General features: G+C 41.1%; 60 protein-coding genes (1 of these 60 running past the window's edge). 31 read left to right on the forward strand and 29 right to left on the reverse strand.

The window, feature by feature from the left end:
- The 3 genes from AC5EUN_RS00795 to tfpZ form a co-directional block, all read left to right on the forward strand.
- Nucleotides 1–327: the 3' portion of a TPM domain-containing protein gene (locus AC5EUN_RS00795; RefSeq protein ID WP_493352139.1), read on the forward strand. Its footprint begins 234 nt before the window's first position; only the last 327 of its 561 coding nucleotides appear in the window; its start codon lies off the left edge, out of view; its stop codon occupies nt 325–327.
- Nucleotides 328–521: 194 nt separating this feature from the next.
- On the forward strand, nt 522–1,055 hold the full coding sequence (locus AC5EUN_RS00800) for a pilin (protein WP_493352140.1): 534 nt from the start codon (nt 522–524) through the stop codon (nt 1,053–1,055).
- Nucleotides 1,056–1,137: 82 nt separating this feature from the next.
- Complete coding sequence (gene tfpZ / locus AC5EUN_RS00805) at nt 1,138–1,863, forward strand: TfpX/TfpZ family type IV pilin accessory protein (protein WP_493352141.1); 726 nt, start codon at nt 1,138–1,140, stop codon at nt 1,861–1,863.
- 55 nt (nt 1,864–1,918) lie between these two features.
- On the opposite strand, the gene bfr is transcribed toward tfpZ, so the two are convergent.
- From bfr to gmk, 6 genes are all read right to left on the reverse strand, one after another.
- Nucleotides 1,919–2,383, reverse strand: a complete 465-nt coding sequence (gene bfr / locus AC5EUN_RS00810) for a heteropolymeric bacterioferritin subunit Bfr (RefSeq protein WP_493352142.1) — start codon at nt 2,381–2,383, stop codon at nt 1,919–1,921.
- A gap of 252 nt (nt 2,384–2,635) precedes the next feature.
- The gene (locus AC5EUN_RS00815) at nt 2,636–2,830 is read right to left on the reverse strand and encodes a bacterioferritin-associated ferredoxin (protein WP_010327639.1); all 195 of its coding nucleotides are present in this window, start codon (nt 2,828–2,830) and stop codon (nt 2,636–2,638) included.
- A gap of 154 nt (nt 2,831–2,984) precedes the next feature.
- Nucleotides 2,985–3,368 carry a RidA family protein gene (locus AC5EUN_RS00820; protein ID WP_004691470.1) on the reverse strand — a complete coding sequence of 128 codons (384 nt, stop codon included), beginning with the start codon at nt 3,366–3,368 and terminating at the stop codon, nt 2,985–2,987.
- A gap of 69 nt (nt 3,369–3,437) precedes the next feature.
- Nucleotides 3,438–5,537, reverse strand: coding sequence for a RelA/SpoT family protein (locus tag AC5EUN_RS00825; RefSeq protein ID WP_493352143.1), 2,100 nt, complete (start codon nt 5,535–5,537; stop codon nt 3,438–3,440).
- Between the two features lie 224 nt (nt 5,538–5,761).
- The gene (gene rpoZ, locus AC5EUN_RS00830) at nt 5,762–6,043 is read right to left on the reverse strand and encodes a DNA-directed RNA polymerase subunit omega (RefSeq protein WP_004978050.1); all 282 of its coding nucleotides are present in this window, start codon (nt 6,041–6,043) and stop codon (nt 5,762–5,764) included.
- 77 nt (nt 6,044–6,120) lie between these two features.
- Entirely contained in the window at nt 6,121–6,744 is a 624-nt protein-coding gene (gmk, locus tag AC5EUN_RS00835; protein WP_419282629.1) for a guanylate kinase, read from the reverse strand.
- 134 nt (nt 6,745–6,878) lie between these two features.
- Between gmk and ispH the strand changes: the two genes are divergently transcribed.
- The 12 genes from ispH (at nt 6,879) to rplS (ending at nt 17,316) form a co-directional block, all read left to right on the forward strand.
- Nucleotides 6,879–7,829 carry a 4-hydroxy-3-methylbut-2-enyl diphosphate reductase gene (gene ispH / locus AC5EUN_RS00840; protein WP_419282630.1) on the forward strand — a complete coding sequence of 317 codons (951 nt, stop codon included), beginning with the start codon at nt 6,879–6,881 and terminating at the stop codon, nt 7,827–7,829.
- A gap of 165 nt (nt 7,830–7,994) precedes the next feature.
- A complete protein-coding gene (locus AC5EUN_RS00845) occupies nt 7,995–8,456 on the forward strand; it encodes a GspH/FimT family pseudopilin (protein WP_419282631.1) in 462 nt (153 codons plus the stop codon).
- The gene (gene pilV / locus AC5EUN_RS00850) at nt 8,453–8,968 is read left to right on the forward strand and encodes a type IV pilus modification protein PilV (RefSeq protein WP_419282632.1); all 516 of its coding nucleotides are present in this window, start codon (nt 8,453–8,455) and stop codon (nt 8,966–8,968) included. The genes AC5EUN_RS00845 and pilV overlap by 4 nt, the downstream gene beginning before the upstream one ends.
- On the forward strand, nt 8,968–9,894 hold the full coding sequence (locus tag AC5EUN_RS00855) for a prepilin-type N-terminal cleavage/methylation domain-containing protein (protein WP_419282633.1): 927 nt from the start codon (nt 8,968–8,970) through the stop codon (nt 9,892–9,894). Before pilV ends, AC5EUN_RS00855 begins: the two co-directional genes overlap by 1 nt.
- Nucleotides 9,887–10,612: a pilus assembly PilX family protein gene (locus AC5EUN_RS00860; RefSeq protein WP_419282634.1), complete on the forward strand. Its 726-nt coding sequence runs from the start codon at nt 9,887–9,889 to the stop codon at nt 10,610–10,612. The genes AC5EUN_RS00855 and AC5EUN_RS00860 overlap by 8 nt, the downstream gene beginning before the upstream one ends.
- Nucleotides 10,613–10,622: 10 nt before the next feature.
- Complete coding sequence (locus AC5EUN_RS00865) at nt 10,623–14,099, forward strand: pilus assembly protein PilY (RefSeq protein WP_493352144.1); 3,477 nt, start codon at nt 10,623–10,625, stop codon at nt 14,097–14,099.
- Nucleotides 14,100–14,159: 60 nt separating this feature from the next.
- Entirely contained in the window at nt 14,160–14,588 is a 429-nt protein-coding gene (locus AC5EUN_RS00870; RefSeq protein ID WP_419282642.1) for a type IV pilin protein, read from the forward strand.
- A complete protein-coding gene (locus AC5EUN_RS00875; RefSeq protein ID WP_493352145.1) occupies nt 14,589–15,053 on the forward strand; it encodes a type IV pilin protein in 465 nt (154 codons plus the stop codon). It abuts the gene before it with no gap.
- A 145-nt stretch (nt 15,054–15,198) separates the two neighbouring features.
- The gene (rpsP, locus tag AC5EUN_RS00880; RefSeq protein ID WP_004718284.1) at nt 15,199–15,456 is read left to right on the forward strand and encodes a 30S ribosomal protein S16; all 258 of its coding nucleotides are present in this window, start codon (nt 15,199–15,201) and stop codon (nt 15,454–15,456) included.
- 28 nt (nt 15,457–15,484) lie between these two features.
- Nucleotides 15,485–16,033 carry a ribosome maturation factor RimM gene (rimM, locus tag AC5EUN_RS00885; RefSeq protein WP_493352146.1) on the forward strand — a complete coding sequence of 183 codons (549 nt, stop codon included), beginning with the start codon at nt 15,485–15,487 and terminating at the stop codon, nt 16,031–16,033.
- Nucleotides 16,034–16,060: 27 nt separating this feature from the next.
- Nucleotides 16,061–16,801, forward strand: a complete 741-nt coding sequence (trmD, locus tag AC5EUN_RS00890) for a tRNA (guanosine(37)-N1)-methyltransferase TrmD (protein ID WP_493352147.1) — start codon at nt 16,061–16,063, stop codon at nt 16,799–16,801.
- Nucleotides 16,802–16,941: 140 nt separating this feature from the next.
- Nucleotides 16,942–17,316, forward strand: coding sequence for a 50S ribosomal protein L19 (gene rplS / locus AC5EUN_RS00895; RefSeq protein WP_004691454.1), 375 nt, complete (start codon nt 16,942–16,944; stop codon nt 17,314–17,316).
- A gap of 59 nt (nt 17,317–17,375) precedes the next feature.
- On the opposite strand, the gene AC5EUN_RS00900 is transcribed toward rplS, so the two are convergent.
- The 3 genes from AC5EUN_RS00900 to AC5EUN_RS00910 all read right to left on the reverse strand — a co-directional run bounded on the left by AC5EUN_RS00900 (nt 17,376) and on the right by AC5EUN_RS00910 (nt 20,573).
- The gene (locus tag AC5EUN_RS00900) at nt 17,376–18,347 is read right to left on the reverse strand and encodes an esterase/lipase family protein (protein ID WP_493352148.1); all 972 of its coding nucleotides are present in this window, start codon (nt 18,345–18,347) and stop codon (nt 17,376–17,378) included.
- 173 nt (nt 18,348–18,520) lie between these two features.
- The gene (locus AC5EUN_RS00905) at nt 18,521–19,486 is read right to left on the reverse strand and encodes an esterase/lipase family protein (protein WP_493352149.1); all 966 of its coding nucleotides are present in this window, start codon (nt 19,484–19,486) and stop codon (nt 18,521–18,523) included.
- A 55-nt stretch (nt 19,487–19,541) separates the two neighbouring features.
- Nucleotides 19,542–20,573: a lipase secretion chaperone gene (locus tag AC5EUN_RS00910; protein ID WP_317454969.1), complete on the reverse strand. Its 1,032-nt coding sequence runs from the start codon at nt 20,571–20,573 to the stop codon at nt 19,542–19,544.
- Nucleotides 20,574–20,727: 154 nt separating this feature from the next.
- Here AC5EUN_RS00910 and truB point away from each other — a divergent pair, with 154 nt between their 5' ends.
- The 3 genes from truB (at nt 20,728) to AC5EUN_RS00925 (ending at nt 23,052) form a co-directional block, all read left to right on the forward strand.
- Nucleotides 20,728–21,633, forward strand: coding sequence for a tRNA pseudouridine(55) synthase TruB (gene truB, locus AC5EUN_RS00915; protein WP_058870391.1), 906 nt, complete (start codon nt 20,728–20,730; stop codon nt 21,631–21,633).
- A 34-nt stretch (nt 21,634–21,667) separates the two neighbouring features.
- The gene (locus AC5EUN_RS00920; RefSeq protein ID WP_493352150.1) at nt 21,668–22,435 is read left to right on the forward strand and encodes a sulfite exporter TauE/SafE family protein; all 768 of its coding nucleotides are present in this window, start codon (nt 21,668–21,670) and stop codon (nt 22,433–22,435) included.
- Between the two features lie 158 nt (nt 22,436–22,593).
- The gene (locus AC5EUN_RS00925) at nt 22,594–23,052 is read left to right on the forward strand and encodes a hemerythrin domain-containing protein (protein WP_178895948.1); all 459 of its coding nucleotides are present in this window, start codon (nt 22,594–22,596) and stop codon (nt 23,050–23,052) included.
- Nucleotides 23,053–23,094: 42 nt separating this feature from the next.
- On the opposite strand, the gene AC5EUN_RS00930 is transcribed toward AC5EUN_RS00925, so the two are convergent.
- The 3 genes from AC5EUN_RS00930 to serA form a co-directional block, all read right to left on the reverse strand.
- The gene (locus AC5EUN_RS00930; RefSeq protein WP_178895982.1) at nt 23,095–23,967 is read right to left on the reverse strand and encodes an EamA family transporter; all 873 of its coding nucleotides are present in this window, start codon (nt 23,965–23,967) and stop codon (nt 23,095–23,097) included.
- A 169-nt stretch (nt 23,968–24,136) separates the two neighbouring features.
- Nucleotides 24,137–25,021, reverse strand: a complete 885-nt coding sequence (locus AC5EUN_RS00935; protein ID WP_493352151.1) for an EamA family transporter — start codon at nt 25,019–25,021, stop codon at nt 24,137–24,139.
- A gap of 138 nt (nt 25,022–25,159) precedes the next feature.
- Nucleotides 25,160–26,392, reverse strand: coding sequence for a phosphoglycerate dehydrogenase (serA, locus tag AC5EUN_RS00940; protein ID WP_004691438.1), 1,233 nt, complete (start codon nt 26,390–26,392; stop codon nt 25,160–25,162).
- 363 nt (nt 26,393–26,755) lie between these two features.
- On the opposite strand from serA, the gene AC5EUN_RS00945 reads away from it, so the two are divergent.
- From AC5EUN_RS00945 to craA, 6 genes are all read left to right on the forward strand, one after another.
- Entirely contained in the window at nt 26,756–28,165 is a 1,410-nt protein-coding gene (locus AC5EUN_RS00945; RefSeq protein WP_004978025.1) for an FAD-binding oxidoreductase, read from the forward strand.
- A gap of 141 nt (nt 28,166–28,306) precedes the next feature.
- Nucleotides 28,307–28,678, forward strand: a complete 372-nt coding sequence (locus AC5EUN_RS00950; protein ID WP_125281048.1) for a hypothetical protein — start codon at nt 28,307–28,309, stop codon at nt 28,676–28,678.
- A gap of 93 nt (nt 28,679–28,771) precedes the next feature.
- A complete protein-coding gene (locus AC5EUN_RS00955) occupies nt 28,772–29,398 on the forward strand; it encodes an AbiH family protein (RefSeq protein ID WP_493352152.1) in 627 nt (208 codons plus the stop codon).
- A gap of 68 nt (nt 29,399–29,466) precedes the next feature.
- Nucleotides 29,467–30,111, forward strand: a complete 645-nt coding sequence (locus AC5EUN_RS00960; RefSeq protein ID WP_493352153.1) for an AbiH family protein — start codon at nt 29,467–29,469, stop codon at nt 30,109–30,111.
- Nucleotides 30,112–30,198: 87 nt separating this feature from the next.
- Nucleotides 30,199–31,089 carry a pirin family protein gene (locus AC5EUN_RS00965; protein ID WP_493352154.1) on the forward strand — a complete coding sequence of 297 codons (891 nt, stop codon included), beginning with the start codon at nt 30,199–30,201 and terminating at the stop codon, nt 31,087–31,089.
- A 249-nt stretch (nt 31,090–31,338) separates the two neighbouring features.
- Complete coding sequence (craA, locus tag AC5EUN_RS00970; RefSeq protein WP_151836793.1) at nt 31,339–32,568, forward strand: chloramphenicol efflux MFS transporter CraA; 1,230 nt, start codon at nt 31,339–31,341, stop codon at nt 32,566–32,568.
- 103 nt (nt 32,569–32,671) lie between these two features.
- Here the strand turns inward: craA and AC5EUN_RS00975 are convergent, their stop codons facing one another.
- The 5 genes from AC5EUN_RS00975 to AC5EUN_RS00995 all read right to left on the reverse strand — a co-directional run bounded on the left by AC5EUN_RS00975 (nt 32,672) and on the right by AC5EUN_RS00995 (nt 38,046).
- On the reverse strand, nt 32,672–32,971 hold the full coding sequence (locus tag AC5EUN_RS00975; protein ID WP_004977999.1) for a DUF3817 domain-containing protein: 300 nt from the start codon (nt 32,969–32,971) through the stop codon (nt 32,672–32,674).
- 106 nt (nt 32,972–33,077) lie between these two features.
- Nucleotides 33,078–35,228 carry a YccS family putative transporter gene (gene yccS / locus AC5EUN_RS00980; RefSeq protein ID WP_131230701.1) on the reverse strand — a complete coding sequence of 717 codons (2,151 nt, stop codon included), beginning with the start codon at nt 35,226–35,228 and terminating at the stop codon, nt 33,078–33,080.
- 217 nt (nt 35,229–35,445) lie between these two features.
- A complete protein-coding gene (gene sodC, locus AC5EUN_RS00985) occupies nt 35,446–35,997 on the reverse strand; it encodes a superoxide dismutase family protein (RefSeq protein ID WP_159152632.1) in 552 nt (183 codons plus the stop codon).
- Between the two features lie 145 nt (nt 35,998–36,142).
- Nucleotides 36,143–37,264: an AI-2E family transporter gene (locus AC5EUN_RS00990; protein WP_171519344.1), complete on the reverse strand. Its 1,122-nt coding sequence runs from the start codon at nt 37,262–37,264 to the stop codon at nt 36,143–36,145.
- A 137-nt stretch (nt 37,265–37,401) separates the two neighbouring features.
- On the reverse strand, nt 37,402–38,046 hold the full coding sequence (locus tag AC5EUN_RS00995) for a ParA family protein (protein WP_131230696.1): 645 nt from the start codon (nt 38,044–38,046) through the stop codon (nt 37,402–37,404).
- Between the two features lie 123 nt (nt 38,047–38,169).
- On the opposite strand from AC5EUN_RS00995, the gene AC5EUN_RS01000 reads away from it, so the two are divergent.
- Nucleotides 38,170–38,643 carry a Holliday junction resolvase-like protein gene (locus tag AC5EUN_RS01000; RefSeq protein WP_131230694.1) on the forward strand — a complete coding sequence of 158 codons (474 nt, stop codon included), beginning with the start codon at nt 38,170–38,172 and terminating at the stop codon, nt 38,641–38,643.
- A gap of 63 nt (nt 38,644–38,706) precedes the next feature.
- Here the strand turns inward: AC5EUN_RS01000 and AC5EUN_RS01005 are convergent, their stop codons facing one another.
- The gene (locus AC5EUN_RS01005; protein WP_131230691.1) at nt 38,707–39,348 is read right to left on the reverse strand and encodes a class I SAM-dependent methyltransferase; all 642 of its coding nucleotides are present in this window, start codon (nt 39,346–39,348) and stop codon (nt 38,707–38,709) included.
- A 173-nt stretch (nt 39,349–39,521) separates the two neighbouring features.
- Here AC5EUN_RS01005 and AC5EUN_RS01010 point away from each other — a divergent pair, with 173 nt between their 5' ends.
- Complete coding sequence (locus tag AC5EUN_RS01010; RefSeq protein ID WP_004691412.1) at nt 39,522–40,082, forward strand: hypothetical protein; 561 nt, start codon at nt 39,522–39,524, stop codon at nt 40,080–40,082.
- Between the two features lie 218 nt (nt 40,083–40,300).
- Here AC5EUN_RS01010 and AC5EUN_RS01015 read toward each other — a convergent pair whose 3' ends face one another.
- A complete protein-coding gene (locus AC5EUN_RS01015; protein ID WP_131230689.1) occupies nt 40,301–40,633 on the reverse strand; it encodes a HopJ type III effector protein in 333 nt (110 codons plus the stop codon).
- 368 nt (nt 40,634–41,001) lie between these two features.
- On the opposite strand from AC5EUN_RS01015, the gene crcB reads away from it, so the two are divergent.
- Nucleotides 41,002–41,379 (forward strand): fluoride efflux transporter CrcB, encoded by a 378-nt coding sequence (crcB, locus tag AC5EUN_RS01020; protein ID WP_131230687.1) that lies wholly within the window; start codon nt 41,002–41,004, stop codon nt 41,377–41,379.
- Nucleotides 41,380–41,502: 123 nt separating this feature from the next.
- On the opposite strand, the gene AC5EUN_RS01025 is transcribed toward crcB, so the two are convergent.
- Nucleotides 41,503–41,757 (reverse strand): type B 50S ribosomal protein L31, encoded by a 255-nt coding sequence (locus AC5EUN_RS01025; RefSeq protein WP_004691406.1) that lies wholly within the window; start codon nt 41,755–41,757, stop codon nt 41,503–41,505.
- A gap of 129 nt (nt 41,758–41,886) precedes the next feature.
- Entirely contained in the window at nt 41,887–43,185 is a 1,299-nt protein-coding gene (locus AC5EUN_RS01030; protein ID WP_131230685.1) for an ABC1 kinase family protein, read from the reverse strand.
- 193 nt (nt 43,186–43,378) lie between these two features.
- Between AC5EUN_RS01030 and AC5EUN_RS01035 the strand changes: the two genes are divergently transcribed.
- Nucleotides 43,379–43,588 (forward strand): DUF1737 domain-containing protein, encoded by a 210-nt coding sequence (locus tag AC5EUN_RS01035; RefSeq protein WP_004691402.1) that lies wholly within the window; start codon nt 43,379–43,381, stop codon nt 43,586–43,588.
- A gap of 55 nt (nt 43,589–43,643) precedes the next feature.
- Here AC5EUN_RS01035 and AC5EUN_RS01040 read toward each other — a convergent pair whose 3' ends face one another.
- Both AC5EUN_RS01040 and AC5EUN_RS01045 read right to left on the reverse strand, forming a co-directional pair.
- Nucleotides 43,644–44,945 carry an MATE family efflux transporter gene (locus tag AC5EUN_RS01040; RefSeq protein WP_131231016.1) on the reverse strand — a complete coding sequence of 434 codons (1,302 nt, stop codon included), beginning with the start codon at nt 44,943–44,945 and terminating at the stop codon, nt 43,644–43,646.
- A 101-nt stretch (nt 44,946–45,046) separates the two neighbouring features.
- Nucleotides 45,047–45,508, reverse strand: a complete 462-nt coding sequence (locus AC5EUN_RS01045; protein ID WP_131230683.1) for a DMT family transporter — start codon at nt 45,506–45,508, stop codon at nt 45,047–45,049.
- Nucleotides 45,509–45,632: 124 nt separating this feature from the next.
- Between AC5EUN_RS01045 and hemW the strand changes: the two genes are divergently transcribed.
- On the forward strand, nt 45,633–46,787 hold the full coding sequence (gene hemW / locus AC5EUN_RS01050) for a radical SAM family heme chaperone HemW (protein ID WP_131230681.1): 1,155 nt from the start codon (nt 45,633–45,635) through the stop codon (nt 46,785–46,787).
- Between the two features lie 78 nt (nt 46,788–46,865).
- Here the strand turns inward: hemW and AC5EUN_RS01055 are convergent, their stop codons facing one another.
- Nucleotides 46,866–47,495: a hypothetical protein gene (locus AC5EUN_RS01055; protein ID WP_213062757.1), complete on the reverse strand. Its 630-nt coding sequence runs from the start codon at nt 47,493–47,495 to the stop codon at nt 46,866–46,868.
- Between the two features lie 653 nt (nt 47,496–48,148).
- Between AC5EUN_RS01055 and hchA the strand changes: the two genes are divergently transcribed.
- On the forward strand, nt 48,149–49,018 hold the full coding sequence (gene hchA, locus AC5EUN_RS01060) for a glyoxalase III HchA (RefSeq protein WP_062032281.1): 870 nt from the start codon (nt 48,149–48,151) through the stop codon (nt 49,016–49,018).
- A 124-nt stretch (nt 49,019–49,142) separates the two neighbouring features.
- Here hchA and AC5EUN_RS01065 read toward each other — a convergent pair whose 3' ends face one another.
- On the reverse strand, nt 49,143–49,904 hold the full coding sequence (locus tag AC5EUN_RS01065) for a substrate-binding domain-containing protein (protein ID WP_094148665.1): 762 nt from the start codon (nt 49,902–49,904) through the stop codon (nt 49,143–49,145).
- A gap of 340 nt (nt 49,905–50,244) precedes the next feature.
- Complete coding sequence (locus AC5EUN_RS01070) at nt 50,245–52,068, reverse strand: acyl-CoA dehydrogenase C-terminal domain-containing protein (protein WP_078389970.1); 1,824 nt, start codon at nt 52,066–52,068, stop codon at nt 50,245–50,247.
- 231 nt (nt 52,069–52,299) lie between these two features.
- On the opposite strand from AC5EUN_RS01070, the gene AC5EUN_RS01075 reads away from it, so the two are divergent.
- On the forward strand, nt 52,300–54,717 hold the full coding sequence (locus AC5EUN_RS01075; protein WP_094148664.1) for a hypothetical protein: 2,418 nt from the start codon (nt 52,300–52,302) through the stop codon (nt 54,715–54,717).
- A gap of 43 nt (nt 54,718–54,760) precedes the next feature.
- Here AC5EUN_RS01075 and aroE read toward each other — a convergent pair whose 3' ends face one another.
- The 3 genes from aroE to hemF form a co-directional block, all read right to left on the reverse strand.
- Nucleotides 54,761–55,549 (reverse strand): shikimate dehydrogenase, encoded by a 789-nt coding sequence (gene aroE / locus AC5EUN_RS01080; RefSeq protein WP_094148663.1) that lies wholly within the window; start codon nt 55,547–55,549, stop codon nt 54,761–54,763.
- A 100-nt stretch (nt 55,550–55,649) separates the two neighbouring features.
- Nucleotides 55,650–55,856 carry a hypothetical protein gene (locus tag AC5EUN_RS01085; protein WP_010327619.1) on the reverse strand — a complete coding sequence of 69 codons (207 nt, stop codon included), beginning with the start codon at nt 55,854–55,856 and terminating at the stop codon, nt 55,650–55,652.
- Nucleotides 55,857–56,144: 288 nt separating this feature from the next.
- Nucleotides 56,145–57,086 carry an oxygen-dependent coproporphyrinogen oxidase gene (hemF, locus tag AC5EUN_RS01090; protein WP_094148662.1) on the reverse strand — a complete coding sequence of 314 codons (942 nt, stop codon included), beginning with the start codon at nt 57,084–57,086 and terminating at the stop codon, nt 56,145–56,147.
- Nucleotides 57,087–57,105: the final 19 nt, after the last annotated feature.

Consider the following 57,105-nt stretch of genomic DNA (forward strand, 5'->3'; position numbering starts at 1 on the left):
TACTTAGATACTCGTGGACGTGCGAAACAACTTTTTGCTGAGCTGGGTGTGTGGGATACCGAGCTGAATAGCGGTATTTTACTTTACTTAAATTTGTGTGAACGCAAAGTCGAGATTGTGATTGACCGTGGGATACAGCAAGCCACCACACAGGAGGTATGGAATGAGGTCTGTCAGAGTATTATTAAAAAAATGGCACAGCAGCAGTATCGGCAGGCTTTAGTCGATGGCGTAACTCAAATTGGGGCTATTTTGAATCAATTCTATGCCAATAAAATAGAAGACAAAGCTGATGAATTGAGCAATTCGCCAATTATGTTGAACTAGAAAGAAGTAAACTGACAATATTTGTCAGTTTTTTACATAAAAACACAATGCTCAAAAATAAATTTTTAAATAGTGAAATAAAGTGCTGTTTTTTATTTGAAAATAAATATAATAAAAGTTGGCATAATACATGCTAATTACAAAGTAGCTTAGAAAGCTTATAAAAAATTAACAAAACATTTGTGGAGAATGTTATGAAATCAGTTCAAAAGGGTTTTACCCTTATCGAGCTCATGATCGTTGTTGCAATTATTGGTATTTTGGCTGCAATTGCGATTCCTGCGTATCAAAACTACACAGTTCGTTCAAAGGTTACAGAAATGTTAAGTGCTGCTGCCAGTGCTAAAGCGGCTGTGACAGAAGGTTATTCAAGCAATGGTATGACTGGTGTAAGAACGGCTTCTACAACACTTGCTGCAGAACAAGCGGCAGGTACTGTTGCTTCGAAGTATGTGTCTAGTGTGGCAATTGCACCAACAACGGGTATTATTACAGTAACATCAGCACTGACAGCAGACGCTTTAGCCTCAGGTTTACCAACTGATGCGCAAGGAGCAACTATTTTATTCACACCATTTATTAATAAAGTAGCATTAGCCACTTCAACTGTTGGTGGAACGATTGACTGGGCATGTTCTTCTGCTACACGTTCAAGTGCTACAGCTAGAGGATTAGTTACTCGTCCAGGTACTATGCCAGCCAAATATGTTCCTTCTGAATGTAAATAATTTGATTTAAAGTTAGAAAGCGCATCTTTTTAGGTGCGTTTTTATTCGTAAAGGTTCTTGATTTTCATTATTGGAAGAATGAATGTCTAAACGTATTAAATTCTTTTTTTCTCATTTAACTGTTTCCTTATTTATTACCTTAATAGTATTTAGTTTAGTTTTTTTACTTTGGTATCCCGCACCATTGGCAAAAGCTGTGGGTGTGACTCATATCTTTTTAATGATGTTAGTGATTGATGGTATTATTGGACCAATGCTGGGACTGTTAGTATATAAAGAAGATAAAAAGACACTTAAATTTGACTTAAGTGTGATTATTCTGATTCAGATTGTGGCACTTTATTATGGTATTTATAGTATTGCTCAAGGTCGCCCTGTATGGCTAATTTACTCGTTTGATCGTATAGAGCTTGTTCGTAACAATGATATACAACAACAGCTTAATGTTAAACCTGAATATCAATATCCGACGTGGACAGGTCCTAAATATGCAGGTGTTCTAATTTCAAAGGATATAAAACAAAAGCAAAGTGATATGTTTAATGCTGTTTTTGGTCTAACCTTAGCAAAACAACCTGATCGTTATGTAGATTTTCAGCAAGTTCAACAAGATATTCAAAGATATGCTTTAGATTTAAAGCAATTGAATCAATTTAATAATAAACAAGATCTAAATGATATTTTAAACAAATATCCCGATGCAGATGCTTTTATTCCTCTAAAGGCAAATGCTGTTGACATGACAGTTTTAATCAACAAAGAGAAAGGTGAAGTGGTTAAAATCGTAGACCTTCGCCCTTGGAAGTAAACCTAAACAATAAAAAAACCTGCATGATGCAGGTTTTAAAATCGATGAAAACGTTTTAAATTTGACTCTGAATATAATTCTCTACACCGACGGTTTCAACCAAATCTAGTTGTGTAGTTGTCCAATCTAACCACTCTTCTTCTTTTTTTAAAATCTCTTGAACAAGATCTCGAGTGACATAGTCCAGTTGTTCTTCAGCGAGCTTGACAGCGGTTTGAATGGATTCAATGTTCTCTTTAACTTTACGGACATCACAGTTTAGGACTTCAACAGTATGTTGACCGATGTAGAGTTTACCCAAGTGTTGTAGATTTGGTAGACCTTCTAAAAAAAGAATACGTTCAATGATTTTGTCAGCATGCTTCATTTGGCAAATCGATTCTTTATATTCGGCAGAACCGAGTTGCTCAATCCCCCAGTCATTAAACATACGAGAGTGTAGGAAATTTTGGTTAATGGCAGTTAAATGATGATAAAGCACCTGATTTAGCTGATTAATTACATCACGATTGCCCTTCATGAGAAAGCTCCATTCAAACTGCGGCTTAAAAATAATATCAATAACTTATGAGAAATATCTTAAACAACAAAGTGGATTTTGGCGAGTAATTTATAGAACAGCAAATGAAAATCGCAATCAAAAGCATGCGGGGTGGAAATCTTATTTTTAGATATTTAAAAAGAAAACCCGCCTAGAGTCATAAGCGGGGGAGGAACTACTCACAAAGAGTAAGTTTATAATTATGGTTATTCTAAAAAATGAATCAAATACCTAGGCAGCAATGGCTAAGCGTGAGGCAATGGCAGAGACTTCAGCGCTGATGATTGAGCGCGCTTCCGGTGCACAGCGACCACAGCATGTTCCGAGATCCAGCATCTCGCGAACTTCGCGATAACTGCCCGCACCATTTTCAACAGCGTCTTTAATATCTTGATCTGTAATACCACGGCATAAGCACACGTACATTTCAGCAAGCCACATGAAAGAAATAAGATAAGTGATATTATTGATAATTGTTATCGTTTGTCAATAAAAATCATTTGAAATCTCATTTGTCTTTATTGAGATTTTGGATAAAAAAAAGCCACTCAATCGGTGGCTTTTTCTTAAAAAATATAACTTATTGATTAATAATCACAATACCATCCATTTCCACCAATGCATTTTTGGGGAGGCTAGCCACACCGAGTGCAGCGCGTGCAGGGTAAGGTTGTGCAAAATATTCACCCATAATCTGGTTGACCAGCTGGAAGTTTGAAAGATCGGTCAAGAAAATATTCAGCTTCGCGATATCAGCCAGTGTTCCACCAGCCGCTTCACATACAGCTTTTAAATTATCAAATACACGGCGAATTTGTGCTTCAATGCCTTCAACCAACTCCATACTGTATGGGTCTAAACCGATCTGACCAGAAAGGTAAAGTGTATTGCCGACTAAGATTGCTTGCGAATAAGTGCCGATCGCAGCAGGGGCATTTTCAGTATGAATTACTTGGCGGGACATCGTGTTCTCCTATTATATTCACCATCAATCATAGCCTAGATTGGCATTAAAAGGTGTGGATTTAAACAATTAACTCGCAATCGATGTTTCCGCAATGCTCACTGGTTGAGCCAATCGACTGATACGCGGGAAGCCAAAATGCATGCGTAGATCGCGAATAATTTTTGCGATTTGCTTGCGGTTGTGTACCACAACATTGACATAAGTCTTGTCATCTTGATTACGCACCATTTCGACCCCGATTTTTTCTTTACGGCATTGATAAATCAGGTCGGAAATTTGTTCGTCATCCATCGCCATGTTAATCAATAAATATGCAGAGAAACTAATTTCTTCTTCATTTTCATTAGTCCACTGCAACGGCATGATGTTTTCAGGGTGTAGATGTTGTTCATGCAGCAGATTGTGGCAACGCGCACGATGCACAATAAGTCCGCGGCGTGATAAATGTCCTTGAATTGGGTCACCCAACACGGGGTTACAGCAATGTGCGTATTTGACATCGACACCTTCAGTACCTTGAATGAGCCGGTCAGATTCCTGTGCACTTTGATCATGCGCAAACAAATGATTCGCGACCAACTGCGGCAGTAAATCGCCCACGGCAATTTGCTCAAAGAGTTGGTCTTTACTTTCGATATGTCGCCATTGTAAAAGTTCTAACCAATCTGATTCGGTTAAATCTTTAATGGATACATTGAATAGCTTTAAAGCGCGATTTAAAGCTTGTTGTCCAACGAGGCGTTGTTCTTCGATATCTTGCTCACGCAAAATATTTTGCAAAGCACGACGGGCTTTTTGCGTGTTGACGAAGCTGAGCCAATCCGGGTTTGGGGTGGCCAAGACATCAGTAATAATTTCAATCACCTGACCACTGTGCAATGGCGTAGAAAGTGGTTTAGTTTCCCCATTGATTTTCGCACCTACCGCATGGTTCCCTAAAAATAAGCTAGCAGAGTAGGCAAAATCGACGACTGTTGCACCTTGTGGCAACTCGTGTAGGTGACCTTGTGGGGTATATACCCAAATTTTCTCTTGGTGTAAATAATCGAGTAATTCGCTAAAAGTGGTTTTGGCACAGGCACCATCAATCAAGACATTCAAGTTCTGCATCGAGGCTTGAATCGCAGAGCGGCAAGCTTGTGGAGCACTGTCGCCCAGTACTACACCAAAACGCGCCGCTTTACGCATCAGCTCGGTTTGAATGGTTACTGATAATGTTGTGTTTTCACCTTTTAAGCGTAGTAGCAGTGATTGGTTACCACCTGGGAGGGGTTTACGAATATGGTCTGCAAAGTGTAAAACTTGAAAACTCTCTCGCAACACATCGGCTAAGCGGTCACAGTCTGCAATGCTATTTAGAATAATTTCAAAGGCATGACTATGCGTGAGTTCATGTAGATCAATGTCATTTTTCACAAAGTGGCGTAACAGTTCGATATTATTATTTTTCTTTTTAATGCGACCTGAGATTTGGTGGGTTTTTAATAGCTCGGTAAGATTATTTTCCCATTTGCTTTGATATTCGCAGCGTTTGGGTTTGGTTTGGAGAAGGGCTTCTTGGACATTGTTATACATGTCGAGATCGAGGTTTTGATAACACAGATGTTCGAGGTTATCGCCCATCTCATTCATGCCAACAATACGTGCCATCGGGACAAAAATATCAAAGGTTTCTTGGGCAATACGCGCACGTTTGTCGGGACGTAGTGCATCCAAGGTAGTCATGTTGTGATAGCGGTCAGCCAGTTTAATAATAATGACACGTGGGTCTTGTAGTGTGGCTTGCAGAATTTTTCGGAAAGAAGCGGCTTTATTATATTCTTTATCGCTGGATTGGCTAAGTTTGGTGACGCCATCGACCAGTTCGGAAACGGTTTTGCCAAATTTTTCTGCAATGTCTTCTTTGCTAAAGTCTGTATCTTCAATCACATCATGTAAAAGTGCCGCCATCAAAGTTTCGGCATCTAAACGCATATGCGCTAAAATACAGCTGACCGCAATCGGGTGCAAAATATAGGGTTCGCCACTTTTACGGGTAATACCATCATGGGCAATATCCGCATAATCACAGGCCGCAAGCACTCGCTCGACGTCGCTTTCAGTTAAGTAAGCATCGATAATAGTTTTGAGCTGTTGTTTAGCTTGGCTGACCATTGGGCCTGGCATAAAACACCTTTAAGAAGTAGCAATTACAAGAAAATTTTACTGATCCTCTAATGAAAAGCATATTGCATGAGTTGTCAAATTTTTCATTGAGAGAAAAGCAAAAAAGATACACCTAAACCACGATGAATCCTATCTTCTAGTTATAACGTGTATTGCACAAATATAAAAGTTATCCAATAAAAAAGCCTAGTTAAAAACTAGGCTTTTAAGCGATAAATTTTTTCTTATTGGAAAGAAAAACCATCTAAATTCAAATTGTTTGCAGAAAGTGCAAGATCAAGACTCGAAGTTTGGTAGTCTTGCTCACGTTGTTTCAAAATATCTTTAGAAACATGACCGATTGCAATTTCACGTAATGCAACAACAGTCGGTTTGTCATTGTCCCACTCAACAGTAGGTTCAATGCCTTGACGTGCCAATTGACGCGCGCGTTTGCTTGCCACTAGTACAAGCTCAAAGCGGTTGTCTACATGGTCTAAACAATCTTCAACGGTTACGCGTGCCATAAGAGTTCTCGTTACAAAGGCTAAAATTAAACAGACTGTGCAGTATAAGGTGCTTTGTCTGTAGACTCAAGTTTTAATCACTTTTCAACAGGGGTGATCAGCTCAGAAATCATTTTCTGATGACGACTCGCTTGCTGTGTAATGACTAAACGATTGGCAATAATCACAGACTCAAGATCGTGCAAAGCTTTATTAAAGTCATCATTAATAATGACATAGTCGAAGTTAACATATTGTTGCATGTCTTCAACTGCACAGCCTAAACGACGCTCAATCACTTCAACCGAGTCTGTGCCACGGTTAGACAGACGTTGACGCAGATCAAACTGGCTTGGTGGTAAAATGAAAATTTGTTTAGAGTCAGGAAAAAGCTTACGCACTTGCTGTGCGCCTTGCCAGTCAATTTCTAATAGAACATCATGACCTTTCGCCAGTTGTTCTTTTACTGTAGCTTGAGCTGTACCGTAGTAATTACCAAAGACTTCGGCGTATTCAATAAAACCACCTTGTTCAACCAAGGCCAAAAATGAGTCTTTTTTGGTAAAATGGTAATGTACACCATCAAGTTCGCCGGGACGTTGCCCACGTGTAGTATGAGAAACAGAAACGTGAAGATTCGTTACACGGTCAAGGAGGGCTTTTACGAGGGATGTTTTGCCTGTTCCTGAAGCTGCAGAAACGACAAACAAGAGACCCGACATGATATTTTTCCTGATATGATAAAATATCTTCTCTATTTTAGAGCAGACAAGGTTTAAACGAAATAGCAAGGCGTCACTTTGTTTGCATTTATTTTATTAGTTTCCGCTGATTGAAAAGTGGTATCGAGGAACATATGGAAATTGTATTGGCCAATCCACGTGGTTTTTGTGCAGGTGTTGACCGTGCGATTGCCATCGTAAATCGTGCGCTTGAGTGTTTTAATCCACCCATTTATGTACGACATGAAGTGGTACACAATAAATTTGTCGTAGACGATTTACGTCAACGAGGTGCAATTTTTGTCGATGAGTTGGATGAAGTACCCGATGACAATATTGTAATTTTTAGTGCACATGGAGTCTCTAAAGCGGTACAGATCGAAGCCGAACGTCGCGGTTTAAAAGTTTTTGATGCAACCTGTCCATTGGTGACCAAGGTTCATATTGAGGTTACTAAATATGCCCGTGAGGGGGTTGAGGCCATCTTAATTGGTCACGAAGGCCACCCTGAAGTTGAAGGTACGATGGGGCAATATGATCTGAAAAATGGTGGTGCGATTTATTTGGTTGAAGATGAACAAGACGTCGCAGAGCTTCAAGTGCATCATCCTGAGCGCGTGGCTTTTGTTACTCAAACCACCTTATCGATCGATGATACTGCAAAAGTGATTGATGCGTTACGAGCGAAATTTCCTGAGATTCAAGGGCCGCGTAAGGATGATATTTGTTATGCGACTCAAAACCGTCAAGATGCGGTGCGGGATTTAGCAACCCAATGCGATGTGGTGTTGGTGGTCGGTTCGCCAAACTCATCGAATTCGAATCGTTTACGTGAATTGGCTGAGCGAATGGGTAAAGCGGCTTATTTGGTCGATAATGCAGATGAACTTCAACAAGCATGGTTTGAAAATATCACCAAGGTTGGCGTCACAGCGGGTGCATCGGCACCTGAAATTTTAATTAAGCAAGTGATCCAGCGTTTACAAGATTGGGGTGCAACACCACCACAAGAGCTTGCTGGAACGGAAGAAAATATTACCTTTAGTTTGCCAAAAGAGTTACGTATTGCGGTAACCCAAGCCTAAAAGGTGGATTGGTTAACATTCTAATTTTATTGAAAAATTGACAGATGATTGTAAATTGGCAATCATCTGTTTTTTTATGCCTTTTATCCTGTATTGTGCTGATTGTGTAAAGAATTAGAATATGATTTTAAATAGGGTAAAGTTTTGTTGCCTTGGGGAGGGAGTATGCAAAATAAACATAAAGGTTTCACCTTAATTGAGCTGATGGTGACGATTGCTGTTATGGCAATTATCGCGATGATGGCCGCTCCTTCTTTCGGGGATATGTTACAGCGCCAAAATTTAAATAAAAGCACAAGAGAACTGGTTGCGACCTTAAACCAAGCGAGAGCAAAGGCTGCTCTAGAGCGTCGAAATATTACGGTTGAATTGTTATCTGCGGATGTAGATACAGAAGATACATTGAATTGGATGCCAGTGGGTAAGTCCAGTCTAAAGACTGGTCGTGCGACTGAAATCATTTTTATGCCGACAGGCTTAGTAAAAGATCCTACGGCAAATCAAATTATTGCTACAGACACAAGTTTTGAAATTTGCGATGCACCCTCCGATTCAAAATATTCCAAAATGGTCACAATATCTAAAATGGGGACGATTCAACAAATCGTTGATGGAAATTGCACATGATAAATAGAAGAAAGCAAATAGGTGTTGGCCTAATAGAAGTCCTTGTTGCTTTGTTGATCCTTGCGGTTGGCGTACTTGGCTTTGTTGCGTTGCAATACCGAGCAATTGAGGCTGCAAGTGAGGGCGAGTCTCGTATTCAAGCAATAAATTTAGCTCGGGATATTGCTGAAAAAGTGAGAGTTAACCGTGAACAAATTGGAAATTATGCAACAGCAATTTCTGAAAATACCATTACTTTAAATCCTAATTGTTTTAATGAGTTTTGTAGTGCTTCAGAGAAAGCTGTTTTTGATGCATCTCAAGCGAATTTGTCTGCGCAGCGTATGGGTATGACGGTAAACATGTTGATCTGCCCTGGTGTAGAGAATAGACGTCAATGTATATATGTGGCGTGGGGGGATACTTCTGCAACGGCAGCGGATGCGACAAATAATGAAGATGTGGTGGATTGTACATCTGTCGAAGGAACTTACACCTCCACATCTACGTGTGTGGTAATGGAGTTGTATTAATGAAAAGTCAAGAAGGTTTTACATTAGTAGAATTAATGATTGCATTAGCTTTAGGGTTAATCGTGGTAGCTGCGGCAACTCTACTATTTTTAACAGGTTTGCGTAGTAGTTCAATGCAGCAAGGTGTTTCAGATTTACAAGATAATGCAAATTTTGGTTTGAATTATATTACTCAGGATATCCGTTTAGCTAATTTAAACAATATTGCTGCTCGTGTAGATGATAAGTTACTTTTAGGCGGTATTGTTTTGTCTGAGGATAATTTTCCAGATAGTTTAATTCCGGTTCCAGATCCTGATAATCCCAATTCTTCAACTTTTGATATATCACAGTTAAGTTCAGCAGGTACGGGTGTATCCAATGTAAATCAAGCTAGTGATCAACTTGTCATTCAATATCAACCAATGGCTGCCGGTGGCTTTGATTGTGAAGGTCGTATAATTGCCGATGTGGATCGCATTATAGTTCAGCGTTATTTTCTAAGGGAAGATGATAATTCAAGTACAGGTGAAAGAAACCCTTTGGCTTTAGCATGTGATGCTGGACATTATATTCTTGGTGATGAAGAAATTAATAATTTTGGCGATGCAGGTGAAATTATTATGAAGAGAGTAGATCACTTTAGAGTTTTATTAAATGTAAGTAGTGCTACTGGACTTCGCTATATGGCTATTGATGACTATATGATGGAAACTACGCCTCGCCCAAGGGTGTTAGGTGTTTCTTTAGGGGTTCTAGCGCGCTCATCACAAAATGTAGGTCAGGATCAAGCTATTTCGCAAAATAATCAATTTACAGTGCTTGATCAAACCGTAGGAATTGATGATAGCGGGAACCAACAAGGATACCTTAGACGAGTAGTCACCCAAGATGTAGCTTTGAGAAATGCTTTAGGGGAGAGAGAGGGGGAGTCTGAAAGTGAATAGACAACAACAAAAAGGTGCGACATTAATAGTCGTGCTAATACTTTTAGTAGCTTTAACTATTATTGGAACACTTGCAATTCGTCAAAGTATAGTTTCATTAAATATTGCAACCAATGCGCAGGCACAACAACTATTGATTCAGAATTCAGATGCAGCAATGTTTAATGTTGAAAATCCGTCGACCTTGACACGCAGTTTGGCACGAAATGGTATGTTTGGATTTATTAAGGGTCCTACCAATAAAAGTAAGGAGCTGGTTTTTTGCTATAGAGGCTCTCGAGCGCAGTTTTTTAATTTGTCTCAAGCTAGTTTGGTTTTTTTACAAGATGGACGATTGATTAATAACTCAATTGGAAGAAATGGGTATTGTGAGGCTGGTGCGGGTGTAACCTTTTTTACAAGTAATCGTCGTGCTGTTCTAACGCAGGTTTATGTAAGTTTTGTAGAAGGTGGTAGCGTTAAGCCATTTCAATTTGCAATACGAGGGACTGATCCAGAAAACGCAAAAATTGAGCAAACTGAAAGGGTGGTGGTTCAAGCAGTTTCCGTGATGCCTGAGTTGTCAACTGCAACAGATGCACAAATTAACAATTGCCTGTCTGCACGGTTGAGTAATACCGATGTTGTTGCGAATAGTGTCACAGCATGCCTGTCTAGCTTAAATGTGCCTTTTACTACGCATGTAACTGAGTATACATTGGGTCAGGCATTTATTTAAGGGTGAAAAAATGAAAAGTCAATTAATACAACATCAAAAAACTCATCCATTAAGAAATGTACTTGCGATGAGCTTGTCTGCAATTATGACAGTTGTCATATGCACATCAACTTCAACATACGCTAGTGATATCGATATTTATCAAGAGGCAAAATCTGGTGATATCACCTTAATGTTCATGCTCGATGTTTCAACGAGTATGAATGATTATGATAGTGGGCAGATAGGGTCACGTTGGACACGAGTCCAAGTTGCGATGAGCGATTTGTTGAATGGTAATGCTGCTAAAAAGATTGAGAAAATTGGCGATGATAAGATTATTGGCCTTTCGACTTTAGGGGCAATAAGTTTTAATTCAAGTGGTAATTTAGAAAGGGATTCTGAAAATAGGGGAGCAATTATAGTACCAGCTAGGAGATTGGATACGCAGGTTTCGGTGGACGGTACCGTAATGACACAGCGTCAGCTTTTGGTTAAGAGGATTGATAGTATTAGGATGAAAACCTCCACCCCAACAGCTCGATCCTATGCTGAAACAATTGCTTATTTAATGGGTGTATCAACAAAGGATAAGCTTAACTCTGGTTGGTCATATTCTGCTAGTTCTACAAAAACAAATGGAGGATATGTTTCACCTTCATCATTAACTCAAACTGATGAGGTTAAAAAATGTAGTGGGCAAGGGATTTATGTTTTAACCGATGGTGAACCTAATAATTATACGAACACATCTGATTTAGCAAAACAAGCTATTGGTAACTCTAGTTTTTATTGTAATTCAGATAGCTATAATTCTTATAATAGGATTTGGGATTGTACAAATAAACTTAATGAAGCTTTGATTGATCCGAAAAAAAATGGTAAGGGTTTAAAATTCAAAACTGCTGTAGTTGGTTTCGGTAATGCTTTTAATAACATTGCATCTTATGATCAAACAAAAACACAAGAACAAAATTTAGATGCTTTAGGTGATTTAGATTCACATCCTAAATATGCTGCTCGTTGGGGGATTTTAGGTGAGGGTGGATGGTATTCAGGCAATAGTTCTCAGGATGTTGTGAATAGTGTAAATAATTTTATTAATGGCCTTGGGGCCGAGATTCCTGCTGTGACTACAGGAACACCAACGATTCCTTTGGATCAGTTGAATCCTACAGTTTTACAAAACTATGCTTACTATCCTCAGTTTGAACCTACACCAGATAAAACTTATCAGTTATGGGCAGGTAATCTTAAAAAATATAATGTTGATGTTACTGGAAAACTCCGTGATAAGGCAGGGAATCTAATTACAGATAGCACTGGTAAAATTATTGATAATTATGATTTATGGGCACCGACTTTAGGAAGTAACCCGACTGATATTGAAAAAACAGCTGCCTTAATTGGTGGTATGAAAATGAAGTTAGATTTACGTCACACAGGTTCAGAAACAGCTCAAAGAAAACTGCTTACTACACGTGAATATGTATCAGCTACAAATAGTGATTCTTCAACTTTACAACAAGTGAAAATTACAGACCTTGATGATGCTACGAAGAAAAAAGATCCTAAAATTGGTTACTTAATGAATCTTTTAGGATACGGTTTTGATCCTAAATTCTATATTGCTAATAACGTAAATACTTTGACAAAAGTTCAGCTATTAAGCCAGCCCGAATTTAGGCAGATTGGTGCTGTTATGCATTCGAGCCCTATATTGTTAACTAATCAGGGGAAAATTACTTATAGTGATACAACGAATGCGATCGGTTCGGAAGATCGTCAAGATTATATTTTGTTTGGAACAACACAAGGATTATTACATGTTGTTGATGCTGTAACAGGAAAAGAAAAATTTGCATTTGTACCAAATGAGTTGGTTGAAAATCAGGCAGAAGCATTTAATAAACCAGAGCTTACTAGTGGTGGTATTCATCAAATGTATTATGGTGTGGATGGTCCTTGGACTGCATATACAGAATATGTGATGGATAAGGATGACTCCGATAAGTTGTCTGTAGGGACAGGGAAGCCATATACTGTTGTTGAAAACGACACGAATGTGGAAAAGGAGGTGAAAGGTAAGCAGTTAGTGTATGGTGGTCTGCGAATGGGTGGGAAAAGCTACTATGCATTAGATTTATCGAATATTGACGCTCCAAAATTACAATTTCAAATTAAGCCAAGTGGTACTTGCTCAGCAACTAATCCATTAGGATGCATGGGGCAAAGTTGGTCTAAGCCAAGCATTGCTTGGGTGAATTGGAAAGGCACAAAAAAATTAGTCATGTTTGTTGGTGGTGGTTATGATGCTGAAGGTGTAAATGTTGATAATTCAAACCATAAAATTGCAGATAAATATAAAGGTTATGAATATGATGACTATATACAATCTAATAAAGTTGGCGCTGGCGTCTATATGTTTGATGCATTAAATGGTGAGTTACTTTGGTGGGCAGGTGCAAATACGGAAAATGATACAATAAATCCTACATCCGTTCCTGCTACAGGTGTTGCAAGTTCTTATAATGCAAATATGCAATACAGTGTAGTAAGTCAAATTCGTACCATTGACCGTGATTCAGATGGTTTAACGGATCATTTGTATTTTGGTGATTTAGGTGGACAGGTTTGGAGAATCGATTTAAATAATCAAGCAGGGGGAGAAACAACAGTATTCGCGAGAACACCGACACGTATTTTAAGTATAAATAATGGCAAATTTAGTCCCAGATTTTATGAAACTCCTGCATTTTCAACATATTCGCAGAATGGGACAATTTTTGGTGTTATTTCAATTGGTTCAGGTAATCGTAGTAAGCCATTAGCTGAATATACTTATGATGTGGATAAAACAGGAGTAACTGATTATAGCTATGACTCTGTGTACAATGTTTATGATAAAGATGTTGCTAGAGAGAGCTTACTGAAAACAACTGAAAAAGGAGGCGTGAAATCTTTTCAAATTACTGATGATAACTTAATCACTAAGAATATTACTTTGCAGTCAGAATCAACTATGGGAATTACCAGTGAATCGAGTAAAAAACTTTTATCAATTAACGATAATAATCGATTTACACGAACTGAAACTATCGCTCCTTTTTTATCAACTCAAGGCTGGTATTTTAAGTTTAAGAGTTTTAAAGTCCAAAGTGAAAAAGTGATGTCGACTCCAGTGGTTATTAATAATGATATGTATGTGACTACATTTGATGGGAGTAAACCAGGCCTTTCTGGTGACTGTGGAGCTGGGGTTAAAGGTGAGAGTTTTATGACTCTCTTCTGTATGCCATTTGGTCAATGTAATAGTGGTTCGACAAGCACATATCGTTTGAATTTAGGAGCCGGTATTGTTGGTGGAGCAATTGGCGCTGGTGATGGTAGTGGTATGCAACGCCTTATTGTGGCAAACGTTGATACAACAAATGTTAATAGTGAAATTCTAAAGAAGCGATATAAAACAGCAAATAAACTAATCCCACAACGTTGGTACGAGCGTTGATAATTCGGAGGAAATATTGTGGAAAAACAAAAAACTTCTGGATTTACTTTAATTGAATTAATGATCGTTGTGGTAATTGTTGCAATTTTTGCAGCAATTGCTCTTCCTTCGTATCAAGAATATGTAAGACGAGCAGTTGCTAGTCAAGCACAGCAGGAAATACAACGTTTGGCTACATTATTAGAACGTCATAAAGCAAAGAATTTTTCATACTTTGAGTTTGATAGTGATACTACTGTGATACCAGAGGGTGCGATAGGTTCAGCTGTTAAATATAATATTGAAGTCAGGGATGGGGATGCTACCAATTTACGTTTAAGTAATGCGAATGCTGAAGGTAGAAATTGGGCTATTCGTGCAATAAGTACAGACCCTAAAAATTTTTCAATATTGTTAACAAGTAGAGGGGTGCGCTGCAAGAATAAGTCGAAAGATATTGTTGATTTTACTGGTTGTGGTGATGCTAAAAATGGTAGTGAGGTATGGTAAATGAATAGAGGATTTACACTCATTGAGCTGATGATTGTGGTTGCAATTATTGGTATCTTAGCTGCCATCGCATATCCCTCCTATCAAGAATATGTAAGAAAAACTAAAAGGGTAGAGGCTCAAGCTGAGCTTCTAGATATCGCAAAAAAAATTCAGCGTTATAAAATTGCAAATTTTAACTATTTACAAGAACCAGTTGCACCTGCTGTGATTGGTGAGCCGATTACACTTGAGAATATTGGTGAATCTGCAAAGGTATATTCACCTCGTGCAGGAACTCGTTTGTATAGTATTGAATTAACAGAAGTGACAGCAAATACATGGACATTAACAGCGACTCCTATTGATGGATCTTCGCAGGCGAGTGATGGTGTCAGTATTTTGAATCACCGCGGGGAAAAATGCTGGACCAAAGGTGCTTCGACTTGTGCCCTAAGTGACACATCCAACTGGGACGGCAAATAAAATCCAAATTCAAAACTGTGGATAAATAAATTTTAATCTTCCTTTCGTAGTAAAGATAACGTAAAATATTGCCCTCTATGAAAGGGGTTTGAAATGTTCCGGTGGTCGGGGCAGGGATAATCCGTAAAAACTATAAGGTTGTATCATGGTAGTTATTCGTCTTGCACGCGGTGGTGCTAAAAAACGTCCGTTCTATCAAGTTATTGTAACTGATAGCCGTAATGCACGTGACGGTCGTTTCATCGAACGTATTGGTTTCTTCAACCCAACAGCTCAAGGTAAAGCAGAAAAACTTCGTTTAGATGCTGACCGTTTTGCACACTGGGTTGCTCAAGGTGCTCAACCATCTGAACGTGTTGCTTCTTTAGCTGCTCAAGCTAAGAAAGCTGCAGCTACTGCATAATTTTTGCTAATTAAGTAGTAGGTAGCCCATGACACCAACACAGAATGTTCCCGAAGATCGTATTCAGATTGGACAGTTACGTTCAGCATATGGATTAAATGGGTGGCTCTGGATCTATTCCAATACAGAACCGATGAGCAACATCTTTGACTATCTGCCTTGGTATATTGAAACCAAAGCAGGTTGGCAAACCATAGATGTAAAACGTTGGAAACCGCATGGCAAAGGCTTAGTTGTTTCGCTAAAAGGCGTCATTGATCGCACTACAGCAGATAACCTGGTTGGCGCAAATGTCTGGATTTCAAAAGCGCAACTTCCTAAAGCAGGAATGGATGAGTTTTACTGGTCAGATTTGAAAGGCTTAACAGTGTTAGGTTTGGATAATGAAGAACAAGAAGTAAATCTCGGAAAAATCCATGAAATGTTTGAGACAGGCGCCAATGATGTGATGGTGGTTCACGCAACACCAGACAGCGTTGATGCTGAAGAGCGTATGATTCCATGGCATAAAGATGTGGTGCAACGCGTTGATCTCGAAGCTGGTCGTATTTACGTGAATTGGGGCGTAGATTACTAATTATTTTTGGAAATACGGGAGTCTGCGATGTTTTTTGCAGTCATTACGCTTTTTCCTGAAATGTTTGAAGCGATTACAGCCTACGGTATTAGCGGGCGTGCAGCAAAAAGTGATTTAGTACAATTAACTTGTATTAATCCTCGTGATTATGCTGAGGGCAACTACAAACGAGTGGATGAACGTCCATTTGGTGGTGGTCCTGGTATGGTGATGATGGCTGAGCCTCTGGCAAAAGCAATTCAACATGCCAAAGAGCTTGCCATGCAAGCAGGAGCAGTTCATGTTCCTGTGGTGTATATGTCACCGCAAGGAAAAACCTTAAATGAGCCTGCAGTACAACAGTTTGTCGACTATGATGGATTGATTGTGTTGTGTGGTCGTTATGAAGGGGTCGATGAACGTTTGATCCAAAAATATGTTGATCAGGAATGGTCGATAGGGGATTACGTTTTATCGGGTGGCGAGCTTCCTGCGATGGTTTTATTAGACAGTATTATTCGGAGACTCCCGGGTGCAATGTCTGATGAACAGTCTCATGTGCAAGACTCATTTGTGGATGGTCTTTTGGACTGCCCACAATATACCAAGCCAGACCATTTTGAAGGTTTGGATGTCCCTGAAGTCTTAAAGTCGGGACATCATGCCAATATTGAGAAATGGCGGTTTTTGCAGCGTTATCAACGAACACAACAACGCCGACCCGAGTTGGTGGACAATGTGGAGTTGACGAAGCAGCAAAAGAAATGGCTAACAGATTTGAATACTTAATTCAGAGTATTCTTTTAATAGGCTCTTTGTGCATTGAAGTGGTCAAGCATAAAGAGAAAGATAATCGGGTCTATGCGATTTAGCCTCTATACCCAGCGGATATCAGACCTCTTCTGACCCGCACATATTGGAGATACCCCATGAGCGGTAAGCATCCTTTAGTACAAGCTGTTGAAAATGCACAGCTTAAACAAGACATCCCAGCTTTTGCACCAGGCGATACAGTTATCGTTCAGGTTAAAGTAAAAGAGGGTGACCGTGAGCGTCTTCAGGCATTTGAAGGTGTTGTAATCGCGAAGAAAAACCGTGGCTTGAACTCTGCGTTCACAGTACGTAAAATTTCTAGCGGTGTTGGTGTTGAGCGTGTTTTCCAAACTCACTCTCCAATCGTTGCTAAAATCGAAGTGAAACGTCGTGGTGACGTTCGTCGTGCTAAACTTTACTACCTACGTGAATTGTCTGGTAAAGCTGCACGTATTCGTGAAAAGTTACCAGCTCGTAAAGTTAAAGCTTAATTTTAAGTTTTATACGAGTAAAAAAATGCGCCCAATGGCGCATTTTTTATGCCTAAATTTTAGAGTCCTTGAAGCTTCAAACGGTTGGCGTGTTGACGATAAACATCCACAGGGTCTGGAGCAAAAATAGAACGTAGACCAAAGAACTGGTTAATCACATCTAAATGGTTCCAATTATAGTTATCGCGCACGGTCTTACCATATTTGGCACTACAACGTGAGACTAAGCCATCATTATCATTTGGCGCTTGCATGAGTAAGCCTGTCGCACCCAATAATGAGTCTGGATCAAGAATATTGGTTAATGTTGAGTTGCCAGAGAAAGAGTAAAAATAAACCCCATTTTCTTTCGCTAAACCTTCACCACAGCTTGTTTTTGGCATACCCAATGGATATTTCTGTGCAAAAGCTTTAGACCCAGCTTGACTCAAACTTTTACCAGCACCGAGTGCATCATGTGGAAGTGAGTTCGGATTTTGCTGTTGTGCCCAAACAATAGCCTTGGACCCAAAGTTGATTAAGCCTACCAGCGGTTGTTCTAGCGGCGTACCTTGCGCGGAAATAATCAAATCCGCCACAGGAGAGCCTTTTAAAGGACTAGAAATGGCTGTTGCAGACGCGATTTTATTGGGCATAACATTTGAGACATAGGCAATACTATGTCCGCCGTGACTATGACCAAGCAAATTGACTTTGGGTGCTCCTGTAATCGCTAAGATTTCATCTACTTGTTGCAGCAGTTGTTCACCACGAACTTCAGATGTGTTGAATGGAGAAACGCGTGTTGCCCATGCGTTTGCACCGTTACGGGCTAAATCTGGCAAGATTTGATACCAGTAATCCACACCAAGTTCATCGGTTCCTGCTCGAATCCAGCCACCCATACCATGTGCAAAAACCAAAGGATATTTGGTCTTTGCATAACTAGAGGCAACGTAGTTTGATTTAATTTGTGAAGCAGCTGCTTGCGTTTGTGTAGCAGCAAGTGCGCAGGTCGACAGCAGTCCAGCTATCAATAATTCATATTTCATTGATCATCCTCGTTTTTTATTTTTTATGACGACAATTTAAGTTGTCAAAAATGAGTATAAAGGTGAGGGAGGAGGGGCGTAGAGAAATCCGATTAAATTAAATACAGTTTGTAACTGGATAATTCTAGGAGGCATCCCTCCGAAACGTTAAAGATTCGAAGGGAAAAATAGAACTAGAGTCCTTGAAGTTTTAAGCGATTGGCATGTTGGCGATAGACATCAACAGGGTCTGCGCTAAATAGTCCACGTAGCCCCATAACTTGGTTGACCTCATCTAAATGATTCCAGTCATAGTTATCACGGATGACTTTACCGAAGTGTGTACTACAGCGTGCCACTAAACCATCATTGTCAAAATGGCCATACGCCAAAGGCCCCAACAGTGAGATCGCACTATCTGCAACATCGAGAATGTTCGTGACTTGAGACGTGCCAGTCCAAGAATAGTAATACACGCCCTTGCTGGATGTTGCACCGCTCTTGTTACAGTCTGAAGCCAGTGCTGTTGTTGGATATTTCTGATTAAAAACACTGGAACCTTGCTCACTAATTGAGGTGAGTGATGCTGTTAAATTGCTTTTTAATGCAGGGTTACTTTGCCCATAAGCAAGCATAGGACCAATAATATAATCCGCCGCTAGGCTGAGCAGTTGTGTTCCACCTTGATTGGCAAGAAGCTGGTCTGCCACTTTTGAACCTCTAAATGTTGCTCCCACACCTGTCAGTGAGGCCACATATTGCGGTTTAACTGCTTCTACATAGCGAATGGTTGGTCCACCATGGCTATGCCCAATCAAATTAACTTTGGGCTTGCCAGTCAGGGCGATGACCTCTTCAACTTGTTGTAGTAACTGTTCACCACGTACTTCAGTTGATTCAAGTGGGGAAATTTGTGCTGCAAAGGTGGTTGCACCATTTCGAGCCAAGTCGGGTAAAATTTGATACCAGTAATCCAGTCCAAGTTCGGCAACGCCCACTCGGCTGAACCCAAACATGCCATGGGTAAATAGCAATGGATATTTAGTTTGAGCATAATTACTTTTTACGCTTGCAGTCACCGTCTGTAATCCAGCTGTGGCTGTGGTTGCGCTGAGTCCAAGGCTGGTAACCAGACCTACGAGTGACATTGTTTGTATCATTCTTTTCGTTATAAACATTTTTTTTCATCCTGAAAAAGTCAAACACGGTATAGCTTTAATCTGCGAACGGAAGTTTTCCTCCCGTGTCATGCGTGGTTTCAAAGGCTCCTAGTCGAAGTTGTTCTTGTGAATTATTAAACTGTTGATCACGTAGTTTTTGAATGGCTTGCTGCTGCGCATCTTGATTCATATTGCTTTTAAGAATGTTGTCGCGTTGTTCTAAGTAAGTATTGACCCGAGATTTCCAATTGCTTCGATCTTGGTCGAGTTTTTCTAGGCGTACGGTCGCTTCGGCACCGACAAGATTCTGGCGCATTTGGCGAATTTCTTCGGCAGAACCGCCGCGCGCTTTAATATCTGAGGTCAGTTTACGCAGATCTTCGAGTTTGGAGAGTTGTTCTAGGTTTTCTTTCCAATCTTCAGGCAGTTGAGCAAACAGTTCTTTCAGTTTCTGCGCTTTTTGTACTTCGGTCAGGGATTGATCTGCCATGATACTCATGCGGTCTAAGGTATATTCATGGTAGGTATTTTCAGCGCCAAAGAGACCTTCGATTTCATAGTCAGAAAAGAACTGGCTGCGTAGGTTTTTCATCAAAGTAAAAATTTTACGATAGTACTCAGGGTCTTCTTTATTTAGGCTTGGCTCCTTCAGACTACCCAATTGCACACGATAATCTAAATAACGAGTCCAAAGATCTAAAATTTGCTTAAGCGCAGGTTCTTGATAACCTTGCTGGATATAGGCTTTAAAATCTTGCTTGATCTGGTCAATATTTTTTTCACCATATTGGGTAATGAAATATTCAAAACAGTTACGTGTTTGTTCATTAACAACTAAGCGATTACTTTGGTCGAGCACCAGTTGGCAGTTGATTTCGGTGTCCTGTTGGCTGTTACTGACAAAAGGCAGCCCCGATGCATGTGGCAAGTCTGACGCTGCGGGTAATAAGCCTGTAGTATTTTGAGCACTAGAGCTAATCGGCCCTTGGTTTGAGCCAACAGTTGCATTGGGTGCGAGCCAAATGAGAAAACCAAGAATGACAACGATGATCACGGCGAAAATGAGCCATAATTTCTTTTTTTGCATATCCTATGCCTAACATCCCTATTGTATTTTTTTTTTGGTTCATATGACTGAACTCGATTTATTCTGAAACAAAAGGACAAATAAACAACAGAAAAGTTGTAAAACTAGACAAGCGGTTGATAGTATTGCGGCAGCTTTAAGACGTGTCTATGTTATGAAATCATCTGCTTCAAAAATCCAGCGCCGTGCCGTGAATGGTGTATTTTTATTGAATAAGCCATTGGGGATCAGTTCAAATGCGGCATTGCAAAAAGTGCGTTGGTTATACCGTGCGCAAAAGGCGGGGCATACAGGAGCGCTTGATCCATTGGCATCAGGATTGCTGCCGATTTGTTTGGGCGAAGCGACCAAGTTTTCGCACTTTTTGTTGGACTCAGTGAAGCGCTATCAAACCACCATTCAGCTGGGGCACAGTACCACCACAGGTGATGTAGAAGGCGAGCAGTTGTTAGAGCAGGCTGTACCTGAGTTAACCGAAGAGTTGATTGAAGCCGTTTTGGCTCAGTTTGTGGGTGATATTCAGCAAGTGCCACCGATGTATTCCGCTTTGAAGAAAGATGGTCGTCCTTTATATGAGTTGGCCCGTAAAGGGATTGAAATTGAGCGTGAAGCACGTCCGGTTACCATCTATGCGATTGAGCTGCTTTCATTCACAGCAGACAGTATCACCCTTGATATTACCTGCTCCAAAGGCACATATATTCGTGTTTTAGGCGAAGATATTGCGAAGGCATTAGGTACTTATGGTCATTTGACTTATTTACACCGCATTAAAACGGGTCATTTTGATCTGATTCCAAGTTATACCATTGAGTATTTGGAAAGTTTGTCTGAACAAGAGCGCGAAGCACTGTTGTTACCTGTATATGCACCCGTAGATCATTTTCCTAAAGTACAAGTTCCAGAAGGGCGCAGTGAATACTTTAGTCGCGGTATGGAAAGTAATATTGAGCATACAGCGGAAGCGCAGGTCTTGGTTTTCGATGGGGAAAAATGCTTAGGCTTGGCTGAAATTACTGATAAGAAAAGATTGGTTCCAAAGCGGGTTTTAAATCTATAATCGAAATATATCACTCGGTCAAAAAGGATGAGGCGTGGACATCGACATTATTATCAGTCTGATCTTTTTTGCCTTTTGTGCAGGTGCAATTGACGCTGCCGTCGGTGGTGGTGGGCTGATCCAAATTCCCGCTTTGATGAATGCATTTCCGTCGATGGCACCTGCCACTTTATTTGGCACCAACAAATTAGCGGCAGTGGTGGGTACAGCCACTTCAGCCGTTTCCTTTGCCCGTAAAGTGCGCTTTGAATGGAAACTTTTGGCTGTGGTCGCAGTGTGTGCCACCATCAGTTCATTTGGGGGCGCGGCCAGTGTGGCCATAATTCCAAAAGAAGTCCTCCAACCCTTTGTCTTGGTCATGTTAATTGTGATGGCGGTCTATACCCTCATGAAGAAGCAATTTGGGCAAGTGCATATGGCGCAGCGTGTGACGCCTAAAATTTTGCTGTTGGCGGGAATCGGAAGTTTAGCCATTGGCTTTTATGATGGTTTGTTTGGCCCAGGTACGGGCAGTTTCTTTATTTTCTATTTTATTCGCTATTTACGCGTTGATTTTTTGCATGCGGCGGCATTGGCTAAAATTGGCAATGTGATGACCAATCTTGCAGCGCTAAGCTTTTTTATTCCCTCGGGCCATGTGCTCTTTGCTGTAGGAGGCACGATGGCCGTCGCAAATATGATCGGGTCCATTTGTGGGGTAAAAATGGCGCTGAAATACGGCAGTGGTTTTATCCGCATTTTATTTCTTATTTTGGTGACGATTCTGATTGTAAGATTGAGCTATCAAATGTTTTTGATGTAATGGTGCGATACCTTTAAAACTTGATTACAAAAAACGCGCAGTCTGTGACCTCATTTCTCGTTTATTGCATTTAAGATTAATACAGTGCACTCAATGCTGTGCCAATAAGCTTTTCAATAAAAAATGATGTTTTAAGTTGAACGGAACTGGAGCATAGAATGAATATATTTGAAGCCTTAAGAGAAAGTCACGTTATTCAACGAAATTTGGCCGAACGACTACTCCAAACTTCAGGGGATACGCCTGAGCGCCGTGAGCTATTTGAACGCCTTAAAAATGAATTGTTTGCCCATGCTGTGGCAGAAGACCGTTATTTTTATATCCCTTTAATGATGACTGATTCGGGCCTCAACATTACCCGCCATGCTTTGGCAGAGCACCATAAAATGGATGAGTTATTGGAACAATTGACGGAGACGGAATTCTCAAATCCGGGGTGGTTGGCAATTGCAAAAAAATTATCGGAAACCGTACATCATCACTTACAAGAAGAAGAGCATGGTTTCTTTCAGCAAGCCGGAAAAATTTTACTCGATGCTCAAAAGACTGCGCTCGCCAAGCAGTATCAGCAGGAATACAAAAAGTACAAAAAAATTGACAAAGACAGTTTGGTTTAAGTCCATTTTAAACAAAAGATGGCGAGTACCATCTTTTGTGATTTAAAGCGCGTCATCACTTTGCAGTTTGGCTCTAAAGGTAACACCAACGGAGGCAATCATAATGCAAACTAGCGCCAACGTTTGCCACATGCTAATTTGTTCTTTCAGTAGTAACCAACCTGCCAAGGCTGCTAAAGCCGGCGACAAACTTGAAAGCGTCCCATAGCTGAGTTTACTTAAACGTTTCAAAGCCATCAGGTCTAGAGCATAGGGAATGGTTGTGGCGAGCAGCGCAATCAATAAAGCTTTGGGCCAGTATTCCGTTTGCATCAGCGCTGTTGGGTTATGCGTGGCACTGATGGGCAGAAGCACCAAGGCTGAGATCATAATAGCAATACTGAGGGCATGCATGCCGATATTTTGACGGACGACTTTTTGCCCAAAATAAATATACAGCGCCCAGCAAGCACCCGCTGAAACCGCAAATGCGGCTCCTAAGAAGGAGAAGTTGCTTGCATTGGCTTGATGCCACGGCACCATCAGTGCAATGCCTAAAATCGCTAATCCGACCCAAATATAATCACGACGTTGTTTGATCGAGAGTAGCGCTAAAGTTAAAGGGCCTAAAAACTCTAAACCTACGGCAATACCTTGCGGCAATCTACCCAGCGAAGCGTAGAATAAAATATTCATGAGGCATAAGGCTGCTGTATAACTGAGTAAATCTTTCCATTTTAAATGCGGTAGGCGTTTGATGATGCTCCATGAGCGGAACATCAGCACAATTAAAATTGCGGCAAAGCACAGTCTAAGGGTCACCACGGTCAGCGGGTCAAGGATGGCAATCAACTGCTTGGCAAAAGAAGCACTGATTTGATAGGACAGCATGGACAAGACCATGAACATCACTGCCATCAGTTGAGAATTAGGCATCATGCATACATTAGGTCATAGCGACCTGTTATTTTAAGAAGGTGGATTAGTATAACGATTCAGCACCCAAGTTGGATGCTGAATAAGCTGATTTTTTGAAATGCAATGACATGAATTTAAAAGTAATCGATAGAGCCTTTGGATTTAAAAGCTAAATTCAAACTCTGGATCACATGATTTCAACTGCAGTTTTTCGGTTTTTCTGGGCTGTATAGGTACAACCAATAGACGCCATGATAATCACGCTGAGCGCCAGCCACTGTGACCACAATAATTGCTCGCCTAGAAAGACAAAACCAGACAGTGCTGCGATAGCAGGCTCAAGACTCATGAGCGTGCCAAAGCTTAAAGCGGTTAAATTACGTAGCGCAATCATTTCCAAACTAAAAGGCAGAGCGCTGGCCAAAACAGCCAAAGCCACGAAATAGATTAGGTTGGAGGGCTCAAACACATTTGTAGGTAAACCACTGAACAGGGCGAGAGGCATTAATATTAGCATACCGACAAACATACCTAAGCATACGGTATGATTTCCCGAAACACCCGATGGGCGCTGCCCCGCCACGATATACAAGGCCCAACATGCACCTGCACCTAGTGCAAATACAATCCCAAGAAGGTCTAAAGGTTGAGTTGCTTGGTCGAAAGGAAACAGTAAAACCAAGCCTAAAATAGCTAGCCCGACCCAAACAAAGTCAAAGCGTTGTTTGGCATAAAACAGAGCAACACTGAGCGGACCAATAAACTCAAACGACACTGCAATGCCGAGTGGCAGGCGAGCAATGGATAAATAAAACAATAGGTTCATGCCTGCCAAAGCAAAACCATAGCTGAGAATGGCTTTATATTTGACTTGCTTAAAATCAACCTGCCAAATTTTAAACAGCACGGCCAAAATGATTGATCCCAACAGCAAGCGCATGGCGGAAACAGTTAAAATGGGAAATTGATCGAACAGCACTTTGGCCAGTGAACCACTACTTTGCAAGCTGAGCATTGCAATCAGCAATAAAAAGGTCGCTTGAAGGTGGGGAGTACTTTTTAGATTTGGCATTATTAGAATACTAGATAGAGAAGTGAATACTTGGAAAAAGTAGCGGAGAATGTGCTCAGATTACACATAAAATTTTAACAAGTATTCAAAAATAAAAAAACCACAGCTTGGCAGCTGTGGTTTTTAAATACAGTCGAATTAGAACAATACGCGAACGCGGATTGTACCTTCAACGTCTTGTAGAGTATCTAAAGCTTCTTGAGATGCTGTTGCGTCTACATCCATCACCAAGTAACCCACATCACCTTTGGTCATGAGAGACTGACCTGAAATGTTGATGCCGTGTTCAGCAAACAAGTTGTTGATTTTTGACAACACGCCTGGCACGTTTTTATGGATGTGAAGTAAACGGTGTTTGCCTTCGGTCAACGGTAACGCGATTTCTGGGAAGTTCACCGCAGATAAAGTCATGCCTTTATCTGAATAAGAAACGAATTTCTCAGCCACTTCTAAACCAATGTTCGCTTGAGCTTCCATAGTCGAACCACCCACGTGAGGGGTTAAGATCACGTTTGGAATGTTACGTAGTGGAGAAATGAACTCTTCACCATTGGCTTTTGGTTCTTTCGGGAACACGTCAACCGCAGCACCAGCAACATGACCTGATTTCAAGGCATCTGCTAAGTCTTCAATCACGACACATGTACCACGTGCAGCATTGATGAAGATTGCACCTTCTTTCATTTGTGCAAATTTTTCTTTGGTCATGAAGTTACGTGTAGACGGAACATCAGGTACATGTAAAGAAACAACATCAGCATTGGCTAAAAGTTCGTTTAAGCTACCGACTTGACGTGCATTACCTAAAGGTAGTTTCGTCACTGTGTCGAAGTAGATTACTTTCATACCTAAGCTTTCAGCAAGGACAGAAAGTTGTGAACCGATTGAACCGTAACCGACAATCCCTAAAGTTTTGCCACGAGTTTCGAACGAACCAACCGCTGACTTGTTCCAACCGCCTGCATGTGTATCTGTCGATTTTTCAGGTACACGGCGAAGAAGAAGGATAGCTTCAGCAAGTACAAGTTCAGCCACTGAACGTGTATTTGAGTATGGTGCGTTAAATACTGGAATACCACGAACCATCGCAGCATTTAAGTTCACTTGGTTGGTACCAATACAGAAACAACCAACAGCGATTAATTTATTCGCTGCTTCAAACACTTCTTCAGTGAGTTGTGTACGGGAACGAATACCAATGAAATGTGCATCTTTAATCGCTTCTTTCAACGCTTCACCTTCAAGCGCAGTTTTACGATAATCGATGTTGGTGTATCCGGCAGCATTTAGTGTGTCGATTGCGTTTTGGTGAACGCCTTCTAACAACAAGAAACGAATTTTATCTTTAGGAAGTGAAAGATGTTGGCTCATTACGGCTCCGCTACAAAGGCCAAATTTAGTGGCGATATAATAGCACGTACCGCGCCCGATATACATTTCCTTTATGCGGACTCTGCTGGGTATTTTTAACCTCTATAGTGCGTAAAAAAGTCTTTTTGGTCTAATTAAACTAATAATTTCAAAGGTATCCTGAATAAAACAGCTTTTTCTGCGGGAAACAGAAAAAATGCCTTATAATATGACTCCGTGAAAATAAGCCAGTTGCACACTGCTGCTTAAATCCTCACGAACTGCCTGAGCCTTAGGGCATGGAAAGACTGAAATGAAGCGCTTTTCATGCAGAGAACCCTAGCCCACAAACAACTTGTTTACTTCTTGCAAGGTCTGAAAACGATGAATGCTCCAGTCGCTTTAACCCCAGAGTTATTGACCCAATTGACAGCAATTGTAGGTGAAAACCGCATTAAAACCGATGCGGATAGCCTTGAAAATTGGGGACGCGATCATACCAAACATTTTGATCCAAACCCGTCAGTCATCGTTTTTCCATCGAGCACGGAACAAGTGCAAGCGGTTGTGAAACTTGCAAATGAGTTCAATGTTGCGATTACACCATCAGGTGGTCGTACTGGCTTATCTGCCGGTGCAGTCGCTGCCAACGGTGAAATTGTGGTGAGCATGGACAAGATGAACCAAATCTTGGAATTCTTCCCAGCAGACCGTATGGTTCGAGTCCAAGCAGGCGTGGTGACTGAACAGCTGCAAAACTATGCTGAAGAGCAAGGCATGTATTACCCTGTCGATTTTGCTTCTGCGGGTTCGAGTCAAATCGGTGGAAACATTGGCACCAATGCGGGTGGTATTAAAGTCATTAAATACGGCATGACGCGTAACTGGGTACTCGGTTTAACTGTAGTCACGGGTAAGGGTGATGTGCTGCGTCTAAACAAAGGCATGATCAAAAATGCAACTGGTTATGCACTGCAACATTTATTCATTGGTGGTGAAGGGACACTGGGCTTGGTGACTGAAGCTGAAATCAAGCTGGAACGCCAACCGCAAGACCTTCAAGTAATGGTATTGGGTGTACCTGACTTTGATGCGGTGATGCCTGTACTGCATGCTTTCCAAGCAAAAATTGACCTGACTGCATTTGAGTTCTTTGGTGAACTTGCAATGCAAAAAGTGTTGGCACATGGTCATGTACAACGTCCATTTGAAACCGAATGTCCATTCTATGTATTGTTAGAATTTGAAGCGCCATTTGAGCCGATCATGGACAAGGCGATGGAAATTTTTGAGCACTGCATGGAACAAGGCTGGGTACTGGATGGCGTGTTGAGCCAAAGCCTCGATCAAGTGGAAAGCTTATGGCGTTTACGTGAAGACATTTCTGAGTCAATTGCACCATTTACACCGTACAAAAACGATATTTCAGTTCTGATTACGCACGTACCTGCATTTATTAAAGAAATTGATGCGATTGTAGCAAGCAACTATCCAGACTTTGAAATCTGTTGGTTCGGACATATTGGTGATGGTAATTTACACTTAAATATTTTAAAACCGGCTGACTTAAGCAAAGACGAATTCTTTGCAAAATGTCAGGTGGTGAATAAATATGTCTTCGAAACTGTAAAAAAATACGACGGTTCAATTTCTGCGGAGCACGGTGTAGGTATGACCAAAAAGCCATACCTTGACTACACGCGTTCGGCGGAAGAAATTGAATATATGAAGGCATTGAAGCAAGTTTTCGATCCAAACGGGATTATGAACCCAGGTAAATTATTCGACCTTTAAGTTCGAATTGGGTTTTAAAAGCGCATCCATGGTGATGCGCTTTTTTTATGGCTGAAGGGACTGAATTACATTTACTAAATAGTGTAATAGGCCTAAAAAAGGCATGATGGACTGATAAATAATGAATTTTGGGTGGAATTTATGTTGCGTCTTATTTTAGCTTCAGTCGTATGTGTGGGATTATTGTCTGGTTGTGCGACGACCAAAGAGTTAGTGAATAAAGTCGGTTCGTCAGATACGCCGTTGGCTCAGGTACTCAAAGAGCGTCCAGATTTGCGTAATGAGTTGGCTACGGTTGAAATCCGCCAGTACTTTAATACGGTTGAGTCACCGACTGCGGCAGAAGTTAAAGTGACTGAAACAGGTTTGTTAGATGATTCAGTAAAGTCGGTGCGTACCGTGTATAACTTTAAGTTGGTCGATGGCGACTGGGAAAAAACTGCGACGAAAACCTCTTACCAATGTGCGCGCGGTAAAAATACCAAGAACTTCCAAACAGCGAAGTGTGCATAATAAATCTTTGATTTATGGTTGAACTTTAGACAAGTTTGCCTCATAAAAAGCGTATCGGTTGATGCGCTTTTTTGTTTTTGGGGTTTTATAAAAATGAATATTTTGATTGTTGGGAACGGTTTTGATTTATCGCACTACTTGCCGACAAAGTACGATCATTTTATGGTTGCAATGGAAGCAATAGAAAATTGGGATGTGTCAAAAGGTGAAATGAACTTTGATGATCTGTTTAGTGCCTTGTATGAGAAAGAAGACTACTTTTTTGGCTATACAAAAGCGATGTATAAAACGGATGAAATAAAAATGTCAGTTGATCAAATCAAAGATTTACAAGAACAGTTGAAAGATAATGTTTGGTATCAGTATTTTTCAGATCATATGAAAGAAGTAAAGACATGGATTGATTTTGAACAAAAAATTGAAGATGGCTTAGATTCGGTAGTTTTGTGCTTACAACAGGCCGAAAAATTTTCGTTAGATAAGAATTACCTTAAAACGAATATTGATTTTGAAAAGAACTCAGATATAGAACAGTTTTTTTTAAATCGATCAACTTGCAATATACTTAAAAATTTAGGAATTTTAATATCAGACTATTATGATGAGGAATATGATAGTGATAATGATCGATTTATCTTACATAAAATTTATAACCCAGAATATCAGAGTGATGATAATTTAAAATTTTTTTATCAATTTGCTATGGATTCAATAATTTAGATAATAAAAAAGTTGTTAAATTTCTTTTTAGTAATTTAGAAAATTTTATTGATATTTTTAATATCTATTTGAGGGATGTTGTTGATCATTTAACAGCTAAAAGTATCTTTAATAAGACATTGTTTGATTCACTAAGTTTTGAAAAAATTTACTCCTTTAATTATACATCCACATTTATCAAACTATATGAAGAAGAACAAGATATAGATTTTTTACATGGGAAATTTGGTAAAAACCAGAATATTGTTTTAGGAATTTCTGAAATTACTCATGAGTTTCTACAGAAGCTAAAAGCTTATGGCTTTACAAAGTATCACCAAAAAATATTAAAAAATACGAATTATTTGTTTTTGGACGATTCAACAAATATTTTTAAAGCAATTATGAGAGGAACAACTGTTATTGACACTAGTTTGAAGAAATTCAATTTTTATATTTGGGGTCACTCATTAGATATATCTGATCAGGAATATATAAAAGATTTGTTTTCATTTAACTTGGAGAAGGATCAAAACGTAAAAATTATAATTTTTCACTTTGATGAACCAGCAAAATATGAGCTTTTGGGAAATTTATTACATATATTAGGGAAGAAGAAAATTGAGCAATGGATGAAAAAAGGGTGGTTAAAATTTGAAAAAAATCCTGATATTGCCAAAATTAATGGTATAGAACCTGTCGAGTTACCTAAAATGACTGCTCAAGCATCCTAAATTCAAAACACTGCAACTCAACTAGCCTATCGAACAGGGCTGTTTGCTAGGCTATGATCAAATTATTCAAATGATAAGCAGAATAAAATGAAAACCCTTGCCTTTATTCACTCAGAAAGTACACGGACGGCTGTCGGTGACTTCGCCCCAGTCGTATCTGTGTTTTCACACTATGAACTAGGGAACTCGGTTTCACCTTTTCTATTGTTGGATCATATCGGCCCGAGTTATTTACAGCCAACTCGCTTAAAAAAGGGTGTGAGTGAACATCCGCATCGTGGCTTTGAAACCGTGACCATTGTTTATCAAGGTGAACTCACCCATCAGGACTCCACAGGCAGTGGCGGTGTGATTGGGGCAGGGGATGTACAGTGGATGACGGCAGGGGCTGGGGTACTGCACGAAGAAGTATTTAGTGAGGCATTTTCCAAAACAGGTGGGGCATTTGAAATGATCCAACTGTGGGTCAACCTACCTGCCAAAGACAAAATGAATCCTGCACGTTATCAGCACTTGAGTCGTACCATGATTCCAGAACTGGAGTTGGCGCAGGCTCAAGGAACGGTCAGGGTGATTGCAGGGACGTATGAAAACCAGACAGGGCCTGCTCAAACGCATAGCCCTATGACCGTGTTGGATATTCAGCTTACAGCGGGTACGAAAACAGTTTTACCCGCATCGGAAGGCGAAACGACACTGCTGTATATCCGTAGTGGTCGTCTTCAGCCCAATAGCGGAGAAATGATAGAAGCACAGCAGATGGCAGTCATGTCTAATCATGGTGAGCATCTCGAAATACAAGCGGTACAAGACAGCGCTTTTTTATTACTCAGTGGGCAGCCTTTAAATGAACCGATTTATGGACGCGGTTATTTTGTCATGAACACCTTCGCCGAAGTTTTACAGGCGTATGAGGACTTAAAACAAGGGCATTTTATTGCGCCTAATACAAAGCCAAATGCGACAGATGAAACTTAAAAAAGTAACAATACAAACAGATGCAACACTGCTAAAATAGCTTAACTGAGCTTTGTCGGTGTCACAGCTCGGTCTATTTTAATAACACCTTTTCTAAAAACGCTTTGTGAATACAGCGTAAAACCAGTGTGCATTTCTCGCACCCATTACATTTTTTATTCAATTTTACAGTGCTTGCCATTGGGCTTAGTCGTCTCTCCCTCTAACTGACTTTGCTCAGGCTTGTACGCATTTTATATGTAGATAACAATGCAAAACGTACAAACTTTAAAGTTAAGCCGTGCCACATTGATGTTTCCTTTGGCATTGGTTTTATTCGAATTTTCGGTCTATATCGGTAACGATTTAGTCCAGCCTGCCATGCTCGCGATTACCCAAGACTTTGGGGTAAGCAGTGCATGGGCACCGTCCTCTATGTCCTTTTATTTACTGGGCGGTGCCTGTGTCGCGTGGTTACTTGGGCCACTCTCAGACCGTTTAGGTCGTAAAAAAGTGTTGCTCGCAGGTGTGGCATTTTTCGTGCTGACCTGCCTCGCGATTTTACTCACTCAAAACATTGAGTCTTTTTTGGCGCTCCGCTTCTTACAAGGCGTGGGGCTATCGATGATTTCTGCTGTGGGTTATGCCGCAGTACAGGAAAGTTTTGAAGAACGTGATGCCATTAAAGTCATGGCACTCATGGCCAATATTTCTTTGCTGGCACCGCTGCTTGGTCCAGTAGTGGGCGCGTTTATGATTGACCATGTGTCATGGCATTGGGGCTTTATTGGCATCGCCTTTTTGGCTTTTTTAAGTTGGTTTGGTTTAAAAGCCAAAATGCCTGCAACACAACAGCGTCATTCTAAAAAGCCGCTGCGCTATATTTGGGATGACTATAAAACGGTCTATAAAAATAAGACCTTTTTGGCGCTCACCTTTGGTTTGCCTATGGTCGCCATGCCTTTGATGCTGTGGATTGCGCTGTCGCCTGTGATTTTGGTGGAAGAACTTGGCTTGAGCAGTATGCAATACGGCTTGGCACAGTTCCCCGTCTTGGGCGGTCTCATTCTGGGCAACATTGTATTGATTAAAGTCATCGATAAAATGGCACTGGGTAAAACTGTGTTACTCGGCTTGCCTTTGATGTTCGTTGGTACACTGTTGGTGGTACTCGGCACTATTTTCCAAAGCTATTTCTTGCCGTTACTGATTGTGGGGATGACTTTGGTGAGCTTCGGCGAAGGTATCAGTTTTTCTGTGTTATATCGCTTTGCTTTGATGTCATCGGAAGTGTCCAAAGGGACGGTTGCCGCAGCCGTTTCGGTACTGATGATGTTTACGTTCTTCTTCGTGATTGAACTGGTTCGCATGGCTTATGTGGCATTTGGTCTTTGGGCCTACAGTTTGGTCTGCCTGATATTGATTGCACTTTGGTTTAGCTTTCCACGTGCGACCGTGAAAAAAGTGATGCAAAAACGTCTTGAGAGTGGTGTTTACTAAGATTAAATTCAGCTAAGTTCACATCAAAAAAAGCGCGCATTCATTTGAATGGGCGCTTTTTATGACTGCTTTACAAAATCCTTTTTAAAGCCAGTTTTTTAACTCAGGCTTCAGCTTGCTCAGGTTCTAATTTTTTAATTTTGGCATCAAACACAAAAGGCCCAAAAGGTAAGATTGAAGCGATCAAACCTAAAATAAACATCTTCAAAGACCATTTTTGCTTTTCACATACCACAAACAGCACAATTAAAAACAAGATAAATAATACGCCATGCCCCATACCCACGTATTTGACTAGGATAGGGTTATCAAAGATGTATTTCATTGGCATCGCAACGAATAACAACAGTAAAAAAGAAATCCCTTCTAAAAATCCTACAACACGTAATGTCTGAATGTTCATGGTCAAAAAATCTATGAGAATGAAGCTCGAGTGTACGCAAGAACCAGATAAAAATGAACCACAATACACCATGAACCTTTTAAAGATCGTCGTTGTGTACTCCGTTTTATTTAATATCTCGGGCCAGCAGTTCAGTTTTTAACTTCAGCAATTCGGGCAGAGTTTCCAGTAGTAGACTGATTTGTTTGAGTACCAAGTGTAAATTCTGATTCATGGTTTCTTGAGCATTTAAGCGTTTAATCTCTGCCAGTTTTTGCTGGATGTCGAGTTCAGCTAATGCCTGCTGATGGAGCAGTACATGATTTAGCGTATTTTGACACCACAGCATGAGTTCCAGCACTTGTGTATCCTGCACCAATTCTCGGTGGCTTCCTAAAGCAGAAATATAACTGAGTTGACTGTGGCTATATACCAAGTAGCGAAAAGCATGATGTACCAGTTCTGGGTTTGGATTGGGCTCGGTACTGAGACTAGAAATCATGTTTGCCAGTTCGGTTTGGGCATTATGCGCAGTACGTCGTGCACTGCGGTAAGCCAGACTATTATTTTTGCCGTGTTGATATTGCTCACAGATGGCATTGAAATAGTTGAGGGTTGCATCGGATGCTTTTTTAATGGTGTTGGAAATATTGCGGAAGTCCCAATCGGGCCAAATAAAACTCACTGCGAACCAAGCAATGGCACAACCAATGAGGGTGTCTATAATTCGTGGTAAAATAATGGCATAGCCTGCACCTTTTAAATTAAAAATCAGCAGCACCATGAGTGTTGCCATCAGGGTCGCCATGGCATATTTCTTGGAACTGAGATAGAAAAAACACACGCCAAAAATAATGGTTAGTAGCAGTTGTCCTTCAATACTTGGGACGAAATACAGCAGCGGAATCCCTAAAACAACGCCCAAAATTGTGCCTAAGGTTCGCATTTTTAAGCGACTTTTGGTGGCGAAATAACGCATTTGGCAAACAAATAAACTGGTGAGCAAAATCCAATAGCCATGTTGCGCAAAGGGCAAAAGAGAGATGCCATAACCTACAGCAAAGACAAAGGCGATGCGTACAGCATGGCGAAACAGTGCGGATTGGGGGGTGAGATGTTGACTGAGTTTGAGCCACAGATCATGCCAATCATGGATATCATCATCATATAAATTGAGGTTATCAATATGCTGCTGATAACGCTGTTCTTGGCGCGATTGTAGTTCGTTGAGGTGCTGAAAACGTTCATGCACACTATCTAAATTGTTTAAAATCAGTTGTAGGTTTTTGACTTCAATATTGTGTGGATGATCTCGAACCCAATCCTGCATGGAACTGTGTAAATTCAGCAACGCCTGAGTGGTCGTTGGATCTGATACATAGGTTTGATTGGTTAAGATACACCGTGCCAAAGCCTGACAGGCAAGAGCTTGCAGCCGAATATTTTTTTGAATACGAAAAATGAGGTCAGTTCGGCTAAAGTTTTGATGTAACTGCTCATAGTGTAAATAATTAGAGCTGGCTTGTTCATGAATGTCTTGAACGAGAAAGTAGAGGTTGAGCCAATAAATTGTATTTTGGTTGGCGCGAGACGCTTTTAATCGCGTCAGTAGTGAACTTTTGGTGTGGTTAAAACTTTGCACCACAGTACTGTTTTGTAGGGATAAATCGTAGAGCAGCGCTTCTACATTGTCTCGATTGTCTGGGTCGAATAGACGTGCTTTTGCGTTGAGCAAATCGGCAACTTGGTTAAAACAGCGGGCTAAGTTGTCCTGAACGGCCAAGGTGGGTTTAAGAATATAAAACACAATGGCGGTACAGCCATACCACAATGCTCCCAAGACAAAACAACTGGGTTGAAAGTACCAAACCGAATATTCACCTAGGCCAAACATGCTGTATAGGGAAAGTAAAATGGTACCAAAGCTCATTGCTGCATAGCGTTGCCCCAGTGACCCCAGTAAAATAAAACAAGCACTAGACAGTGATAAATATAAGATGAAGAAGAATTTATAAGGATGCAAAAAATCTAAGATGCTACTAACGCTAAAGAACAAGATACAGACATAGGCAAGGTTTCTGAGACGAATGCTGAGCCGGTCATCGAAGTCGGTCAGGGCTGTTGCAATTGCACCTAATGTGGTCGGAACAATAAGCTGTTGTAGTCCTAAAAAATATAAACCTAAGGTTGTGCCACTCAGCACAATCAAAATTTGCAAGCAATACATAAAAATTGCATTGGACTGAAAGGACTGAAACCACTGACGAAGATTGTTCACGATGTAATAGTCTAGGCTTAGTTTTATTTTGGTTTTAGCCTGAACTTTTTTCAGGGCGCTGTCAATTTAATGCTGTGGTCCATTGCATGAAAAATTCACCTATGACAATAAAAATGCAGCGGAGCATGGCTCCGCTGCATTGTGTGTATAAGTCGAAACTTATCCACATGTGTGCGGTCAAAACACTGCTTTATTCACAGTGCAGGGGGCGATAGAGTTACTTAATCACGCCACACGCAATACGGTCACCGCCACCGCCAAGTGGTTTAGGTGTATCTGAATAGTTATCACCACCTGCATGTACCATCACCGCTAAGCCCTCAACGTCAGCTAAACTTAAGCGAGGAGCGAGTAAATTGACTTTTGCATTACCTGCTGAGTCGACATTCAAGATGGGTAAATCACCTAGATGGCCATTCAGTGGTGTGCCGTGGTTTGGCGCTTTTTCTGGGTTAAAGTGTCCCCCAGCGGCTAAAGCAGCCACAGGTTTTCCTTCTTTTTCAGCTACATCACACGAACCTTTTTCATGGATATGAAAACCGTGTGGGCCGGGTGGAAGTTGAGTCAAATTGGTTTGAATCGCTAAACCAACAGGGCTATCAATAAAACGAATGGTGCCAATTTTTTGTCCTACACCTGCAGTTGAAACAGCGTGTACATCGACGTCTTTGACCATCGTGTTGGTTTCAGTAGGTGTAGTAGTACATGCCACAGTCCCTAAACCGATTAAAGTCACAAGTGCGCTTAGTTTGAAAGCAGAAGACAACATGTTGGGTCCTTTTTTCCTTAAAATTCAGAATTATTCAAACAAAGTCAGGGCTTCGGTTCAATGTTGTCCGTACAGCGTTTTTGTATCTGACATAAAAAAGCGCATACTTTCGAGGAAAGCATGCGCTCAAGTCATTTCACAGAACTTATTTTTTGGGCGTATCTAAAGGCTCTTCAGGTGGATCATAAGCCAATGTCGCTTTCGGCATCATGAGGGGTTCATTGACTTGTTCATGTAGCCATTCGCGCCAAATGGCTAACAGTACCGCTAGAATCACGGGGCCGACAAACAAGCCGACCATACCAAAGCTGGCTAAACCACCCAATACACCAAACATGATGAGCAAGAACGGAATTTGCGTTGCACCTGAGATCACCAATGGGCGAATCACATTGTCTGCTGTGCTGACCACACAGACACCCCACGCCATCACTCCAATCGCTTCAATAGTCTGCCCTTGAGAGAATAACCATAAAGACACGGCACTATATGCCACAGGAGGGCCAAAAGGAATGAGTGCAAAGATAAAGGTCACAATGGTCAGTACCATTGGGTTTGGGACACCAGCAACAAAATAGCTCAGGCCTGCCAAGAGTGCTTGTGCAATTGCAGTCAGGCCAACCCCATAGACCACAGCACGCGTGGTTTCTGAAATGGTGTCTAAATAGTGGTGAATACGTGGGCCAATCACCATCTCCAACGCTTTACTGACCTGATTTAAAATGGTTTGTCCGTCACGATAGAAGAAGAATAACGACATCACCGCAAAACAGAGTTTAAAAATATTTTTACTAATTTCACTCAGCACCAAACGACCATAATTTAAGTGGCTTTGAAACCAGCCTGAGACATTTTGTACAATACTGTTCGGATCGGTGTTGATTTCTTTTAAAGTACGGGTGACTTCTTTACCGATAATGGGCAAGTCCCGAATAAATTGCGGAACATCTAAATGACCTGAGAACACTTGTCTTTGTAGTTCATAAAATAGATTACGACCTTCATGCTGCAGCATAAAGATGGCAAAGGTTAGCGGGATACCGACAACTAACACCACCATACTGATCATGAGGGTGGCGCTTAAGGTTGGACGTGGTCCACAGAGTTTCTGCACTGAGTGATATAAAGGCCATGTGATGTAGGCAATAATCGCAGCCCAAAGCACAGGTACAATAAAGTATTTCAGGACTTGAAAGCTCAAATAGAACAGAATAAAAATCAGTCCAAATAACAATACTTTTTGTAAGGCTGGTGCGTATCGTTGCACGGTATTCACTGCTATATCTCTAAGGTCAAAGTCATATTAACTGAAAAAAATGCGCACGAGAACGTACCCTTGGTAAGTTCTCGTGAATAACCGACTATAAATAGGGAATAGTCCCGTTTTATCTATAGCAAAATATTTTAGAACCAAGCACTTGGGTCATCGACAATAGCGTTGAGCAGCGGTTGCCATTGACTTTGAATGGAGAGGTAATTCTTTTGTGTTTTATCAAATATGCTTAAACCTTGCATTGCCAATTGACCATACGCGGTACGCTCTGAAATCCATGCTACAGGTTGTTGTTCAATTTTCGCAAAAAAATCTTGGATGTCTTTGGCACTGGCGCTGTTGGCTTTGACCCGATTGGCCAAAAGCAAAATTTGCACTTTGCCTTTACGAATGCGTTTAATGTCTTGTAAATGCTTTAAAAAACGACGGGTACTGTCAATATCAAAAAACGAGGGTTGCAGTGGCGTCACAATCGCATGCGCTTCACTGACCAGCTGTTCGGCATGCTCACCAGACAGCGCACCCGGCGCATCGATAATTAAATATTCAATGTTTTTAGGCACTTCACCAATCGATTTCTCATGGCGCCAATCTAAACTTTGAATATGTGCCACTTGCTCTGGACGCTGTTTTAACCACTGACGAGCAGATTTTTGATTATCGGCATCCGCCAAAGCCACTTTATAACCTTTTTGTGCGAGTGCCGAAGCTAAATTGATTGCGGTTATCGTTTTGCCACAGCCACCTTTTTGGTTGGCGATTAATATCGTTTTCATGACCTTAAATGATTTTATTCTGCTCACCCCTAGCATATCATTCTTTTGTGTGTCGCATATGACACCAAACCAAAGTTGTAAGTTTAAATCTTGCTACCTGTAGCACAAAATTAGGAAAGAACCATGTCCATATGGATGGCAATGTTGATCGGTGCAGCAATTGGTGTGGTCTTGACCACCCTTATTTTAAGTCACAGCCGAAATGGACGCATCAAAGCAGAATATGAGCGCTACATTGCCGAATTAGAACTAGAGCATCAGCAGGCTTTAACCCATGCACAAAAGCGCAGTGTCAATACCAGTCGTGCAGTGCTCAAAGGTAAAATGGCGGAGCAACTGGCACCGATTATGCCTCAGTTTGAATACTTACCTAGTGATGCCAAGTTTTTGGGTGATCCTGTCGACTATGTGGTCTTTGATGGTTATACCGACCTACGTGATGGTGAAGGGCGACCAGAGGACATTGAAATTGTTCTCATTGATATTAAAAGCGGTGGGGCTAGGCTGACCAAAGGACAAGTTGCTATTGCACAAGCGATTCAAGCAGGGCGGGTTCGTTTTGAAACGGTCCGCATCGACTTCGATACGATCGAATAAGCTTGATAATGTCTACCCATGAAGGCATTTCTTTATATAGAGCAGATGCTTTCTACATGACTATCATGACCCATCGCGTGAATGTGGCTTTTGAGCACGTGCAAAAAACATCAGTTGTCCGAGTTTCGGAATACCTTCGGCATAAAAGTAGTGTTGTTCTATCATATTAAATCCTGCTGCTTTTAAGGCCTGTTCAATGTTTCGATTGAGATGGCAACCATCGGCTAAACGCTTTTGCACAGGCGTGAGTAAGTGTTGTAGGCGCTGAATATAAAGGTTATTTGTATTTAATACATGCTCCACCACATGTAAGGTACCACCCGGTTTGAGCACGCGTAATATTTCTGCCAAAGCCTGTTCTAGCTCAGCAATACTACACAGTGTCCATGTACTGACTACATGCTCAAGGCTCTGGTCAGCAAAAGGCAGCTTTTCCGCACGGGCTTGTACATGATGCACTTCAAATGCTGCTGCTTGTACCCGCTCTAAAGCCAAATGATAAATTTCAGGACTGGGTTCAAGGGCAAAGACAGTATCGACATTTTGATAAAAGGGTAGATTTAGCCCTGTACCAAAACCAATTTCCAATACCTCTCCCTGAATTGGCAAAAGCAGTTCGCGGCGCTTGTCCATTAAGCTTGGTACTTGCATGACCTGATTCAGGACATGCGGAAAGATGTGCTGTTGATAGTATTTATAAAGCATAATTGTTTTTGGGCTCTGTTCTTCAGCTCTAGCCTAACTGAAAAGTGCTGTGGCTAAAAGTAGACTGCATAATTCGTTCACAATGTTACTAAGTTAATAAGCTTCTTTTCAGGAAACTGGACTAAGATGAAATTGGTTCGTATTTTCCTAGGTCGAAGGGAATGAGGTTTGCAATGAAATCTAAATTTATCCTGCTCGGTTTACTCAGCAGTTTGCTGTTGCCCATCAGTGCAAGTGCAACTGTGGATTACAACATTGCCAAAGGTTTAGCGCCGACCTCTAAAGATCAATCGATTTCGGTGTTGAAACCGTTTAAAGGTGATTTTCGAATTTTAGGTTCTAAAATGTATTCGGATGATGCACAAGCCAAATTCTCTCCGATTGACTACGCCGTAAGTTGGGGCTTATTTGCTGAACCTGAAATTGCACGCCATATTACCGTGAATCAATACGACCGTTATCTCAACTGGAAAATCGATCGTTTGCCTGTGCCTGCCGAGCAAGCCATGCAAATGGTGTCAAATATGCACATCATTCCAGCCAACCCTGAAATTGCTAAACAAATTAAACACGTGAAACGTGGTGATTTGGTTCGTTTAAAAGGTGAGTTGGTTGAAATTAAAGACAAAGATATGGTCTGGACCTCATCCTTAACCCCGACCGATACGGGCGATGGAGCATGTGAAGTATTTCGGGTCAGCTCAATCCAATGGATCGAACGGGTAAAGGGGTAATGTGGAAGTAGCGCTGAGTTACTTCATCGTGCTGTTTTAATGTTTTCTAGGCGATTAATAGCCATATGACGTCTTGCTCCACGTGAAACCTATTGGTCAAATCTGTGGATGCTTATAGGTGTATCAATGTTAATAGTGTTTATAAATATCTGATAATAAAATTAATCTTGTATTTGTTTAAAACCACGCTCAAGTAACTTGAACGTGGTTTTTTATCTTTATTTTGCAGTTAATGCCGTACCGTCAAATTCAATACCGTCCCATCCATTCAACATGAACTGACGAATATTTTGATGATCTGTTGCATCAGGTGTGGCTAAAACAGAAGCATAGTGTTCTGCAAATAGGCTTAAAGTTTGCGTTTGATCGAGACCTTGAAGTTGTGCAAACGAAAACACTTTTGCGCTACCTTGGTTTTCAGTTGCCGCATTGTGCTGCAAACCATTTTTAAAAGCAGTTGGTGTATGTGTATAAGAAGCTTCAATGAATGCCAGTACATCTGAAAATTTTGCTTCGCCTGCTGCAAGCTGAGCCAATAAGACCTGTGCCATGTTGTATATATCCGATTAAATTTATGCCCACATCATACCCAAAAAGTGTAGGTTTGTGAGTTTTGCATTTGATAAAACTTTTGGGCTTATTTTAAGAATCGGCTCAAGGTATTTTAGGGAAAAGTGCCTTTTGAGGGTAGCACAAATATTTATGGATCTGAGTTATTGAACTGCTGTTGTTTCAGGCTTTAATTCATACTTTATCCTAAGTTTTCTGGATATTTAAACGCATTTAAAAGGATGGGAGTCTAATATTGAAAGGCCTTGATGTGGGTAGATTGATTCAGGTTTAATAGTATTATAATTGATGAACTGTGGATAACTTCGGACTTATCCATACCGCATTTTGTAAAGAATAGGATAGGTCAATGAATTGGATCTTGGTGGCAATGGGGGGCGGAATAGGTGCCTGTTTACGCTACGGTGCAGGATTATGGTTGTTTAAACCCAGTATGAGTTTTCCATGGCCGACATGGTGGATCAACATCATCGGTTGTTTTGCTGCGGGTGTTTTTTTTGCATTTAGCCAGAAGTTTCCAGTACTGCAACAAGAAGCACGTTTATTTTTGATGGTGGGCATATTGGGCGGTTTTACGACATTTTCGAGTTTTGGCCTCGAAACTTTTCAGTTATTTAGACAGGGACAACCTGTCCTAGCGTTGAGCTATGCATTGTCAAGTTTAGTGGTGGGCGTCATCGTGCTTGGGATCGGATTTTATCTGTTGGATAGTGTGCTTAAACATTAAGAAAAAAAAGATGGTCAAAATAGGAACCAGAAAAGAACGCATAAAAAAGAAGCCTAAGCTGGAGGAGGTCTTAGGCTTCTTGATATCTTTACTATAACGCGTATAGCTTAAAGAAAAATGAAATTATTGTGAGCGTTTGAAACGCGCGAAACGTTTATTGAAGCTTGCAACACGACCTTCATTACTGGTTTGACGTTGCTCACCCGTATAAAACGGATGTGAAGCACTTGAGATATCTAAACTGACGTAAGGATAAGTCTTGCCTTCATACTCACGAGTTTGATGACTTTGTAAGGTACTACCGATCACGAAAAACGCGTCGGCATTGGTGTCGTGGAACAGGACTTCACGATACTCTGGATGAATATTGGCACGCATAGACTTCTCCTTAAATGTATTATTTTGAAATGTTATAATATAACAATAAAGAAGTCAAAATAAACCCAGTGCCTTTATGTAACTGGGTTTATTGAGTTGTAGCGATTTTATCGTGCCCGCAGTTCTTATTTAGGCAGGAGGTGGCACCAACTCTTCAAATAGATCATTGAGGTTGTCGTGCACTTTGAGATGAATCAGGTTCCAATAATGTCCTGAGACTGTGCGATTGACCATTAGTGTATCGGGTGAAGGTTTAAATACATCCCAGTATTTTAGCGATGGTTTGACCAGTTCAATACCATCATGATGCGCTGAGTTCTCAGCAAAGTCATACAAAGTAGTCAGTGGACGCATGAGCACCTCTAACCATGCTTCATACAGTTCGGCAGGGAACTTGCCTTGCTCAGACATGGAGTGCAAAGCAGTCAGTTGCTGTTCCATGACCAAGATATCACTGTCGCGCGCTGCTTGAATCAGCTGCTTAAAATGCATCACGATTTCAGTCGATAGGGTTTTTACACCGCCGTAGTCATATACGATTACGCTACCATCTTCACGAAAGGCAAAGTTGCCTGGGTGGGGGTCGCAGTGGAAACGTTTTAAGAAGAAAATCTCACGGCCAATGGCACGAAATAAACGACGCCCCAGTTCATTGCGTGTGTCTTGTGACCATGTACTGGCAGTTTCAATGCTTTCGCCGTGCTCCAAGCTTAAGGTCAAAATATGACGGCTTGAATAGTCTTTGTAGACTTGAGGAATAATAATTTTAGAGTCTAACGCTTGATGAAAGGTTCTTGCGACCTCTAAGTTTTGGGCTTCTATTTGATAGTTTAGCTCATTGTCTAAACTGTCCTGAATTTCTTTAAAGAGTTGATCTTGCAGCTTACGGTCAATTTTAAGTACGCCCATTAGGCGTAGCGCTAAACGGACTTGTTTTAAGTCGCTTTCACAGGCTTCTTCCACACCCGGATATTGAACTTTAACCACAACCTGTTCACCACTCGGTAAAGTGGCTTTATGCACTTGACCAATGGAAGCTGCGGCAAAGGGTTGTTCATCAAAGGCGGTAAATATTTGATTGAGCGGTTTGCCGAGTTCTTTTTCAACTTGAGCTTTGATTTCTTGAAAAGGCATCGCAGGCGCTTGGCGTTGTAATTTACTAATTGCACGTGCTACTTCAGGCGGAAAAATATCTTTGTATTGAGATGCAATTTGCCCGACTTTCATCACGGCACCTTTCATTTCACCTAAGGTGTCTGCAATTTGAAGTCCAATGTCCTGAAAAAGCTGACTGCGCGCCGCATTTTTTTTATCTTCATCGGCATTGAAGTTTTTAATTGAATTGGTCACAGTCTTGGTTGCGATACTTGCCGTCATGCTGGCAAGTTTCATAAAGCGACGACCAGGCGTACGAGTCGTATTTGCCATGCGATATTCCTCGGGGCATCTTCATTACATCTCAGATTTGATCATAGGCGACAAATGCAAAACTGCCTACTTTAAATTGTTAAGCTGATGTTTCTATTTAAATAATAGTGGTCAATTGAGTGAATTGCACACAAGATGTCGCTGCATTTAAAAATCGCGTTACACTGTGCGAAAAATTTTGAGTTTGAAATAAATGAAAGTTTATCGTTATTTTACAGGCAAGGACGATGTGCATTTTTGTGCGCGCGTCACCAAAGCACTCAATGAAGGCTATAGCCTGTATGGTTCACCCACCATGACCTTTAATGGCAGTGAGGTGATCGTGGGGCAGGTGGTGGTTAAAGACGTTGAGGATGAAAGTGAAGTGCCACAAGGTCTAAAAGACGCTTTGGCACAACAGTAGAACACCGGGAATAGGAGAAGAGTCTGGCTCCTTCCTATTCCATGCCATGCATGACTTATGGATAGTCCTGACTGAGGCGTTTATTGTTATTATAAAGACGGAGCAAGAGAAGGGCACACGCCACGCTTAAACCGACAATCAGTCCAATCCAAACACCTGCTGCACCTATGTTGGTGTAGCGCGCTAAATAGATACTGACTGGGAAAGCCACGATCCAATAGGCAACCATGGTGATCCACATTGGGCCTTTGGTATCTTGCATGCCGCGTAAACAGCCTGCGGCACTAATTTGCCAAGCATCCATCAGCTGATAGGCAAGTGCGAACAGCAGTAAATACATCGCAACTTCCGATACTTCATGATCCGAGGTATAAATCGCCACAATTTCAGGACGAAACAGTGCAATCAGCAGCATGGTCATCAGCGCCAAAACCGTACCTGTAGCCATTCCGAGTTTTTGCACTTTTCGCATAGCCTCCCAGTTTTTCTCGCCATAATAAGTCCCGACACGAATAGTCAGGGCGATGGCAAGGGACATCGGAATCATAAACAGCTGAGAGGTGACCGACATTGCAATTTGATGCGCAGCCACAATGGTTTCACCCAATGGGCTGAGAATAATCGCAGCGGTACTAAAAATACTGACTTCGAAGAAAATAGCTAAGCCAATAGGTAAACCAAGTTTTAAAATACGTTCGATCCAGTAGCGATCCATCTTCTCCCAAGTGCTAAACACTTGAGTTTTTTGATATGCCGAGGCTTTAAAAATATAAGTGGCCAAGGTGAAAAACATGATCCATTGTAAAATCGCAGTGGCAAATCCGCAGCCTGCCGAACCGAGTGCTGGAATCGGGCCGAAACCATACATAAAGACAAAGTTCAGTGGAACCAAAAGGACCAAGGCCGCTAAGCTAATGACGGTCACAGGACGTGGGTGACCAAGTGCTTCAGAATATCCACGCAGTGCGGCATACATAGTCACCGCAGGCATGCCAAAGCCAATGGCATGTAAAAATAGGCTGGCTTTAGGTAGTAAGTTTGCAGGAACACCCATGAGGGGCAATAACAGCGGCATGGCTTGTAAAATTAAACCCGCAATGCTCCCCAAAATAAAGGCCACCCACAGGGATTGACGAGCAATAGTGGCGATTTTTTCAGGGGTGCGTGCGCCATTGGCTTCTGCCACCAACGGCGTTGTCGCAATCATGATGCCACTGAATAGCAACATCACTGGTATCCATAAACCGACACCGACGGCAATTGAGGCTAAATCGGTAGGGGATAAATGCCCCGCCATGATGGTATCAATTAACCCGAGACCCGCTTGAGAAAACTGCGTGATCAGGATGGGCAGCATTAACACCAATAACTTTTTTAATTCGAAACGATGGGACGTGATTTTATTTGTAGTCGACACAAAAATTACTCATATTCATCATGTGCTTGGTCTAAATAAATTCAGCGTTGTAAAGTGAGAAGCACACCAATAAAAATTACGACGCCACCAAGTAAACGCTGCCAATTGACAGGGGTTTTTTCGGTACCAAGTAGACCATAGTGGTCAAAAATCATCGAGGTCAGGATTTGTCCAAAAATAACCAAACCTGAAAACGTGAGAAAGCCTAATTTAGGCGCAGTATAGATGCTTATACTGATGGCATAAACCCCTAAGCAACCACCGAGCCATAAGTACCATGGAATATTGGAAAAATCATGTAACTGCGGTTTGTCGACGGGTTGGAGTACAACCAAAAGTACTAAAACGCAGGTACCAATGAAGAAGGATAACAATGCGGCTTGTAGTGGAGAGTAAAAATATTCTCTGAGCTGTGTATTCAGCGCCGTTTGAAAAGTCATAGCAATGCCAATACCAAAGGCCAGTGGTAGCATAAACAGCAAGTGGCTCGATATTTTCATCATTTTAAACCATTCATTCTTCTTGTCTTTTTATCAGTCTAATCCAAATAGACACAGATTTCATAAGTGTCTTGATGCAGTCATGTTAAAATATGCAAGATTACCGCTGTGCTTTAGAGTCTCTTCCTTGACTGATTTACATCCTGCAAATATTCCGTTGTCTTTATATATTCACATGCCGTGGTGTGTGCGTAAGTGTCCCTATTGCGACTTTAACTCGCATGCGGTACCAGATGGCAAACTGTCTTTAGATCTAGAGCAAGAATATTTACATGCTTTGGTGGAGGACTTTAAAACTCAGCTTGAGTTTGCTCAAGGGCGTCATATTCATAGTGTGTTTATTGGCGGCGGAACGCCGTCTTTGATTTCAGCACAAGGGTATCAATGGTTATTTGCCCAGTTAAAAGCACTACTGCCCTTTGAGACCGATTGTGAAATTACCTTAGAAGCCAATCCAGGTACAGTCGAACATGACCCTTTTGCCGATTATTTAGCGGCAGGTATCAATCGGTTGTCGATAGGGGTTCAAAGTTTTAATACTGAACATTTGACCAAGTTGGGACGAATTCACAGTAACGCCGATGCGATTTCTGCGATTGGTCTTGCGCGTGATGCAGGCTTTCAGCGAATTAATGTCGACCTCATGCATGGTTTACCTGAGCAAACTTTAGAACAAGCTTTACTGGATTTAAAGCTGGCCGTAGACAATGGTGCAACGCATATTTCATGGTATCAACTCACGATTGAACCGAATACCGTGTTCTTTAGAACCAAGCCTATCTTACCTGTGGACGATGTGCTTGAAGAGATTCAAGCCCAAGGTGAAGCTTATTTAAAAGCGCAGGGTTTTATCAATTATGAAGTCTCGGCATGGCGTAAAGAGCAGCCTTCTGCGCATAATTTGAATTATTGGCAGTTTGGCGACTATTTAGCGATAGGGGCTGGTGCACATGCCAAAGTTACACAGCCAGATGGAGTCTATCGTTTCCAGAAAACTCGTTTACCCAAAGACTATTTGGCTAAAGTTCCTGCGGAGCATGTGCAGTTTAAGCGGATTGAAGCCGACGAACTTCCATTTGAATTTATGATGAATGCTTTGCGTTTAAATACGGGTGTGTCTGCTGAATATTATGCGCAGCGGACAGGTTTGAATCTGGATAGTTTGGCTGAAGCGTTAGACTCACTACGCAGTCGAAAATTAATGGTGGATGATGCCACGCGCTTAGCATGTACCGAGCAGGGGCATATATTTTTAAACTCAGTGTTGGAAGAGTTTATCTAAGTTTTATAAAGCCATGATTGTATGAATTACCATCATGGCTTGAGTGAAGATCTCAAGCCAATTTTTTAACTTGGATGATTACTTAAATGGCATTCGATCAAGCCAAGAATTCCAATTAGTATAACCATCATCAAAGCCGATATATTTCAACATCACCAGTGGGACTAGCATACTGAAATTAGCATAATATTCTGACATTTCGAGTTTTATATATGTTCCATTTATATTTGGCTCACATTCCAATTTTCCATTATGAAATAAAGCATTGCGTAAATGGGTATATGTGGAAACGGATTGTGTTAAATTTTTGACATTGTCTTGAGATATATCAAAGTTATATGGCTTAAGAAATTTTGCAATAGGAGTGGAGACATTCTTTGAATCATAATCATCAAGATGATATCGACTTAATGATTCTAATGCAGAAAAAAGCAGATAATAATTTACATCAATGAAGCTCTCACTGCCTCTAAACGGCTCTATAGATTTAAAAAAAGCACTACGAAAAACTCCTTGGTTTTGGTCAGGCTCTTTCAATTTATTGAGAGCTTTTTGTATACAATCTTTTCTAGATTCAGGGCTAACTGTATCTCTTAAAATCAGAGACCCAATACCATTTAATCGTCCAATAAAAGTAATTTTTAAGGGATAGTCTTGATCTAATGTTTGATCGGTTTCATGCGGGCGTAAGGGATGGGTAATAATCACATTCTTTTGATCAATAAAAGATAAGATACCCTGTAAATCAAAAATTAAAGTGTGTTGATTTAAAATTTGATTTTCATCTATTTCAAGAAATCCCGTTAAATGATAATGATCTCGATCTGCGGCTAATTTTTTAACTTCTCTATGGTTTTGAGAGCGTGGGGTCAGTTTGAAACCCTATAATTCAGCAGTTTTTGTAATTTCATATCCGTAGATGCCATAAGTGATCATTGATTAATCCTGAGTATTTTTAGATTTTTATGGAAGTCTTAAAATTTATAATAAGATGAATTCTATTTAATTTGTACGAATTAGCTTACATCAATTCCCGCTTTTTGCGCCTATACGCCTGCCTGTAAGTTTTTTTATTATAGAATCATAGAGAGCAGGATGCTCCAATAGAATAACAATAAAGATCAGCTCAAGGACGAAGGTACGACAGGAGTCATACCTCAGCACTTAATACGAAAAACACCGACAGGATGTCGGGGTTTTTTATTGTTCAATTTTTTATCTTGTCATACAGGCAAGCTTATATTTACATCTTAAAACAGAGCCACGTTGAAACTTTGTTATGCTGAATAAATGAGCTGTGGTACAGAACTCTAGGTTTCGTAAAACTGAAAATAACCAAGCAATAATAAAGGAGAATCAGCATGGCACAGACCAGCCAAGACCGTAATCCAAGCCCTGATTTAGCTGAAGATAATGCGTTTTTTCCATCACCTTATTCACTTTCCCAATATACCGCCAGTAAAACCGACTTCGATGGAACTGACTATCCAACACCCTATATTGGGCATAAAAAAGTTTTGATGGTCGCAAGCGATGAGCGTTATCTACTGATGAAAAATGGCAAGTTCTTCTCCACAGGCAACCACCCAGTAGAAACTTTACTGCCTATGTATCATTTAGACCGCGCGGGCTTTGACATTGATATTGCGACGTTATCCGGCAATCCAGTTAAACTTGAAATGTGGGCGATGCCCCATGAAGACGCTGTCGTGCCTGCAACATTCCAAAAATACTTAGCCCAATTTAAGAAACCTTTAAAACTGGCAGATGTACTGAAAAACAGTTTAGGTGATGACTCTCCTTATTTGGCTGTTCTTATTCCCGGTGGGCATGGTGCTTTAATTGGTCTACCTGACAGTGAAGACTTAAAAACCTTACTGAAGTGGGCGGTGGCAAAAGATAAATTTGTCATTTCGCTGTGTCATGGGCCAGCAGGTTTATTGGCAGCTGCGGTTAATGAAGCGCCTGAAAACTATATTTTTAAAGGCTATAAAATGTGTGTGTTCCCCGATGCACTCGATCAAGGGGCAAACTTAGACATAGGTTATATGCCGGGGGAATTACCGTGGTTGTTGGCAGATCGCTTAGAAAAGTTGGGTGTTGAAGTGGTCAATAAAGAGATGTCGGGACAGTGTATTCAAGACCGTAAGTTAATTACAGGAGATAGTCCTTTGGCATCGAATACCTTGGGTAAAATGGCAGCACAAGCACTTTTAGCCGAAGTTCAGTAGTTATATCTTCTTCAATCAAGAGCGCCGTGGCGCTCTTTTTTATGTCCAATGTGCTTATTAAAAGTTCGATTTTTTAAGCTTGGAAACTGATATTTAATGTAGAAAAAATATTAAAATTAAGCACTTATTTGTTCCAACCAAACTGTTTAAAAATCGCATGACCTTGTGGAGAACTTAAAAACGTAACAAAACTTTTTGCTTCAGGATTTTTTAGACTGTGCTGAGTCAGTGCAACACCTGCATCACGGTAAATCACCAGTTCAGGTTCGATCGGAATAATTTGCCCAATGTCTGGATTACTGACCCCCCAAATATTGAACACCAACCATGCATCATAACTGCTGTCTGTTTCCCATGCTTTTTTCGCTGCGCCTGTATTGGGCGCATACATGGCGATATTTTTACGGAAGGATTTTGTGAGCTGAATGTTGCCTGTTCTACCTGCAATATCTTCCCACATGCCCACTTGGCCTGCGCCATGTGTGACCAAAACTTTAGTGTTTGGTTTGCTTAGGTCTTTAAATCCTTGAATATGTTTTGGATTTCTTTTTCTGACTAAAATGGCAGCAGGGCGTAAGTAGAGTGGTTCAATCGAGTCCTTTACGATTTTGTCAGCAAATACGCTTTCGAAATCTGACATCATCGCTTCTGAACCGCTATAGATGATGTCGGCATCGAGTTTGGCTTTGTCGGCCCATTGTGAAGTAGGACCAGCGGTTACATGGACATCTATCCCTGTCTTATTTTTAAATTGTTTCGCTGCTTCATGCATCGCTGGTGCTGGCCCACCTGGGCCATAAACATTGATTGCAGCTATAGTATTCATTGATAAAAAGCTCAGCATGAGCGGAAATATATAGTGGCTGAACTTATAGTTTTTTGACATTGTTATTCCCTTTATTGATATTTGTTTTTCTGATGTATTTGAATCTTTATATTATTTTTTCTATTAAATGATTTTTTAAATATGAACGCCATTTTCTTACTTAAATTTAAGTTGTAGAAAGACAGAGCCATGACAAAATTTTTAACGCGCTAACTCTAAAAAACTATCAGGGAGCGTAGAGAACTCTTTTTAACTGTGTAGGGGACGCTTTTACCAAAGTCTAAAGATGAGGCCAGAAAATTGGAGCGACAGCTAAGTTGCTGGGGGAGTTGGATTGTAAGGTCGGACAAGAAATAAAAAGAGCGCCTAGGCGCTCTTTTTATTATTTTGACACTATTAATTAGTAATCAAAGCTAAAGTGTTCAGGTGCTAAAGAAGTCATGGTTTTTGAAGGATTGACCATTGCTTCGGCATGACCTTGGGTACGTGGTAATAAACGTTCGAAATAGAAGTCTGCAACTTTAATTTTCGCTTTATAGAATTCAGCAGATTCTTTGCCATCACCAGAAGCCAATTTTTCTGAAGCGACAGCCGCTTGTTGCGCCCAGAAATACGCCATCATCACATAGCCAGAGAACATCAAGAAATCGACAGAAGCTGAAGATACCACGTCACGGTCTTTACGGGCTGCCAGCATAATGCGAACAGTTAAGGCATTCCACTGCGCACATACTTTGGTTAAGTCCCATGCAAAACGACGCATGTATTTGTTGCGTGCCTGTTGACCACAGAATTTTAAAATTTCAGTGGTGTAGTCGCGAATCACTTTACCTTTAGAGGTCAGAAGTACTTTACGACCAATTAAGTCAAGTGCTTGAACACCTGTTGTGCCTTCATACAATGTCGCAATGCGTGCATCACGTGCAATTTGCTCCATACCCCATTCTTTAATGTAGCCATGACCGCCATAGACTTGCATACCGTGGTTTGCAGCTTCCAAGCCCAATTCAGTTAAGAACCCTTTTAAAATTGGGGTATAGAAACCTAAGTGATCATCATGTGCTTCAAATGCAGCAGTATCGCCACGCTCAAGTGCATCTGCCATTTTGTCTGCAATTTGTGCTGCATAATAAATCATTGAACGACCGCCTTCAGCAATCGCTTTTTGTGTCAGTAACATACGGCGAACGTCAGCGTGATGAATAATGGCATCAGCGACTTTTTCAGGGTCTTTCTTGCCAGAAAGTGCACGCATCGACATACGTTCTTTGGCATATGGAAGTGCGCCTTGGAATGAAAGCTCAGCATGTGCAATACCTTGAATTGCTGTACCGATACGTGCGGTGTTCATGAAGGTGAACATGGCATGTAAGCCTTTGTTTGGCTCACCAATCAAGTAACCGACAGCATTATCAAAGTTCAACACTGCGGTTGCAGAAGCACGAATCCCCATCTTATGTTCAATTGAACCACAGGTCACAGGGTTACGTTCACCAAGGCTACTGTCTGCATTGACCAAGAATTTAGGCACAATGAACAGTGAAATGCCTTTGGTGCCTGCAGGTGCATCTGGAAGACGAGCAAGTACGATGTGAATGATGTTTTCAGTTAAATCTTGCTCACCTGCAGAGATGAAGATTTTGGTGCCTGAGATGTTATAAGTGCCATCGGCATTTAATTCTGCTTTGGTCTTTACTTGACCTAAGTCGGTACCACACTGAGGTTCAGTTAAACACATGGTACCTGACCATGTACCTGCCACTAAGTTCGGCATATACAGATTTTTCTGTTCGTCTGTACCAAACTGTAAAATGGTGTTCATACAGCCGATGCTTAAACCTGGGTACATTTGGAAAGACCAGTTTGCTGTGCCCATCATTTCCGATTTAATCAGATTTAAAGATTGAGGCAGGTTCTGACCGCCAAACTCTTCAGGGAAAGACAAACCTTGCCAGCCACCTTGGACAAACTGGTCATAAGCATCTTTGAAGCCTTTTGGAGTTTTCACTTCACCATTGTCGAAGGTACAACCTTCTTCATCGCCCGATTGGTTTAAAGGAGATAAAATATTTTCACAAAAATCTGCTGCGCCTTCTAAGATCATATCTACCGTATCAGCGTCGGCAGCTTCACCATTCGATAGGGTTTGATAATGTGCAGGATAGTCCAGCACTTCATTCATTAAGAAGCGAATATCATGTAAGGGAGCTTTATATGCAGGCATGTGTGTAATCCTAATTTAGAAATAGTATTGGATTATTTAAATCGATCATTTCATTATTCATACATCGTATCAAAATACATTGATAGATCCGACTTGAGAAAATGTCAGAAAGGCGAATTGGTAGATAAAATCATCAATCTAAAAAGACAGTTCTGTTACACTGACTCGATGGTCTTTTGATCATGTACTTTTTTAATAAACTATAATTAACTCAGGTTTTCAGCAAGTATTATGCGCTTAAAATATATAACACTTTGTTTATTGGGTTTGAGTATCAGTGGGTGTACTCAGCATGTCATTAAATCCAATGCCTCTTCAGATCAGCAGCTCGGGCAACAAGCCACTCAAGGCCTTAATGCCATGTTTGAAAATGCCAGCTATGATTTTAAAGGTCAGTTCTCTATTCAATCTGACTTTAATTTTAATGAGTCCAAGCCAAATTCCAAGTCCAATGCTCAGTCAAATGGGACGAATTTAGATCCAGAGCTGAAAAAACAATTAGATCAACTATTAAAAAATCAAAAGATTTCCTTTACCACCAAAGAAAAACAAGCCTTATATGATGCACTTGCGCGTGAACAAAATCCGTATGCATCGTTGTATGGCAGTGGAGAATCACGTTCTGCTAAGGTTCAAATCGCAGAGTCTTTGGTAAATTTACTCAATGACTTACAGTTTAGTTATCAAGGTTCTGTGCATTTCCGTCAAAAATTGGCAGCATTGACTTTACAGTTAAGTTATCAAAAACCAACCCTACAAGTGCAAGCACAGTTGCCGATGGTGGTTGATTTTAATGATTATAAATTTTACACCAACTACTTTGCCTTTATGCCGTTTATGGTGAATCGTGAAAGTCAGGATCGCTTTGCCTATATCGACTTTTCTAAGCATAAAGACGCATTCGGTCATATTGATTTTAAAAAGTTTGCTGAATACTTAAAGCAGATGAATGCACTGCCATATGCTTTGGCAGAGCCAAATCAGGTGCATAGTGTTGATTTAAGCAAGTCAGAAAAAGAAGCAGGCCTAAGCAAAAAAATTCGCTATATGGGTGACTTAGAAACAGCACAAGTACAATTGGGCTTGTTTGAATACGTCAATAAACTGCACTATACCCAGCAGATACAAGCTTTTGATGCTGAGCGTCTGATTGAAGCATCGGAAGAATCATCAAGTGCCGCGAATGAAGCAATGCAGGCGGAACAAGAAGCAGAGGGTACTGCGACTAGCACTAGTGAAGATCTAGCTCATGAATCACTAGAGCGTGTGACTCAGTTGATTAATCAAAAGGCACATTCACTTAATTTGTATGTGTATGAAGATGTACCAGAAGCTGAGGCGGATGCTCATACTCATGGTGAGGCTGATGATGAATATGATGAAGAAGTGGATGAATATGCCGAAGCTGAGACAGAAGAAACAGAAACTGAAGAATCTGATGCTGTAACATCAAATACCCTGTCTGAAGAAGCTTGCGATGCGCTGATAAACAATAAAAATATTCCAATTGGTAAAGTAACAGTTTGTCGTGACTATCAAGAGATTGATGTACTTGCACCTAAAGCAGCCAATGAAGTTGTAGAAGAGGAGACTTTTGGACAAACGGCGACCAATGTTTTGGAAGCGTTGAAACCGCTCTTTACCGCCTATCAAACAGAACAACTGGTAGATGCACAAAGATTTAAACAACTTTGGCAAAAACATCAGGCTGAAATTACACCAATCATGGCACAGCTGGGTAGTGAGCGTTCACCGTTTGTGATGGATGTTGGACTGGACCAAAAAGGCCGTGCGCAAAACATGGATTACAACATTGTGATTAGCGATGAGCAAATTGGTAAGCTACAAATTAAGAGCACCAATCAGGTGTTTAATTATGGCAGTGCGAGCGCCATTGACCGTCAAGCTTTAAGAAATGCCAAATCGATTGAGGAAGTGTCTAAAGGTTCACTGCTGGAAAATGTAGTGAAAGGCATGCTGGGCCCGTTAGGTGCAGATTCATCAAGTGTAGAGAGCGCATCATCAGGCTCGACAGCTTTATCTCAAGATATTTCTGAATATTATCAGCAGGTTGCACAGAAAAGTTATGCACGTTACCCTTCTGAAGTCAAAGCGTACCAAACGGTATTTGCTTTGGTATTTGCCGCTCAGCGTCCAGAGTATATTCGTTACTATAGCTCAGCGACTATCAATGAAATTTCAGAAGTCTATGCTTATGAGTTCCTCGATATTGAGGAACCAAAGGGTGCAGGACTTAAACGTTTGCAGAAACTACGTCAAAAACATGCCTTAGAGCAGGTGCAAGATTTTGATGCGCTGGGCAAATCTGTAGCGAATATAGTTGATGATGCGTTGGAAGATGCAAAAGAAAACCAGCACTGGAAAAATTTGGTGAAGAAATACAAGACCAAACAAGCTGTATTTGCACAGGTTTACCAAGATGAATTTAAGGACATGTATAGTGTAGATTCAGAGCAAACTGTAAAGTTAGCTCAGGCTGCACAAATCTTTGCTAAAGCATTTGCCGATGATTTAAAAGGTCAGCAATCCGAAAAGTCACTTCAGGGTATGACGCTTGAACATATCGACTTCTTTAGCGATTCGACCTATTACGAGACCTATAAAGCCGTACAGAAACACATGAATTAATCTGAAAAAAAGAACCTCTGCGGAGGTTCTTTTTTATTTGTGCTTATAAAAAATCTTTCAGGTTGGGTTTGATGCCATTCCAAATCGAAAAAGATTCAATCGCCTGACCAACCAGCATGCCATAGCCTTCTGAGGTGGGTACGCCGCGAGCTTTGGCTTGATCTAAAAAGGTTGAGGGTTTGCCATAGGCCATTTCATAGGCATGTTGAAACTGGAGTGTTTCTGGCAGAACGAGGGCATCTCCGCTTAGGCTGGCAGAGGTTGCGTTAATCACCAAGTCAAACTGACCTTCGAGCGCATCTAAGCCGATGGCTTGCAATTCGGCTTGCGGTACAGCTGTTTTTAAGTCAGCAACCAGTTGCTCAGCACGGGCAAGGGTACGATTGGCAATCACAATTTTTTTCACCCCTGCTTGGACCAGTGGATAAATGACGCCACGAGTTGCACCACCTGCACCGATGATCAGTACATCTGTCTGGTCTAAGTTCCAGTCCAACGCATGAATGGCATCGACTAACCCTTGTCCATCGGTGTTGTCACCATGTAATTGACCATCGATCATCCACAACGTATTGACTGCTTTTGCGATTTTAGCGCGTTCAGTGAGGACTGCGCAGGCGGCAAAGGCTTGTTCTTTAAACGGCACAGTGACATTAAGACCCATGCCACCCTGTGAGAAGAATTCTTGGATGTTGGCGAGGAAGCCATCGAGTGGCGCAAGACGTTTACTATAGTTGAGGTCGAGCCCCATTTTTTGTGCAAACGCATGGTGAAGTTCAGGTGAGCGAGACTGCTCAATCGGATTGCCAATGACAGCGAATTGTTTGTTCATCGCACCAAATCCATGTGAGAAATGCCGTTCAATATACGGCAAATTACACACAGGCTAAAGCGTTCAGTGGTTTTTTATCAACAGAAAAAAGAAAGGCGACTTATGGGTTACAGATGCTGTGAATCGCATCAAACAATAATTTTGCTGCGGTCAGGGTTAAGCCGATACCTGCAAATACGGTGATGCTGATGGATGCATTGTCATTAAACGCACTTTCAGAAAAAATAGTGGTACTGATCGAGCTTAGCAACACAATAGCAAAGCAGAAAAGAACCATGGTGGTCGAGCTAACTCTTTTTGCGAACATGTTTGGGACCTCAGAGAGAACAGCAAAGGAGGATACTAAATGTTGATGTCATTAAAATGAATACATTGAAAATGACTTAATTTAGCTTACGGTTTTTGCGAACTTAAAAGAACCCAATTGCTGTTTTAAACCTGTGACAATGCTTTAATAAATGCAAAGAAATGACGCTTTGTGTAGTGGCCATTCTACGAGGAATTGATCGGGAAATATATAAAATTTAATATATAAGCTGCCCTAATCTAGTGAAAAGGGCATGCGTGGGGGATATAGAATTGTAAGACTGTGTGTCTATTTGAGTAGCTTGAGCCAATCTTGGGGTTTCAGGTAAAAGTCGGTCAATTTTTTCTCAGCAGAATCGGCCTCCCATTCAGGTCGATATGACCAACCCGCCAAATTCGGCAAGCTCACTAAAATCGACTCAATTCGTCCACCTGTTTGTAAACCAAAAAGCGTGCCACGGTCATAGACCAAGTTATATTCGACATAACGACCACGACGATAGATTTGAAAGTCGCGTTGCACCTCGCTATAAGGCTTGTCTTGGTTACGCTGGAAGATCGGAAGAATAGCTTCTAGGTAGCCATTGCCGACCGCTTGGATATAGTGGAAACAGGTTTCAAAGTCCCATTGATTGAGATCATCAAAGAATAATCCACCGACACCACGTTGTTCGTCGCGGTGTTTTAAATAGAAGTAGTCATCGCACCATTGTTTATGTTCGGCATAGACTTCAGCGCCAAAGGGCGCACATAAGTCATGCGCTGTCTGATGCCATGACAGCACATCTTCATCATTTGGGTAAAATGGAGTGAGATCGAAGCCCCCCCCAAACCACCAAATTGGATCTTGACCTTCTTTTTCAGCCACGAATAAGCGCACATTGGCATGTGAAGTCGGGACATTTGGATTTTTCGGATGGATCACTAAGGACACACCCATGGCCTGTGCTTTGGCACCTGCAATTTGCGGATGGCGTTCAGTCGCTGAAGCAGGGAGTTTAGATATGTTGATGTGTGAGAACATCACTCCACCTTTTTCGATCACTGTGCCATTTTGCAGTACGCGTGAACGACCCCCACCGCCTTCAGGACGCTCCCAATCATCTATTTCAAACTGCGCAGTCCCGCCACCAGCACACTCTTGTTGTTCAAGTGCGGCACAAATACGAGCCTGTAAGTCGAGGAGAAATTCGCGAACGCGTTGGATATCCGCAGACGTTGGGTGCTGCATGAAAAGCCTCATGGGAAAA

It is taken from the genome of Acinetobacter sp. CAU_H_S170_2 (genome assembly GCF_058890445.1).

Excerpts from the sequence above, each read along its gene's own strand:
- AC5EUN_RS00820 (WP_004691470.1), bottom strand. The coding sequence starts at position 3,368 with ATGTCCCGCCAAGTAATTCATACTGAAAATGCCCCTGCTGCGATCGGC.
- ispH (WP_419282630.1), top strand. The coding sequence starts at position 6,879 with ATGGAAATTGTATTGGCCAATCCACGTGGTTTTTGTGCAGGTGTTGAC.
- AC5EUN_RS00875 (WP_493352145.1), top strand. The coding sequence starts at position 14,589 with ATGAATAGAGGATTTACACTCATTGAGCTGATGATTGTGGTTGCAATT.
- aroE (WP_094148663.1), bottom strand. The coding sequence starts at position 55,549 with ATGAACAAACAATTCGCTGTCATTGGCAATCCGATTGAGCAGTCTCGC.
- AC5EUN_RS00865 (WP_493352144.1), top strand. The coding sequence starts at position 10,623 with ATGAAAAGTCAATTAATACAACATCAAAAAACTCATCCATTAAGAAAT.
- trmD (WP_493352147.1), top strand. The coding sequence starts at position 16,061 with ATGTTTTTTGCAGTCATTACGCTTTTTCCTGAAATGTTTGAAGCGATT.
- rpoZ (WP_004978050.1), bottom strand. The coding sequence starts at position 6,043 with ATGGCACGCGTAACCGTTGAAGATTGTTTAGACCATGTAGACAACCGC.
- AC5EUN_RS00910 (WP_317454969.1), bottom strand. The coding sequence starts at position 20,573 with ATGCAAAAAAAGAAATTATGGCTCATTTTCGCCGTGATCATCGTTGTC.
- AC5EUN_RS00995 (WP_131230696.1), bottom strand. The coding sequence starts at position 38,046 with ATGAAAACGATATTAATCGCCAACCAAAAAGGTGGCTGTGGCAAAACG.
- pilV (WP_419282632.1), top strand. The coding sequence starts at position 8,453 with ATGATAAATAGAAGAAAGCAAATAGGTGTTGGCCTAATAGAAGTCCTT.
- AC5EUN_RS01035 (WP_004691402.1), top strand. The coding sequence starts at position 43,379 with ATGAAAGTTTATCGTTATTTTACAGGCAAGGACGATGTGCATTTTTGT.
- AC5EUN_RS00950 (WP_125281048.1), top strand. The coding sequence starts at position 28,307 with ATGTTGCGTCTTATTTTAGCTTCAGTCGTATGTGTGGGATTATTGTCT.
- AC5EUN_RS00955 (WP_493352152.1), top strand. The coding sequence starts at position 28,772 with ATGAATATTTTGATTGTTGGGAACGGTTTTGATTTATCGCACTACTTG.
- AC5EUN_RS01045 (WP_131230683.1), bottom strand. The coding sequence starts at position 45,508 with ATGATGAAAATATCGAGCCACTTGCTGTTTATGCTACCACTGGCCTTT.
- AC5EUN_RS00825 (WP_493352143.1), bottom strand. The coding sequence starts at position 5,537 with ATGCCAGGCCCAATGGTCAGCCAAGCTAAACAACAGCTCAAAACTATT.
- AC5EUN_RS00945 (WP_004978025.1), top strand. The coding sequence starts at position 26,756 with ATGAATGCTCCAGTCGCTTTAACCCCAGAGTTATTGACCCAATTGACA.
- AC5EUN_RS00935 (WP_493352151.1), bottom strand. The coding sequence starts at position 25,021 with ATGCCAAATCTAAAAAGTACTCCCCACCTTCAAGCGACCTTTTTATTG.
- gmk (WP_419282629.1), bottom strand. The coding sequence starts at position 6,744 with ATGTCGGGTCTCTTGTTTGTCGTTTCTGCAGCTTCAGGAACAGGCAAA.
- AC5EUN_RS00900 (WP_493352148.1), bottom strand. The coding sequence starts at position 18,347 with ATGAAATATGAATTATTGATAGCTGGACTGCTGTCGACCTGCGCACTT.
- AC5EUN_RS00800 (WP_493352140.1), top strand. The coding sequence starts at position 522 with ATGAAATCAGTTCAAAAGGGTTTTACCCTTATCGAGCTCATGATCGTT.
- tfpZ (WP_493352141.1), top strand. The coding sequence starts at position 1,138 with ATGTCTAAACGTATTAAATTCTTTTTTTCTCATTTAACTGTTTCCTTA.
- AC5EUN_RS01040 (WP_131231016.1), bottom strand. The coding sequence starts at position 44,945 with ATGCTGCCCATCCTGATCACGCAGTTTTCTCAAGCGGGTCTCGGGTTA.
- bfr (WP_493352142.1), bottom strand. The coding sequence starts at position 2,383 with ATGAAGGGCAATCGTGATGTAATTAATCAGCTAAATCAGGTGCTTTAT.
- AC5EUN_RS01025 (WP_004691406.1), bottom strand. The coding sequence starts at position 41,757 with ATGCGTGCCAATATTCATCCAGAGTATCGTGAAGTCCTGTTCCACGAC.
- AC5EUN_RS00905 (WP_493352149.1), bottom strand. The coding sequence starts at position 19,486 with ATGATACAAACAATGTCACTCGTAGGTCTGGTTACCAGCCTTGGACTC.
- AC5EUN_RS00855 (WP_419282633.1), top strand. The coding sequence starts at position 8,968 with ATGAAAAGTCAAGAAGGTTTTACATTAGTAGAATTAATGATTGCATTA.
- serA (WP_004691438.1), bottom strand. The coding sequence starts at position 26,392 with ATGAGCCAACATCTTTCACTTCCTAAAGATAAAATTCGTTTCTTGTTG.
- AC5EUN_RS01070 (WP_078389970.1), bottom strand. The coding sequence starts at position 52,068 with ATGCCTGCATATAAAGCTCCCTTACATGATATTCGCTTCTTAATGAAT.
- AC5EUN_RS00965 (WP_493352154.1), top strand. The coding sequence starts at position 30,199 with ATGAAAACCCTTGCCTTTATTCACTCAGAAAGTACACGGACGGCTGTC.
- AC5EUN_RS01005 (WP_131230691.1), bottom strand. The coding sequence starts at position 39,348 with ATGCTTTATAAATACTATCAACAGCACATCTTTCCGCATGTCCTGAAT.
- rpsP (WP_004718284.1), top strand. The coding sequence starts at position 15,199 with ATGGTAGTTATTCGTCTTGCACGCGGTGGTGCTAAAAAACGTCCGTTC.
- rimM (WP_493352146.1), top strand. The coding sequence starts at position 15,485 with ATGACACCAACACAGAATGTTCCCGAAGATCGTATTCAGATTGGACAG.
- AC5EUN_RS01015 (WP_131230689.1), bottom strand. The coding sequence starts at position 40,633 with ATGGCACAGGTCTTATTGGCTCAGCTTGCAGCAGGCGAAGCAAAATTT.
- AC5EUN_RS00845 (WP_419282631.1), top strand. The coding sequence starts at position 7,995 with ATGCAAAATAAACATAAAGGTTTCACCTTAATTGAGCTGATGGTGACG.
- hchA (WP_062032281.1), top strand. The coding sequence starts at position 48,149 with ATGGCACAGACCAGCCAAGACCGTAATCCAAGCCCTGATTTAGCTGAA.
- AC5EUN_RS00815 (WP_010327639.1), bottom strand. The coding sequence starts at position 2,830 with ATGTACGTGTGCTTATGCCGTGGTATTACAGATCAAGATATTAAAGAC.
- AC5EUN_RS01010 (WP_004691412.1), top strand. The coding sequence starts at position 39,522 with ATGAAATCTAAATTTATCCTGCTCGGTTTACTCAGCAGTTTGCTGTTG.
- AC5EUN_RS00925 (WP_178895948.1), top strand. The coding sequence starts at position 22,594 with ATGAATATATTTGAAGCCTTAAGAGAAAGTCACGTTATTCAACGAAAT.
- truB (WP_058870391.1), top strand. The coding sequence starts at position 20,728 with ATGAAATCATCTGCTTCAAAAATCCAGCGCCGTGCCGTGAATGGTGTA.
- AC5EUN_RS00975 (WP_004977999.1), bottom strand. The coding sequence starts at position 32,971 with ATGAACATTCAGACATTACGTGTTGTAGGATTTTTAGAAGGGATTTCT.
- rplS (WP_004691454.1), top strand. The coding sequence starts at position 16,942 with ATGAGCGGTAAGCATCCTTTAGTACAAGCTGTTGAAAATGCACAGCTT.
- hemF (WP_094148662.1), bottom strand. The coding sequence starts at position 57,086 with ATGCAGCACCCAACGTCTGCGGATATCCAACGCGTTCGCGAATTTCTC.
- AC5EUN_RS01075 (WP_094148664.1), top strand. The coding sequence starts at position 52,300 with ATGCGCTTAAAATATATAACACTTTGTTTATTGGGTTTGAGTATCAGT.
- craA (WP_151836793.1), top strand. The coding sequence starts at position 31,339 with ATGCAAAACGTACAAACTTTAAAGTTAAGCCGTGCCACATTGATGTTT.
- AC5EUN_RS00930 (WP_178895982.1), bottom strand. The coding sequence starts at position 23,967 with ATGCCTAATTCTCAACTGATGGCAGTGATGTTCATGGTCTTGTCCATG.
- sodC (WP_159152632.1), bottom strand. The coding sequence starts at position 35,997 with ATGTTGTCTTCTGCTTTCAAACTAAGCGCACTTGTGACTTTAATCGGT.
- AC5EUN_RS01085 (WP_010327619.1), bottom strand. The coding sequence starts at position 55,856 with ATGTTCGCAAAAAGAGTTAGCTCGACCACCATGGTTCTTTTCTGCTTT.
- AC5EUN_RS00870 (WP_419282642.1), top strand. The coding sequence starts at position 14,160 with ATGATCGTTGTGGTAATTGTTGCAATTTTTGCAGCAATTGCTCTTCCT.
- crcB (WP_131230687.1), top strand. The coding sequence starts at position 41,002 with ATGAATTGGATCTTGGTGGCAATGGGGGGCGGAATAGGTGCCTGTTTA.
- AC5EUN_RS01030 (WP_131230685.1), bottom strand. The coding sequence starts at position 43,185 with ATGGCAAATACGACTCGTACGCCTGGTCGTCGCTTTATGAAACTTGCC.
- AC5EUN_RS01065 (WP_094148665.1), bottom strand. The coding sequence starts at position 49,904 with ATGTCAAAAAACTATAAGTTCAGCCACTATATATTTCCGCTCATGCTG.
- AC5EUN_RS01000 (WP_131230694.1), top strand. The coding sequence starts at position 38,170 with ATGTCCATATGGATGGCAATGTTGATCGGTGCAGCAATTGGTGTGGTC.